The 57,671-nt window shown below is 68.3% G+C and carries 48 protein-coding genes and 4 tRNA genes (2 of these 52 only partly in view); 8 read left to right on the forward strand and 44 right to left on the reverse strand.

Annotated elements, in window-relative coordinates; all coding sequences use genetic code 11:
• From VHA82_RS06510 to VHA82_RS06610, 21 genes are all read right to left on the reverse strand, one after another.
• Positions 1 to 449, reverse strand: partial view of a hypothetical protein gene (locus VHA82_RS06510; RefSeq protein ID WP_325541664.1) — the 5' portion only. 10 nt of this gene lie to the left of the window's left edge; 449 of the gene's 459 nt are visible here — the first part of the coding sequence; its start codon is at positions 447 to 449; the stop codon falls past the left edge of the window.
• Entirely contained in the window at positions 446 to 1,069 is a 624-nt protein-coding gene (locus VHA82_RS06515) for a hypothetical protein (protein WP_325541666.1), read from the reverse strand. Before VHA82_RS06515 ends, VHA82_RS06510 begins: the two co-directional genes overlap by 4 nt.
• A gap of 135 nt (positions 1,070 to 1,204) precedes the next feature.
• Complete coding sequence (locus VHA82_RS06520) at positions 1,205 to 1,876, reverse strand: hypothetical protein (protein WP_325541668.1); 672 nt, start codon at positions 1,874 to 1,876, stop codon at positions 1,205 to 1,207.
• Positions 1,877 to 1,929: 53 nt separating this feature from the next.
• On the reverse strand, positions 1,930 to 2,454 hold the full coding sequence (locus VHA82_RS06525; RefSeq protein ID WP_325541670.1) for a hypothetical protein: 525 nt from the start codon (positions 2,452 to 2,454) through the stop codon (positions 1,930 to 1,932).
• Between the two features lie 329 nt (positions 2,455 to 2,783).
• Entirely contained in the window at positions 2,784 to 3,485 is a 702-nt protein-coding gene (locus VHA82_RS06530) for a papain-like cysteine protease family protein (protein ID WP_325541672.1), read from the reverse strand.
• 145 nt (positions 3,486 to 3,630) lie between these two features.
• Positions 3,631 to 4,257: a DUF6806 family protein gene (locus VHA82_RS06535; protein ID WP_325541674.1), complete on the reverse strand. Its 627-nt coding sequence runs from the start codon at positions 4,255 to 4,257 to the stop codon at positions 3,631 to 3,633.
• Between the two features lie 22 nt (positions 4,258 to 4,279).
• Positions 4,280 to 4,372 (reverse strand) — tRNA-Leu (locus VHA82_RS06540).
• A 66-nt stretch (positions 4,373 to 4,438) separates the two neighbouring features.
• A tRNA-Cys gene (locus VHA82_RS06545) sits at positions 4,439 to 4,512 on the reverse strand.
• Between the two features lie 48 nt (positions 4,513 to 4,560).
• A tRNA-Gly gene (locus VHA82_RS06550) sits at positions 4,561 to 4,636 on the reverse strand.
• A 332-nt stretch (positions 4,637 to 4,968) separates the two neighbouring features.
• Positions 4,969 to 7,398 carry an endopeptidase La gene (gene lon, locus VHA82_RS06555; RefSeq protein WP_325541678.1) on the reverse strand — a complete coding sequence of 810 codons (2,430 nt, stop codon included), beginning with the start codon at positions 7,396 to 7,398 and terminating at the stop codon, positions 4,969 to 4,971.
• 284 nt (positions 7,399 to 7,682) lie between these two features.
• Positions 7,683 to 8,948, reverse strand: coding sequence for an ATP-dependent Clp protease ATP-binding subunit ClpX (gene clpX, locus VHA82_RS06560; RefSeq protein WP_325541680.1), 1,266 nt, complete (start codon positions 8,946 to 8,948; stop codon positions 7,683 to 7,685).
• Between the two features lie 17 nt (positions 8,949 to 8,965).
• The gene (clpP, locus tag VHA82_RS06565) at positions 8,966 to 9,574 is read right to left on the reverse strand and encodes an ATP-dependent Clp endopeptidase proteolytic subunit ClpP (protein WP_325541682.1); all 609 of its coding nucleotides are present in this window, start codon (positions 9,572 to 9,574) and stop codon (positions 8,966 to 8,968) included.
• Between the two features lie 96 nt (positions 9,575 to 9,670).
• Entirely contained in the window at positions 9,671 to 10,984 is a 1,314-nt protein-coding gene (gene tig / locus VHA82_RS06570; RefSeq protein ID WP_325541684.1) for a trigger factor, read from the reverse strand.
• 35 nt (positions 10,985 to 11,019) lie between these two features.
• Positions 11,020 to 11,916 carry a class I SAM-dependent methyltransferase gene (locus VHA82_RS06575; RefSeq protein WP_325541686.1) on the reverse strand — a complete coding sequence of 299 codons (897 nt, stop codon included), beginning with the start codon at positions 11,914 to 11,916 and terminating at the stop codon, positions 11,020 to 11,022.
• Entirely contained in the window at positions 11,913 to 13,868 is a 1,956-nt protein-coding gene (locus VHA82_RS06580) for a tripartite tricarboxylate transporter permease (RefSeq protein WP_325541688.1), read from the reverse strand. The genes VHA82_RS06575 and VHA82_RS06580 overlap by 4 nt, the downstream gene beginning before the upstream one ends.
• A gap of 28 nt (positions 13,869 to 13,896) precedes the next feature.
• Complete coding sequence (locus tag VHA82_RS06585) at positions 13,897 to 14,928, reverse strand: hypothetical protein (protein ID WP_325541690.1); 1,032 nt, start codon at positions 14,926 to 14,928, stop codon at positions 13,897 to 13,899.
• Positions 14,925 to 16,715, reverse strand: coding sequence for a hypothetical protein (locus VHA82_RS06590; RefSeq protein WP_325541692.1), 1,791 nt, complete (start codon positions 16,713 to 16,715; stop codon positions 14,925 to 14,927). Before VHA82_RS06590 ends, VHA82_RS06585 begins: the two co-directional genes overlap by 4 nt.
• A gap of 35 nt (positions 16,716 to 16,750) precedes the next feature.
• Positions 16,751 to 17,986 (reverse strand): porin, encoded by a 1,236-nt coding sequence (locus VHA82_RS06595; RefSeq protein WP_325541694.1) that lies wholly within the window; start codon positions 17,984 to 17,986, stop codon positions 16,751 to 16,753.
• Positions 17,987 to 18,030: 44 nt separating this feature from the next.
• Positions 18,031 to 18,117 (reverse strand) — tRNA-Leu (locus VHA82_RS06600).
• Between the two features lie 319 nt (positions 18,118 to 18,436).
• Complete coding sequence (locus tag VHA82_RS06605) at positions 18,437 to 21,604, reverse strand: efflux RND transporter permease subunit (protein WP_325541696.1); 3,168 nt, start codon at positions 21,602 to 21,604, stop codon at positions 18,437 to 18,439.
• A 7-nt stretch (positions 21,605 to 21,611) separates the two neighbouring features.
• Positions 21,612 to 22,796 (reverse strand): efflux RND transporter periplasmic adaptor subunit, encoded by a 1,185-nt coding sequence (locus VHA82_RS06610; protein WP_325541698.1) that lies wholly within the window; start codon positions 22,794 to 22,796, stop codon positions 21,612 to 21,614.
• 264 nt (positions 22,797 to 23,060) lie between these two features.
• Here VHA82_RS06610 and VHA82_RS06615 point away from each other — a divergent pair, with 264 nt between their 5' ends.
• From VHA82_RS06615 to hpnE, 3 genes are read left to right on the forward strand one after another with little or no spacing between them, the layout of a single operon-like run.
• Positions 23,061 to 23,864, forward strand: a complete 804-nt coding sequence (locus tag VHA82_RS06615) for a squalene/phytoene synthase family protein (protein ID WP_414708633.1) — start codon at positions 23,061 to 23,063, stop codon at positions 23,862 to 23,864.
• 24 nt (positions 23,865 to 23,888) lie between these two features.
• The gene (gene hpnD, locus VHA82_RS06620) at positions 23,889 to 24,728 is read left to right on the forward strand and encodes a presqualene diphosphate synthase HpnD (RefSeq protein ID WP_325541700.1); all 840 of its coding nucleotides are present in this window, start codon (positions 23,889 to 23,891) and stop codon (positions 24,726 to 24,728) included.
• An 11-nt stretch (positions 24,729 to 24,739) separates the two neighbouring features.
• Positions 24,740 to 26,032: a hydroxysqualene dehydroxylase HpnE gene (gene hpnE / locus VHA82_RS06625; protein WP_325541701.1), complete on the forward strand. Its 1,293-nt coding sequence runs from the start codon at positions 24,740 to 24,742 to the stop codon at positions 26,030 to 26,032.
• Here hpnE and VHA82_RS06630 read toward each other — a convergent pair.
• Positions 26,025 to 26,717, reverse strand: coding sequence for an HAD-IA family hydrolase (locus tag VHA82_RS06630; RefSeq protein ID WP_325541702.1), 693 nt, complete (start codon positions 26,715 to 26,717; stop codon positions 26,025 to 26,027). The two genes, hpnE and VHA82_RS06630, sit on opposite strands and share 8 nt — an antisense overlap.
• A 16-nt stretch (positions 26,718 to 26,733) precedes the next feature.
• Here VHA82_RS06630 and hemH point away from each other — a divergent pair, with 16 nt between their 5' ends.
• On the forward strand, positions 26,734 to 27,777 hold the full coding sequence (gene hemH, locus VHA82_RS06635) for a ferrochelatase (RefSeq protein WP_325541704.1): 1,044 nt from the start codon (positions 26,734 to 26,736) through the stop codon (positions 27,775 to 27,777).
• A gap of 77 nt (positions 27,778 to 27,854) precedes the next feature.
• Here hemH and VHA82_RS06640 read toward each other — a convergent pair whose 3' ends face one another.
• From VHA82_RS06640 to VHA82_RS06720, 17 genes are all read right to left on the reverse strand, one after another.
• Positions 27,855 to 29,147: a sensor histidine kinase gene (locus tag VHA82_RS06640; protein WP_325541706.1), complete on the reverse strand. Its 1,293-nt coding sequence runs from the start codon at positions 29,145 to 29,147 to the stop codon at positions 27,855 to 27,857.
• 25 nt (positions 29,148 to 29,172) lie between these two features.
• On the reverse strand, positions 29,173 to 30,285 hold the full coding sequence (cheB, locus tag VHA82_RS06645; RefSeq protein ID WP_325541708.1) for a chemotaxis-specific protein-glutamate methyltransferase CheB: 1,113 nt from the start codon (positions 30,283 to 30,285) through the stop codon (positions 29,173 to 29,175).
• The gene (locus tag VHA82_RS06650) at positions 30,282 to 32,432 is read right to left on the reverse strand and encodes a hybrid sensor histidine kinase/response regulator (protein WP_325541709.1); all 2,151 of its coding nucleotides are present in this window, start codon (positions 32,430 to 32,432) and stop codon (positions 30,282 to 30,284) included. Before VHA82_RS06650 ends, cheB begins: the two co-directional genes overlap by 4 nt.
• 4 nt (positions 32,433 to 32,436) lie before the next feature.
• A complete protein-coding gene (locus VHA82_RS06655) occupies positions 32,437 to 34,071 on the reverse strand; it encodes a methyl-accepting chemotaxis protein (RefSeq protein WP_325541710.1) in 1,635 nt (544 codons plus the stop codon).
• Positions 34,072 to 34,090: 19 nt separating this feature from the next.
• Complete coding sequence (locus VHA82_RS06660) at positions 34,091 to 34,630, reverse strand: chemotaxis protein CheW (protein ID WP_325541712.1); 540 nt, start codon at positions 34,628 to 34,630, stop codon at positions 34,091 to 34,093.
• Positions 34,631 to 34,640: 10 nt separating this feature from the next.
• Entirely contained in the window at positions 34,641 to 36,161 is a 1,521-nt protein-coding gene (locus tag VHA82_RS06665; RefSeq protein ID WP_325541714.1) for a protein-glutamate O-methyltransferase CheR, read from the reverse strand.
• Positions 36,154 to 36,612: a chemotaxis protein CheW gene (locus VHA82_RS06670; protein ID WP_325541716.1), complete on the reverse strand. Its 459-nt coding sequence runs from the start codon at positions 36,610 to 36,612 to the stop codon at positions 36,154 to 36,156. Before VHA82_RS06670 ends, VHA82_RS06665 begins: the two co-directional genes overlap by 8 nt.
• A gap of 233 nt (positions 36,613 to 36,845) precedes the next feature.
• The gene (locus VHA82_RS06675) at positions 36,846 to 37,730 is read right to left on the reverse strand and encodes an alpha/beta hydrolase (protein WP_325541718.1); all 885 of its coding nucleotides are present in this window, start codon (positions 37,728 to 37,730) and stop codon (positions 36,846 to 36,848) included.
• A 32-nt stretch (positions 37,731 to 37,762) separates the two neighbouring features.
• A complete protein-coding gene (locus VHA82_RS06680; RefSeq protein ID WP_325541759.1) occupies positions 37,763 to 38,875 on the reverse strand; it encodes a branched-chain amino acid ABC transporter permease in 1,113 nt (370 codons plus the stop codon).
• Positions 38,876 to 38,880: 5 nt separating this feature from the next.
• Positions 38,881 to 39,858, reverse strand: coding sequence for a branched-chain amino acid ABC transporter permease (locus VHA82_RS06685; RefSeq protein WP_325541761.1), 978 nt, complete (start codon positions 39,856 to 39,858; stop codon positions 38,881 to 38,883).
• A 5-nt stretch (positions 39,859 to 39,863) separates the two neighbouring features.
• Positions 39,864 to 40,577, reverse strand: coding sequence for an ABC transporter ATP-binding protein (locus VHA82_RS06690; RefSeq protein ID WP_325541763.1), 714 nt, complete (start codon positions 40,575 to 40,577; stop codon positions 39,864 to 39,866).
• Between the two features lie 8 nt (positions 40,578 to 40,585).
• Positions 40,586 to 41,416 (reverse strand): ABC transporter ATP-binding protein, encoded by an 831-nt coding sequence (locus VHA82_RS06695; RefSeq protein ID WP_325541765.1) that lies wholly within the window; start codon positions 41,414 to 41,416, stop codon positions 40,586 to 40,588.
• Between the two features lie 74 nt (positions 41,417 to 41,490).
• Positions 41,491 to 42,684, reverse strand: coding sequence for a substrate-binding domain-containing protein (locus VHA82_RS06700; RefSeq protein ID WP_325541720.1), 1,194 nt, complete (start codon positions 42,682 to 42,684; stop codon positions 41,491 to 41,493).
• Positions 42,685 to 42,820: 136 nt separating this feature from the next.
• Entirely contained in the window at positions 42,821 to 44,293 is a 1,473-nt protein-coding gene (locus VHA82_RS06705; protein ID WP_325541722.1) for a sigma-54 interaction domain-containing protein, read from the reverse strand.
• A gap of 68 nt (positions 44,294 to 44,361) precedes the next feature.
• On the reverse strand, positions 44,362 to 45,879 hold the full coding sequence (locus VHA82_RS06710; protein ID WP_325541724.1) for a tripartite tricarboxylate transporter permease: 1,518 nt from the start codon (positions 45,877 to 45,879) through the stop codon (positions 44,362 to 44,364).
• A 1-nt stretch (position 45,880) separates the two neighbouring features.
• Positions 45,881 to 46,396, reverse strand: coding sequence for a tripartite tricarboxylate transporter TctB family protein (locus VHA82_RS06715; protein ID WP_325541726.1), 516 nt, complete (start codon positions 46,394 to 46,396; stop codon positions 45,881 to 45,883).
• 167 nt (positions 46,397 to 46,563) lie between these two features.
• Positions 46,564 to 47,517, reverse strand: a complete 954-nt coding sequence (locus tag VHA82_RS06720) for a tripartite tricarboxylate transporter substrate binding protein (protein WP_325541728.1) — start codon at positions 47,515 to 47,517, stop codon at positions 46,564 to 46,566.
• A 178-nt stretch (positions 47,518 to 47,695) separates the two neighbouring features.
• Here VHA82_RS06720 and VHA82_RS06725 point away from each other — a divergent pair, with 178 nt between their 5' ends.
• From VHA82_RS06725 to VHA82_RS06740, 4 genes are all read left to right on the forward strand, one after another.
• Complete coding sequence (locus tag VHA82_RS06725; RefSeq protein ID WP_325541730.1) at positions 47,696 to 48,181, forward strand: hypothetical protein; 486 nt, start codon at positions 47,696 to 47,698, stop codon at positions 48,179 to 48,181.
• A gap of 68 nt (positions 48,182 to 48,249) precedes the next feature.
• On the forward strand, positions 48,250 to 48,939 hold the full coding sequence (locus tag VHA82_RS06730) for a response regulator transcription factor (RefSeq protein ID WP_325541732.1): 690 nt from the start codon (positions 48,250 to 48,252) through the stop codon (positions 48,937 to 48,939).
• A complete protein-coding gene (locus tag VHA82_RS06735) occupies positions 48,936 to 50,348 on the forward strand; it encodes a sensor histidine kinase (RefSeq protein ID WP_325541734.1) in 1,413 nt (470 codons plus the stop codon). The genes VHA82_RS06730 and VHA82_RS06735 overlap by 4 nt, the downstream gene beginning before the upstream one ends.
• Positions 50,349 to 50,765 (forward strand): RNA-binding S4 domain-containing protein, encoded by a 417-nt coding sequence (locus VHA82_RS06740; protein WP_325541736.1) that lies wholly within the window; start codon positions 50,349 to 50,351, stop codon positions 50,763 to 50,765.
• Between the two features lie 451 nt (positions 50,766 to 51,216).
• Here VHA82_RS06740 and VHA82_RS06745 read toward each other — a convergent pair whose 3' ends face one another.
• The 5 genes in view from VHA82_RS06745 to VHA82_RS06765 are tightly spaced (at most 49 nt apart) and all read right to left on the reverse strand, a layout consistent with a single transcriptional unit that may run on beyond the window.
• Positions 51,217 to 52,713, reverse strand: coding sequence for a sugar ABC transporter ATP-binding protein (locus VHA82_RS06745; RefSeq protein ID WP_325541738.1), 1,497 nt, complete (start codon positions 52,711 to 52,713; stop codon positions 51,217 to 51,219).
• Positions 52,710 to 53,972: a strictosidine synthase gene (locus tag VHA82_RS06750; protein ID WP_325541740.1), complete on the reverse strand. Its 1,263-nt coding sequence runs from the start codon at positions 53,970 to 53,972 to the stop codon at positions 52,710 to 52,712. Before VHA82_RS06750 ends, VHA82_RS06745 begins: the two co-directional genes overlap by 4 nt.
• Complete coding sequence (locus VHA82_RS06755; protein WP_325541742.1) at positions 53,973 to 56,153, reverse strand: ABC transporter permease; 2,181 nt, start codon at positions 56,151 to 56,153, stop codon at positions 53,973 to 53,975.
• A 22-nt stretch (positions 56,154 to 56,175) separates the two neighbouring features.
• A complete protein-coding gene (locus VHA82_RS06760) occupies positions 56,176 to 57,189 on the reverse strand; it encodes a sugar ABC transporter substrate-binding protein (RefSeq protein ID WP_325541744.1) in 1,014 nt (337 codons plus the stop codon).
• 49 nt (positions 57,190 to 57,238) lie between these two features.
• Positions 57,239 to 57,671: the 3' end of an ABC transporter permease gene (locus VHA82_RS06765; RefSeq protein ID WP_325541746.1), read on the reverse strand. 536 nt of this gene lie beyond the right edge of the window; 433 of the gene's 969 nt are visible here — the last part of the coding sequence; its start codon lies off the right edge, out of view; its stop codon occupies positions 57,239 to 57,241.

Genomic DNA, 57,671 nt, shown 5'->3' on the forward strand with positions numbered 1-57,671 from the left:
TCCGCCTCGAAATAGAACTGAAGATTCTGAGCCGAAACGAGGTAGCGGCCATCGGTCTCGAGATGGAGCTCGATCGTCTCCTCCAGAATCGGCCCCGGCGCGGGCCCCTCGTAGACGAGCGCGCGCCCGCCGGAGCGCACGGTGCCCGCGAGCAGCCGCCCTTGCGTGCGCCAGCGCGCCTGCACGGGCACGTCAGTTCCGGGCGCCAGCGCCATGTAGAGGCGAATCGGCTGGTTCACGAGCTGCTCGAAATGCAGCCTGAGCGCCACGCGCACCTGCGCTTCGACGGTGTTGTCGAACGCGCGGCCGGGAACGAGCTGGCGCCACTTCATCTGGACGACGGGCTCGCTCAGCATCGTGCCCGTGTCGTCGATGCGAACGACATTCTGCTGCGCGGCCGCACACGCCGCCCAACCGACCAGCACCAACCACGCAACGAGCCGTCTCATGGCGTGGTGAGCGTGTAGGTGACGCGCCCGGTGAACGTCCCGGCCGGCGCGAGCGAGGCATTCGCGTAGCTGAATGCGAGGCAGCTCTCGAACCAGTTGTTGCGGGCGATGCTCAGAAGCGTCTGCGTGGTGCCCGCCGCGAAGGTCCCGCTCGGGATGGTGGGCGATGCGTCGCCGTTGCCGCCGGAGACCCAGGAAATGTTGTTGAACGAGATGGTGTTGCCGCCACTCGTGAGGTTCGCGGGCGAGGTCACCGTGAGGGTCGCGTTGCCGCCCGTGCCGGGCGTGCGGTAGAAGCCGCCGACGTAGACCTGCTGCGGCACGCTGCAGAAAGTGAATCCGTCCCAGGGGCTCGTCGTGACGTTGCTGTTCGTGGACATCGCGAGGCTGCCGGTGCCGAGGCTTGCGGCCGGTACCGTCACGGAGACGCTGTTGATGGTCGCGTTGTTGCCCGGCGTGCCGCCGTTGTTGAACGTTCCGCCCGTCATGGTGCCCGCGCCGACTTGAAGGAAGACGGAACGCGTGCCGGGATTGATCCCCACGAGATAGGACCAGGACGATTGCGGCCAGGACACGGCAAGACCGAGCGCTGCCGCGATGGCGGGGCGCAGGCGGTGCATGTTCGGACTTCGGCGCATCGTGCGAGTGTGCTGCGGAAGAAGTGCGGGTTCAAGCATCCCCGCCTCGAGCGCGGCCGATGCGCGAGCCGGAGAGCGGCACACGCCGCTCTCCGGGCTTCACCCCCGATACCCGGCTCAGAGCTGGGTGGCGGTGTAGGTGATGCGGCCGTGGTTGGCGACCGTGCTACCGTACGTGCCGGCCGGGACGACCACGCCGTTCGCGTACGAATAGGTCCACTTGCCTTCGAAGCGCGCGAGCTTGCTCGTGGCCGTGAGCGTGGTCGCCGTGCCGGAGCCGCCACCGGCGGTCGTGTTGAAGGCGGGGTGCGTGATCGCCGCGTTGGTGAATCCGGTCGTGCCCGACGCGAGCGCCGCCCCGACCACGCTGATCTGGTTCCAGGAGATCGTGTCGCCCGCGCCGTCGCTGAGCGGTCCGGCCACGCTCGAATTGAGGCTCACGTCGCCCAGATTGCTGTAGACGCGAACCGTCACGGCGCCGCTGCCGAGGTCGCCGTTGCCGGCGGCCGCGTTGACGACGGTGCTGTCACCCAGGTTCGCCGCGGGGACCGTGAACGTCATGCCGTCGACGGTGGCGTTGTTGGCCGCGCCGATCGCGTTGCCGGTGCCGACGCGCAGGTACAGCACGGCCGGAACGGTGACTGTCACATCGACATGCGCGGTCGCGGTGGATGCGGGTCCCGGGGTGGGTCCCTGCGCCGGCGTCGTGGTCGTCGATTCGGCGTGCGAAAGCATCGGCGCCGCAAGGGCGGCAGTGGCGATCGCGATGGCACTGAGTCTCTTCATCATGGCAAAGCTCCTTTGGGGCTGGGGGTGGGGGGTGGGGTGGGAAAGCGAGGGGTTCATAGCTGGGCTGCGGTATAGGTGATCCGGCCGTTGCGTGCGGGAGTGCCGCCGTAGGTGCCGGCGGGCACCACGTTGGTGTTGCTGTAGGTGTATGTCCACTGCCCTTCGCGACGGACCATGCCCGACGTCGCCGTAAGCGTGGTCGCCGTGCCGTTGCCGCCGCCCGCGCCCGTGTTGAATGCGGGGTGGGTGATGGCCGCGTTGGTGAAACCCGTGGTGCCGCTGGCAAGCGCGGCCTCCGTCACGGTGATCTCCGACCAGGCGATGCTGTGGCCGGCGCCGTCGCCGAGCGCGCCGGTCACGGCCGAGTTGAGCGACACGCTGCCGCCCACGTTGCTGAACACACGCACCGTCACCGCGCCGGTGCCCAGATCGCCGCTGCCGGCGGTCGCCGCCACGTCGGTCCCGTTGCCGATGATGTTCGCGGGCACGTTGAAGGCCATGCCGTTCACGGTCGAGTTGTTCGCCGCGCCGATGGCGTTGCCGGTTCCGATTCGCAGGTAGAGCACTGAGGGGATCACGATGCTGAAGTCCAATCGGGCGCTGACCGAAGCTCCGGCGGCGTTCGAAGCCAGATAGTTCGACTCAGCCCAACATGGGTTGAGTAACAAAATCGAGCCCGCCGCCATCACCAACCAACGCCACAATTGCAACATCTCCAGTGGACTTGTAAATAGCTGTAATGTACGTGTGGTCGTACGGTTTACGTGAAAACCCGCTCCCCGGCCGTCGGGCCGGAGTGACCTTCGGTCGCCGACGAGGCGCAGCGTGAATTAATAGGCGTTTGCGGCCAGGCCTGTTCAGGCCAAGCGCGAGGCTTTTTCGGAATGAAAAGAAGAACTTCGGACGCTTAGTGTACCGAAGAGCCTTCGGAGTTCGATGCGAGCGCGGTGAGCGCATCCGGGTGCGTGGCATCGACCTTGATCGCTGCGATGTAGCTCGGCCGCAGCTCGCCGCGCAGCAGCGCCCGCACTCCGCCGGTGCCCGCCTGCGGGTCGATCACGGTGCCCGAGACGATCCGGAGCTGGCCGTCGGCGCCGCGCTCGTAGTGGAGAGAAACGAGCACGACCGCATGTCCCATGGCACCGACGAGCAGGGGCCGTTCGGCCGCGAGTTCGGCGACCACGTCATCGTTCGTGATGGCGAAATGCCTTGCGAGCTGATCCGAAGCGCTCACGCTGGCCTGGAAGCGGGTGCCGTCCGCCGCGACCCAGGGCCGGGAGAGTGCGCGCGTCATGACGTCGCCGGTGGCCGCGGGCAAGTTCGCTTCGGTACCGTAGCTCGTGCGCACGATGGCGGCCTGCGCGACCTCGTGGCCGTAGTGGCGAAAGATCATCGCGATGCTGGCCGCCCAGCACCACATCGACTTCTCCTGCACGGCCGTCATGCGCTGGATCTCGGCCGTGGACAGCCCCACTTCGCAGCGGACGATGCCGTGCGCGTCGGGCGCCGAGCACTGCTGCGCGGCATGCGTTGTCTGCAGCGTGAAAGCGAGCGCCGCGAGCGCGGCGAACCGCAGAAGGGAGGCGAGCCGGAGAAAGTGCGATGCCATGCATGCATGGTCATCACCGGCTCATGTGTCGCCTTCAGCCAAAACCGAAGGCGCTTTAGGGGAGTTGCTTATCCGCGCACCGACCCTCGGCTACTCCACACCGTACCGCGGCGTGACCGAAGAGGCACCGCCGCCTTGCGCCACGTCAATGCAGATGCCGCGGCCGCCTGCCGCCGCCATGCCCGCCGCCGGAGCCACCGCCGCGCGGCGGCTTGCCGATCTCCAGCGAGCTCACGAGCGCATCGAAGCGCTCGTTGAAGAGCTTGTCGATTTCGCCCACGACACCGCCCAGCTCGGACGCGTCGAAGTGGCGCTCCATGAGGTGGATCACGTCTTCCACCAGCAAGTCGCGCTGAGCCTGCATGATGGCCGCGGGCGTGGGGCCCACGAAGAGCATGAGGAAGTCGTCGCGCGACTCCTGGTCGGGCGGCGCTTCTTCCTCGTCGAAGTCGGCGTCGTAGAACGTGACCTCGATCGCCGCGCCCTGCTCGGCGAGTTCGTTCAGGCTCATGCACATTTCGTCGAGCGACTGGCGGAAGTCCTCGTCGCCGCCCACGGTCCAGCACATCGTGAGCAGGTGTTCGTGCGTGTCGAACTTGATGCCGGGCTCTTCCTCGTAGGCGCTTTCCGCGCCTTCGGCGAGCGACTTGGCGCCCGCGTACTTCCACAAGGGCTTCAAGGCCTCCTGCAACTGCGCATAGGTCACGTCGGCGCGCAGCGGCACATCACCGTGCACGTGGATCTCGAAAGGGGCGTCGTCGTAGTTCGCCATCATGTCTCTCCGGTCGGCCCGATGGTGCCTGGAGCCGGACTCGAACCGGCACGCCGCCTTGCGGCAAAGCGGCGGATTTTAAGTCCGCTGTGTCTACCCATTTCACCACCCAGGCCTGAAGGCCCACTGTAAGCCAAATCAAAACAGCCCCGGCAACTCGCGCGTTGCGGGGGCTGTTCGGTGGAGGCGCGTCCCGGAGTCGAACCGAGCTGAACGGATTTGCAATCCGCTGCATAACCGCTTTGCTAACGCGCCGCTTCCTTAAACGAAAGGGAAGCCGAGGCTTCCCTTTCTACTAGGATCTGGAGCGGGAAACGAGTCTCGAACTCGCGACCTCAACCTTGGCAAGGTTGCGCTCTACCAACTGAGCTATTCCCGCGCGGAAGCCGAAATTATATCTGATCTTGATGGCGGATTTCGCGGCGCGGCTGCGTTCGTTCGTGATCGAGCACTCGTTCATCGTCCCTCGACTTCTCATTCGTCATCCCCGCGAACGCGAGAGCCTCGTTCGTCATCCCCGCGACCCCTCATTCGTCATCCCTGCGAACGCGAGAGCCCTCGATCGTCATCCCTGCGAACGCGAGAGCCCTCGCTCGTCATCTCCGCGAACGCGAGAGCCCTCGCTCGTCATCCCCGCGAACGCGGGGATCCAGTGACTTCCAACGAAAGCCCCTGGATTCCCGCATTCGCGGGAATGACGGGGGGGGCTGCTCAGTGCTTCACCGCCAACGGCGAAGGCTGCGTCGCTGGCGCCGTCGCCGCGGCTGCGGCCGCGGCCACTTCCTCTTCCGTGAGCGGCGTCGGCTGCCGCTCCAGCGCCACTTCCAGCACCTTGTCGATCCACTTCACCGGCACGATCTCGAGCCCCGTCTTCACGTTGTCCGGAATCTCCTGCAGGTCCTTCGTGTTTTCCTCGGGGATCAGCACGGTCTTCACGCCGCCACGCAATGCGGCAAGCAGCTTCTCCTTCAAGCCGCCGATCGCCGTCACTTCACCGCGCAGCGTGATCTCGCCCGTCATCGCCACGTCGGCGCGCACCGGAATTCCCGTGAGCGCCGACACGATCGCCGTCGTCATCGCGGCACCCGCGCTCGGGCCGTCCTTCGGCGTCGCGCCATCGGGCACGTGGATGTGGATGTCCTTCTTCTCGAACATCTCGTCCTTGATCCCGAGCGACCGCGCACGGCTGCGAGCCACGGTGCGCGCGGCTTCCACCGATTCCTTCATCACGTCGCCCAGCGACCCCGTGCGCGTGACGTTGCCCTTGCCCGGCATGAGCGCCGCTTCGATCGTGAGCAGGTCGCCGCCGACTTCCGTCCACGCGAGCCCCACCACCTGTCCGACCTGGTTGTCCTTCTCGGCGCGGCCGTACGAGTGCTTGCGCACGCCGAGGAAGTCGTTCAGGTTCTCGGCCGTCACGACGACCTTGGGCGTCATCTTCTTCAGCTGCAGGCCCTTCACCACCTTGCGGCAGATCTTGGACAGCTCGCGTTCGAGCGAACGCACGCCCGCTTCTCGCGTGTAGTAGCGCACGATGTCGCGGATGGCCGCCTCGGTCACCTCCAGCTCGCTTTCCTTCACGCCGTTGTTCTTCATCTGCTTCGGGCAGAGGTAGCGCATGGCGATGTTGGTCTTCTCGTCCTCGGTGTAGCCCGACAGGCGGATCACCTCCATCCGGTCCAGGAGCGCCGGCGGAATGTTCATCGTGTTGGAGGTCGCCACGAACATCACGTCCGACAGATCGAAGTCGACTTCGACGTAGTGGTCGCTGAACGTGTGGTTCTGCTCGGGGTCGAGCACTTCCAGCAGCGCGCTCGCGGGGTCGCCGCGGAAATCGGTGCCCAGCTTGTCGATCTCGTCGAGCAGGAAAAGCGGATTGCGCGTGCCGACCTTCGACAGCGACTGCAGCACCTTGCCCGGCAGCGCGCCGATGTAGGTGCGGCGGTGGCCGCGGATTTCGGCTTCGTCGCGCATGCCGCCGAGCGCCATGCGCACGTATTTCCGGCCCGTGGCGCGAGCCACCGACTGGCCAAGCGACGTCTTGCCCACGCCGGGCGGCCCGACCAGGCACAGGATGGGCGCCTTCACCTTGTCCACGCGCTGCTGCACCGCGAGGTATTCGAGGATCCGGTCCTTCACCTTCTCGAGGCCCCAGTGGTCCTCGTTCAGCACTTCCTCGGCGTATTGCAGGTCGTGCTTCACCTTCGTCTTCTTCGCCCACGGCAGGTTCGTGAGGACGTCGATGTAGTTGCGCACGACGGTCGCCTCCGCGGACATCGGCGACATGAGCTTCAGCTTCTTCAGCTCGCCGTCGGCCTTCTTCTTCGCGTCCTTCGGCATCTTGGCGGCCTTGATCTTCTTCTCGATCTCCTCGATGTCGGCGCCTTCCTCGCCTTCGCCGAGCTCCTTCTGGATGGCCTTCACCTGTTCGTTCAGGTAGAAGTCGCGCTGGTTCTTCTCCATCTGCCGCTTCACGCGGCCGCGGATGCGCTTGTCCACGTTCAGGATCTCGACTTCGCGTTCGATCTGCTCGAAGAGGTTTTCAAGCCGCGGCTTCACCTCGGCCAGGTCGAGCACGATCTGCTTGTTGTCGAGCTTGAGCGGCAGGTGCGCCGCGATCGTGTCCGCGAGCCGTCCCGGATCGTCGATGCTCGCGATGGAGGTGAGTATCTCGGGCGGAATCTTCTTGTTGAGCTTCACGTACTGGTCGAACTGCTGCAGGACCGCGCGCCGCAGCGCCTCGATCTCGGCGGACTGTCCTTCCTCGGCTGGCTTCGGCTCGACCGGCACCACGGTCGCCACGAAATGGGCCGCGCCTTCGGTGATCTTGTTGACGCGCGCACGCTGCTGGCCTTCGACGAGGACCTTCACCGTCCCGTCGGGCAGCTTCAGCATCTGCAGGATGGTGGAGACGCAGCCGACTTCGAACATGTCGGAGACGGAAGGCTCATCCTTCGCGGCGGCCTTCTGGGCCACGAGCATGATGCGCCGCTCGGCTTCCATGGCCGCCTCGAGGGCCTTGATGCTCTTGGGCCGCCCCACGAACAGCGGAATGACCATGTGCGGGAACACCACGACGTCTCTCAGAGGCAGAAGCGGCAGTTCCAGCGGATCGGGGGGCAATGGCGTATGTCCGGACATGGGAATCCTTTGGTTTACCGAACGAATATGGACGGCTTGGGCGTATTTTCAACCCGGCACTTTACCCTGGGCGGCAAAGGTGCTGTAAATGGCTTGGTCCTTCAGTGCCGCGGATGCGGGGATCCTGAGTCTTTTGGGGGAAAGTCACTGGATCCCCGCTTTCGCGGGGATGACGGGACCCTTTCGCGGGGATGACGGCACGGATGACGTCACGCTCCCCGCTCTCGCGAGGACGACGGCACGCTGCGGACCTCGCCTTCGGCAAAGAAGGGATATTCCAGCGTTCAAGCCTTCCGGGCCGCTTCCCGGTACACCAGCAGCGGCGGCTTGCTCTCCTCGATCGTCGACTCGTCCACGACCACGCGTTCCACATTGGAGATGGTCGGCAGCTCGAACATCGTGTCGATGAGCGACTGCTCGAGGATCGAGCGCAGGCCGCGCGCGCCGGTCTTGCGCGCAAGCGCCTTCCGCGCGATGGCCTTCAGCGCGTTCGGCCGCACTTCCAGGTCCACGCCTTCCATCGACAGCAGCTTCGCGTACTGCTTCACCATCGCGTTCTTGGGCTCCGTGAGGATTTGCACCAGCGCGTCTTCCGTGAGCTCCGACAGCGTCGCGACCACCGGCAGGCGGCCCACGAGTTCCGGGATGAGCCCGAACTTGATCAGGTCCTCCGGCTCGACTTCGCGGAAGATGTCCGTGAGGCTGCGGTCCTTCTTGCTGCGCACATGCGCCGAAAACCCCATGCCCGAGGATTCGGTGCGCTGCTCGATCACCTTCTCCAGCCCCGCGAACGCGCCGCCGCAGATGAAGAGGATGTTCGTGGTGTCGATCTGCAGGAAGTCCTGGTTCGGGTGCTTGCGCCCGCCCTGCGGCGGCACGCTCGCCATCGTGCCTTCGATCAGCTTCAGCAGCGCCTGCTGCACGCCCTCGCCCGACACGTCGCGCGTGATGCTCGGGTTGTCGGACTTGCGCGAGATCTTGTCGATCTCGTCGATGTAGACGATGCCGCGCTGCGCCCGCTCCACTTCGTAGTTGCAGTTCTGCAGCAGCTTCTGGATGATGTTCTCGACGTCCTCGCCCACGTAGCCCGCTTCGGTGAGCGTCGTCGCATCGGCCATCACGAACGGCACGTCGAGCATGCGCGCGAGCGTCTGCGCAAGCAGCGTCTTGCCGCTGCCCGTGGGGCCGATCAGGAGGATGTTGCTCTTCGTGAGCTCCACATCGTCCTTCTTCGCCTTGTCCTTGTGACGCAGCCGCTTGTAGTGGTTGTAGACCGCCACGGAGAGCGCCCGCTTGGCCGTCTCCTGGCCGATCACGTAGTTGTCGAGATTGGTCTTGATCTCGGTGGGCGTCGGCAAGTCGCCGCGGGCTTCGCGCTGTTCTTCGCCTTGCGGCAGCTCGTCGCGGATGATCTCGTTGCAAAGATCGATGCACTCGTCGCAGATGAACACCGACGGGCCGGCGATCAGCTTCTTCACTTCATGCTGGCTCTTGCCGCAGAAGGAGCAATAGAGCGTCTTTTCGCTGGAAGAGCCTTTGCGGTCAGCCATGGATCGGATGATACCGCTTACGGCCGCTTGGCGATCACCTGGTCCACCAGGCCGTAGGCGCGGGCTTCCTCGGCTTCGAGGAAATAATCACGATCGGTGTCGCGCTCGATCTTTTCGATCGGCTGGCCCGTGCGTTCCGCGAGGATGCGGTTCAGCGTGGCCTTCGTCTTCAGGATGTCCTTCGCGTGGATTTCGATGTCCGTCGCCTGGCCCTGCATGCCGCCGAGCGGCTGGTGGATCATGATCTTCGAGTGCGGCAGGGCGAAGCGCTTGCCCTTCTCGCCCGCGGCGAGAAGAAACGCGCCCATGCTCGCGGCCATGCCCGTGCAGAGCGTGGAGACCTGCGGCTTGATGAAGTTCATCGTGTCGTAGATCGCCATGCCCGCCGAGACGCTGCCGCCGGGCGAGTTGATGTACAGCGAGATGTCCTTGTCGGGGTTCTCGCTTTCCAGGAACAGCAGCTGGGCCACGACGAGATTGCCCGTCTGGTCGTTCACAGGGCCGACGAGGAAGACGACGCGCTCGCGCAGCATGCGCGAGTAGATGTCGTAGGACCGCTCGCCTCGGCCGGATTGCTCGATGACGATGGGCACCAGGCCCAGGGCCTGCGTGTCGAGTGAGCTCATGGGGTTTTCCTTGGGGGATTCGGCTTCTACTTTAGCCGCAATGCCAGATGGGGGCCGCGGGCGGGGTCTGCAAGGCCCGCCCGAGAGTGCCGGGATTCAGGACTGCGGGCCCATCAGCTCGTCGAACGAAACTTTCTTCTCCGTGACCTTGGCCTTGCCGAGCACGAAGTCCGTCACGTTGTTCTCGATCACGATCGCCTCGACTTCGGCGAGCCGCCGGTTGTCGCCGAAGTACCAGCGTTCCACATCGGCCGGACGCTCGTAGCTCGCGGCGAGTTCGCGGATGTGCTCGCGCAGCTGCTCCTGCTTGGCGCCCAGCTCGTTCGCGCGCACGAGTTCGGCGACCACGAGGCCCAGGCGCACGCGGCGCTCGGCCTGCGGGCGGAACACTTCCTCGGGGATCGGCGCCTTGTCGGCATCCTTCACGCCGCGCTGCTTCAAGTCGGCGCGCGCGCTCTCCACCATGCGGTCGATCTCGCTTTGCACGATCGATTTGGGCAGTTCGAGCTCGGCCTTCGCCACGAGCGCATCCATCACGGCCTGCTTGTTGCGGGAAAGCAGGCGGAACTTCACTTCGCGCTCGAGGTTCTTGCGGATGTCCGCGCGCAGGCCCTCGACGGTCGCATCGGCGATGCCGAGCGACTTCGCGAACGCCTCGTTCACTTCGGGCAGGTGCGACGCCTCGATCTTCTTCACGGTGACCATGAAGTCGGCGGTCTTGCCCGCGACGTCCTTGCCGTGATAGTCGGCCGGGAAGGCGAGCTGGAAGGTCTTGCTCTCGCCCGCCTTCATGCCGCGCACGGCCTCCTCGAACTCCTTCATCATCTGCGATTCGCCCACGGAGAACTGGAAGTCCTCGGCCTTGCCGCCCGTGAACGACTCGCCGTCGATCTTGCCTTCGAAGTCGACGGTGACGCGGTCGCCGTCCTGCGCGGGCGCATCGTGCGGGCGAAGCTGGTAGGTGCGCCGCTGCTTGCGCAGGATGTCGAGCGTCTTGTCGATCGCGGCGTCGGTCACTTCCGCGTCGATCCGCTCGACTTCGGCTTGCGCGAGGTCGCCGATCTTCACTTCCGGGTACACCTCGAACACGGCATCGAAGGCGAGCTGCCCTTCGGGCGCGCCTTCCTTCTCGGTGATCCTCGGCTGCCCCGCGACGCGCAGGTTCGCCTCGTTGGCGGCCTGGGCGAAGGCCCGGCCCACCTTGTCGTTCATCACCTCGTAGTGCACCGAGTAGCCGTAGCGCTGGGCCACGACCGACAGGGGCACCTTGCCGGGGCGAAAGCCGTCCATCTTGACGGTGCGCGCGAGGCGCTTCAGGCGGGAATCGACTTCGGACTGGATGTCGCCGACGGGAAGCGTCAGCGTGATCTTGCGTTCCAGCTTGTCCAGGGTTTCAACGGTGACGGCCATGGGGTGTGTTCGGGTTGCGCGCAAAGCTCTCGATTCTAACCGAGGGACTCGCGCTGTCCGCGCACCGCTTGCCGCCTCACGGCGACGATTTCGGCGCGCTCTCGCGGCGACGTTTCCCGGGTCGTGACGGCCAGCGGACCTTTCACGGACGCGATCGGCGAGGTATCGATGCTCACGAGCTCGAAGCCCGCGTTTTGCAGGCTCGCGCGGACATTTTCACGGGTGAGCGCGGGCGGGCGCCCGGGCGAGGTCGCCCAGAACCGCGCGGCCGCCGCTGCGATTTCGCGCGCCTGCGCGGGGGCAAACCCGGCCGCGCCGGCGGCTCGCTCGAGGCTCATCCGCCGCTCGCCGATGAGCTCGGCGTCCTTCGTGCGCACCCAGTCGTCTTCCCCGGCGGACAAGGCGCACGACAGCAGCACGCGTCCGCCCGGCTTCACCACGCGAGCCCACGCGGCGAGCACGCCGGTGCGCACCCGAGCGTCGAGCAGATGCAGGAACGAATGCGCGACGACCGCATCCACCGGGGCGCAGTCGATGTCCTGCGCGTCCATGTTCAGCACCTCCCAGCCCGAGCCGCGCTCGCGCGCGAAGAGCCTGTTCTGCCAGCAGGGCGTGCGGCAGCGGTCCACGAAGACGAGGTCCGGCTCGGCCTGCGCGGCTCGGAACGCGTCGACGACGAGCGACGTCACGCCCGTATCGGCGCCACCCGAGATCAGCACGCGCCGCCCGCCCTCGCGCGCGAGTGCCGCGATCTCGCGCTGGAAGAACGCCGAGCCCGACGGCACGGCGCCGCCCAGTTCGAGCAGGCGCACGAGACTCCACGAGCGGTGGTAGTCGAGGCAGCCGTGCGCGGGATCGCACAGCGCGGGCGCCCAGTCCCATGCGAAGCGGGCGAGCCGCTCGAGCGGTTCGAAGTCGCAGGCAGATGTCATGGCGGCAAGGCGAGACGCCATAACGCGCCCCGCGGCAGGATGAGATTGGCGAACTCTTCCGCGAAATACCACGTGGCGAGCGTGTACGCGAGCGCGATCGCGATCGCGCGCAGCCACGCCCGGATCGAACGGTCGCTCCGCGCGGCATACCATCCGGCGACGGCCAGGCCCACGCCGCCGGCAAGACCCAGCAGCCAGATGAGAAGGGGCATCGCGACGGTGAAAGCCAGCGGCAGCCGGTGGTGATGCGGCACCGCGAGCCCGGCCGCGATCCAGCCGCGCAGGGGCGGCTCGCGCCGCCACGCCCGCACGGCCGCGGCGGCGGCGAGCACGCAGGCCAGGGCCGCGAGCACGATCGCATAGTACGAATACGACTCGGCGTGCGCCACGGCAACGGCCAGGAGCGCGCCGGTGAAGAGCGCGCTCAGCGCACCGATGCAGACATCGGCCGGCAGCCGCTCGGCGTCGCGCCGCACTCGCGAACGATGCGCATGCATCCAGGCGAGCGAGCCCACGATCGCGAGCGCGAGCACGATGCAAGCAGCCCGGCCGAGCAGGTCCACCCGCCCGAGCTGCACGAGCTGTGCCGTGAGCGAGAGGTTCGTCTCCACGAGACTGCCGAGCGCGAAGGCGATCACGAAGGGCGCGCGCGGCCAGCCGTGCGTGCGCCAGTAGTAGCCCGCCACGCCGAACGCGGCGGCCGTGTAGAGATCGAAGAGCAGCCCGTTCAGTTCCACCACCGTGACGAGGCTCACGACGAAGCAAGGCAGCGCGATGCGCTCGATCGGCAGGTCGCGCAGGCGCGCGAGCGCGGGTGTGAGCGCGACGCCCACGACGGAGGTGAGCAGATTGGACAGCAAGAGCGCGAAGATCAGCGTGAACGTGAGGTGCAGCTGCGCATCCAGCATCGCTGGGCCCGGCACGATGCCGTGCATCGCGAACACGGTGATGAGCGCGACGCCCGCTTCGCTGCCGGGCAGGCCGAACGCGATGGCCGGCAGGAGCGAGCCGCCATCCTTCGCGTCGACCGCCGCTTCGGGCGCGATCACGCCGCGGATGTCGCCCTGGCCGAACCTGGACTTGTCGGCCGCGGACTGCACCGCGTGGCCGTAGGCGACGAAGCTCGCGACCGTGCCGCCGACGCCCGGGATCATGCCGACCAGCGTGCCGATGGACGACGCGCGCAGCACGAGGCGCCAATGCTGGAACACGGCGCGCACGCCGCGGCCCGTCGAATCCTCCGGAGCCGCGGCGGAGAAGGAGCGCTCGAGCCGGAAGCTGCGCATCCACTCGATCAGCTCCGCGAACGTGAACATGCCGAGCATCATCGCGACGACGTTGATGCCCTGCGACATGTCGCTGTCGCCGAAGGTCCAGCGCGGCGCGCCTGTCGCGGGATCGGCGCCGACGGCGGCGGCGAGCAGCCCGAGCGCCGTCATGGCCGCGGCCTTCAGCCGCGACGTCGTGGGCACCGAGGCGATGGTGACGAGACCCCAGACGCCGATCAGGAGCCGCTCGGGCGGGCCGAACTGCAGCAGGAGCGGACGCACGACCGGCAGCGCGGCCAGGAGCACGAGCACGCCGAAGATGGAGCCGGTGGCCGAAGCCGTTGCCGCGCAGGCGATTGCCGTGCGCGGCCATCCCTGGCGCGCCATCGGGTGGCCGTCCAGCAGCGTCGGTGTGCTCGAAACGTTGCCGGGGATGTTGAAGAGGATCGCGGTGATCGACCCCATGAAGGTCGCGCCGCCCGTGAGCGCGCCGAACATGAGAAGGACGGAGAGCGGATCCCACGTGGCCGTCGCGGCCATCACCAGCACGACGAGGCTCGCGTTGCCGACGCCTGGGAGGAACGAGGGAATCATCGCGAGCAGCGTGCCCGCGACGGGGATGAGGACGCCCGGCCAGGAAAAGACGTTGGCCACGCCGATGGCGAAGGCGTCGGCCCAGCTCATGCTTCTGCGGCGAAGGCGTCGGCTGCGATCACGACCCGGCGGCGAGGCGCTTCAGCAGCGGCTCTCGCCGCTTCATCGCCTGCTCCATGCGCAAGAGCGATTCGCGCACTTCGGTGCCGCGCTGCGGCTCGAGCGGGGCCTTCTGTCGCGCGGCCGCTTCGCGCAGCGCGGGACTGAAGAGCGCCTCGCCCACGGCCGATTCGATGCAGCGCCGCGCGGCGGGATCGACGCTGCGCGCGATCGCGATCGTGCGCACCGAAGTCGCGAGCTCGGCGCAAAGCGCCGCGAGCTCCATCCGCTCACGGCGCGCAAGCGGCGCGAGCATGCGCGTGCGCTCGTCGACGACGCCCCCCGGCCCGGCGAGGTACGGCGCCCCGGGGAACTGCGCCAACGGATGATCGGCGAGCACGAGCACGCCGGCCGTTCCCGGCGACGTCGACACGTAGCGCGCGATGCTGTCTTCGGAGCCGTCCGTGAGGTCGACTTCGCCGCGCAGCAGCGCGAGCCAGCGCTCGGTCGAGCCCGCGTATCCGCGCACGAGCCGCACCTCGCGCTCCAGCAGCATCGCCGGCAGCAGCACGCGCGCGAGAATGCCGGTGGACACTCCGAACGTGAGCGCACCGCGTCCGTCGAGGAGATGAGCCGTGGACTGCCGCGCCGCCCACACGCCCGCGGTCGAGCCGAAGGAGCCGAGCGCAACGAAATCCTGCACGGCGGGCAACGTCGCATCGGTGAGTCTCGCGGCAAGGAGATCGCGCAGATCGAACACGCCCAGCGTGAAGTTGTCCGTCGGCGCGCTCGCCACGGCCTTCATGCCGGAGACGCCGTTCGCACCGGTGATGTTCGTCACCACGACGCGCGAGCCGGTGGTTTCCTGCAGCACGGGCGCGAGCAGTCGCGCGTAGGCGTCGTAGCCGCCGCCGGGCTTGAACGGCACCACGAGCGTGATCTTGCGGTGCGCGTACGCAGCGCAGTTGTCCGCGGCTCGCGCCGGCGCGCTCGCGGCCCACATGGAAACAGCCACCGCGATGAAGGCAAGAACCGCGCGCCAGGGCTTCATGAGATCTCCTCCCGCACCGCGGCGGTGTTCATCGCGCGATGCGCCGCCACCATTTTTTCGACGCGCGCGAGCAGTTCGCCGCGCTCCCCGGCGACCGCGGAAAAATCGATGTCGTCCCATCGATCCGTCGGCAGTCCGTACCGGGCGAGTTCCGCGAGCGTCATGAAACACGTGGCGCTTGCGACGTCCTTTCGGCGCAGGAGCGCGGTGGCCGCCTCGATGCCGAGCTCGAACGGACGCGTTGCCCGGCGCCCGCCGATCCAGAGACCCTCCCGGCTCGAGATCCCGGCGCCGCGCCGCGCTCTCACCGCGTCTTCGACCAGGCCGCGCGAGCGCGCTTCGTCATCGGGACACACGGCGAGCCGCGCGGGAATGCGGCAGTCCTCGCCCACCAGGTCGCGCAGCACGCGCTCGTAGATGCCCGGCTCGGAGCGGTCGCCCATCTGCGGCTGAGCATTCACCTCGCAAACGAGCGCGCCGATGTCGAACCAGGACCGCGCGATGTCCTCGATGATGAGATCGACGCCCGCGAAGTCGAGGCCCAGCAGCGCGGCCGCATCGATCGCCAGATGCAGGTTGTCGGGGTGCGCCGCGTCGAGGCGGACCGGCTCGTTGCTGCCGCCCGCGCTCACGTTGTCGCGCCGGCGCAGCCGCACGTACTCGCCCGCGCGCGGCACGTGGCTCGCGGCGAGCCCGTTTTGCCGCAGCAGCCCGAGCGCCTCGTCGTCGAGCGTGAGCAGCGTCCTGCCGAGCCGCCGCCGCGAGCGCTGGTGCGCCTCGTCTTGCTGCGCGCGCTCCACGAGCTCGGCGACGGTGCTGTGGCCGTCGCCGAAGACACCGCCCGCGACGCGGCGGGCGATGCGGATCACGCGGCCTTCGAACACGGTGAGCCGGTGCGTGAAGCCGGGCGCCCATCGTTCCACGAGCACGTTCGGCGAGGCCTCGCGAGCCACCGCGTAGGCCTCGCGCACCGCGGCAGCGTCGCGCAGATCGGCCGACACGCCCACGCCCTGGTCGCGGTCCGCGGGCTTCACGACGACCGGGTAGCCCAGGCGTGCTGCCGCATCGGCCGCGTCATCCGCGCTGGCGACCGGGACATTCACGCCGCCGGGCAGGCCCGCATTGCGCAGCACCATGGCCGTCACGTCCTTGTGCTGCGCGAGCGACACGCCGATGAAGGGCGTGGCATCGGTGATCGTGCTTTCCATCGCGCGTGCGCGCGCGCCCGTGCCGAGCAGCATCAAGGTGCGCGTCACGTGCTGAACCGGAATGTCCGCGCGATGCGCGGCCATGAGAATGTTGAACGTGTTCAGGCCCGGGCGGGCGAAGTGCCGCAGCCTCTCGTGGATCGCCTCGCGGGCCGCGTCGGCTTGATCGGCATCCTCCGCGCGGGCGGCGAGCTGCGCGAAGGTCTCGCGCACCCAGTTCAAGGCGATCTTCGCCGCGTCGAGCTCGGGCGCGGGCAGCGCCACTTCGAAGCGCGCCGTGCCGGGCGCGAGCGGCTTCAGCGCCCTCACGTGAAACCGTTCGCTCACGGCGACGCGGCTTTCGCGCTGCACCGCACCGTGCGCGAACGCGAAGAGCCACGCACAATGCGCCTGGGCGCCGCCGGCCGCGGGCGGCGCGCCTTCGGCAACCGGCGCGGTGAAACGCTGCCGCAGGCCGGCTTCGATGCGGCGCAAGCGGTGCGTGTCGGCGGGGCCGACTTCCAGCTCGCCGATGAGCGCGCGCTGCTGCAAGCCGAAACAAGGACCGCCCGTGTAGCGCCACTGAGCAAGCGGCTTCACGGGTTCGGCGGCGGACGCTGGCGTCGGCGGGCGAGTCACTTCATCGACAGCTTGATGCCCAGAGCATACGCGTTCGTCGTCGCGCCTTGTGCCGAGGAGCCGTATTGCGCCGCGGGCCCGTTGTGCGTGTGCGCCATGATGAGAAAGACGCTCGCGATCTCGCTCACGGACAGCAGCACGCCAAGGCTCGTCTGCTCGCCACCGAGTCCGTGCGTGCTGCAGGGCACGCCGCCGCTCAAGGCACATTCGCCGGCCGTCGCGCGCGCGTGGTTTGCGCCGAAGCGCAGCTTCTTGCCCAGCCGGTATTCAGCGCTCACCTGGCCCGTGTAGTTCGCGTAGGAGCGGAACTTGCCCGGCAAGGAAACACTGTCGTCCTCCGTATAGCGCAGACGCGCCACGTCGGCGCCGATGCGCCAGGGTCCCTCGACCCAGGCGCCGGAGAGGCGCCAGCCCTGGTCGCGCGAGTGCGTCGTGGCGAGTGCGTTGCGGATCGAAGTCGCGGCCGGCACGGGTGTGGCCGGCACGAAGCTGACGGGCAGCCAGTCATGGTGAATCTCGGTGGCGAGCGCCGCGTACCACGGGCCGGAGCGCCACTGCGCCGCCGCCGAGAAGAGTCTGCCGTTCAGCCGATTGGCCGTGTCCACCGCCCGCACGGCTTCGGAGACCGAAAGGTTCCAGCCGCCCCAGCCCGGCCCGACCCAGGCGAGCTGATGGTCGACGCGGTTGTTGAAGGAAGTCTCGCCGGCTCCCTTCCAGCCCACGCCCGACTGCACCTTGGCGGTGGAGACGATGTTGCTGGAGCTGATGCCGAACATCCGCACGGGGTCGCCCGCTTCCTTGTACATCGTGTCCATCTTGCCGTAGGCAAGCCGCCCGAAGCGCTCGTGTCCGATCCACACGAAAGCGTCGCGCGTGCGGAAGTTGTCGTCGAAGTGGCCGGCGAAGTCGATGAGGCCCTGCACGTCGTAGCCCCCGGTGAAGGGGCCGCGCGCGAACTGGCCGCGCACGCCGATATAGGAGTTGGACCACTCCTGCCCTTCGATCTGCGCCTTGGCGCTTCCCGCGCGCGAGAGCACGGTGGTGTCGTTGCGCAGCGTTCCCATCGTGCCGACGTTCGTGCCGGCGGGCACGGGGCTGTCGAAATGCTGGACCTTGTATTCGGGATAGAGGTTGAAATAGAACTCGAGCCAGGCTGGCGAGTCTTGGGCGAGAGCGGGGAGTGGGCATGCAACAAGGGCTGCGAGCAGCAGTTCGCGGGTTCTCCGTCGCACTTCGGCCTCTTTCGGTCTGGTACTGCACGTTGAACGGCTGCGGCTGGTGCGCGGGGGGGGACTCGAACCCCCACGCCATCTCTGGCGTCAGGACCTAAACCTGGTGCGTCTACCGATTTCGCCACCCGCGCTCGCCTCGAAACGGAAAGCGGGCGGCAGGGAGAACCCGGCGGCCCGCTCGATTCCGGTCGGCAGGGGATTCTAATACCCGCGGGGTGCGGGAAAGCCTCTGGATTCCCGCGTTCGCGGGAATGACGTGCGAATGGCGACGCGCGTCGTCATCCTCGTCCACCGTACCCCCCGTCCACCGTACCCCCCGTCCACCGTCACCCCGTCCGCCGTCACCGCGCCAGCCGTCACCGCGCCAGCCCTCACCGCGCCAGCCGTCATCCCCGCCAGCCGTCACCCCCACCAGCCGTCATCCCCGCGAAAGCGGGGATCCAGCGTCTTTCAAGCCGCAGCCGTGACACCAGCCCTTCCCTCCCCCTCAACATCGTCCTCCCGCCTCACCCGAAACCACGCCGCATACATCGCCGGCAGCGCAAGCAGCGTGAGCACCGTCGCCACGACGAGCCCGCCCATGATCGCCACGGCCATCGGCCCCCAGAACACCGACCGCGACAAGGGAATCATCGCCAGCACCGCCGCCGCCGCGGTGAGCACGATGGGCCTCAGCCGCCGCACGGCCGACTCCACGATCGCGTTCCACGCCGGCACACCCCTCGCGCGATCCTGCTCGATCTGGTCGATCAGGATCACCGAATTGCGCTGGATCATCCCCATGAGCGCGATCACCCCCAGCAGCGCCACGAAGCCGAACGGCCGGTTCAGCAGAAGCAGCGCCCCCGCGACACCCGCGATGCCGAGCGGCCCCGTGATGAAGACGAGCAGCGCGCGGCTGAAGCTCTGCAGCTGCAGCATGAGCAGCGTGAAGATGATGAAGAGCATCACCGGCATCCCCACCGCGATCGACGACGAACCCTTGCTGCTTTCGGCCACCGCGCCCGCCACTTCGATGCGATAGCCCTGCGGCCACCTCGCTTCGATCTTCCTGAGCGCCGGCAGCAGTTCATCCGTCACGGTCGCGCCCTGCAGGCCCTCCTTGATGTCGGACTGCACCGTGATCGCGTAGTTGCGGCCTTCGCGCCACATCACGCCCGGCTCCCACGTGAACACGGGTCTCGCGATCTGCGTGAGCGGGATCGACTTGCCCGAAGCCGTCGGCAGGTACGCGTTGCCGAGGTCGGTGATCGCGTTGCGTTCCTCCGCGGGCTGGCGCAGCACGATGTCGATCAGCTTGTCGCCCTCGCGGTACTGGCCCACCGTCGTGCCCGCGAGGATCGTCTTGCTCGCCTGCGCGATCGACTGGCTCGTGACGCCCAGCGCGCGCGCCTTCGCCTGATCGATCTCCAGGCGCAGCACCTTCACCGACTCGTTCCAGTTGTCGTTCACGCCGCGCGTGTCGGGGCTCGCACGGAACACTTCCTTCACCTGGTCGGCGTAGTCGCGCAGCTGCACCGGGTCGGAGCCGATCACGCGAAACTGCACCGGATACGGCACGGGCGGGCCGTTGGGCAGCAGCTTGATGCGCGCGCGCACCTCGGGGAATTCCTGCGCCATGAGCGCCGGCAGCTTCACGCGCAGCGTCTCGCGCGTCGCGAGGTCCTTCGGCATCACGATGAACTGCGACACGTTGGTCTGCGGGAACACCTGGTCCAGCGGCAGATAAAAGCGCGGCACGCCCGAGCCGACCCATGTGCTCACGGAGGTCACGCCCGGCTCGCTCATGAAGCGCTTTTCCACGCGCTTCACGGTTTCCTCGTTCGCCGCGAACGACGTGCCCTCGGGAAACCAGATGTCGACCATGATTTCCGGCCGGCTCGAATCCGGGAAGAACTGCTGCTGCACGCGACCCATCCCCGCGATGCCGAGCGCGAAGGTGAGGATGGTCGCGCCGATCGTGATCCAGCGATGCTCCACGCACCAGTCCACGAGGCGGCGGAAGTTGCGGTAGAAGGGCGTATCGAAGTGCTCCTGATGCTCGGCCGACACCGGCTTCGCCTTCAGCAGCCACGTGCCCAGGTACGGCACGAAATACACCGACACGAACCAGCTCAGCACGAGCGCGATCACCGTCACCGCGAAGATCGCGAACGTGTATTCGCCCACCGTCGAGCGCGCCATGCCGATCGGCAGGAAGCCCGCGGCCGTGATGAGCGTGCCGGTGAGCATCGGCATCGCCGTCACTTCGTACGCGAAGGTGGCGGCGCGGAACTTGTCGTAGCCCTCCTCCATCTTGCGCACCATCATCTCCACCGCGATGATCGCGTCGTCCACGAGCAGGCCGAGCGCGATGATGAGCGAGCCGAGCGATATCTTGTGCAGGCCGATTCCCCAGTAGTTCATCGCGAGGAAGGTCACGGCGAGCACGAGCGGGATCGTGATGCCCACGACCAGCCCCGGGCGCATGTCGACGTAGTAGCGCTTCCAGATCGGCAGGCGCGCCGCATCGGGCCGCCGGTGAAAGCCGAGGCTCACGAAGCTCACGGCCAGCACGATCACCACGGCCTCGATCAGCGTGTGCACGAATTCGCCCACGGAATTCGCGACCGCCTTCGGCTGGTCCTGCACCTGCACGAGCCGGATGCCCGCGGGCAGGCCGTCCTCGATGCGATGGAACGCGGTCTTCAGGGAGTCGCCGAGCCGGACGATGTCGCCTCCCTTGGCCATCGACACGCCGAGCGCGATCACGTCGCGCCCGCCGTGGCGCACCTTCACCTGCGGCGGATCGACGTAGCCGCGCTTGATCTGCGCGATGTCGCCCAGGCGAAGCTGGTTGCCCGATGCGCCGCGGATCGGCATCGCCGCGAGCTGGTCCACCGCCTCGAACTGCCCGGCCACGCGCACCTGCACCACGTCGAGCGGCGTCTGCACCGCGCCCGCGGACTCGATGGCGTTTTGCTGCCCGAGCTGCGCGAGCACCTGGTTCAGATCGAGCCCGAGCTGCGAGAGCTTCTTCTGCGAGACTTCGACGTAGAGCTTTTGGTCCTGCACGCCGAAGAGCTCCACCTTCGCGACGTCGGGCACGCGCAAGAGCTGCTGGCGCACGTCGTCGGCGAAGTCCTCGAGCTCCGCGTAGCTGTAGCCGGGGTCGGCCTCGACAGCGTAGATCACGCCGTACACGTCGCCGAACTCGTCGTTGAAGAACGGGCCCTGAATGCCCTGCGGCAGCGTGAAGCGCATGTCGCCGATCTTCTTGCGCACGGCGTACCAGACGTTGGGCACGTCGGCGGGACGCGAGGAGTCCTTGATCTGGAAGATGATCTGCGACTCCCCCGGCTTGGAGTAGCTGCGGATGATGTCCGCATAGGGCACTTCCTGCAGCGTGCGCTCGATCCTGTCGGTCACCTCTTCGGCGACTTGCTGCGCGGTGGCGCCGGGCCAGTACGTGCGCACGACCATCGCGCGGAAAGTGAAAGGCGGGTCCTCGTCCTGCCCGAGCTGGAAGTACGAGGCGATGCCGAGCACCATCAGCACCACCATGAGGTAGCGCGTGAGCGCGGGGTGTTCGAGCGCCCAGCGCGAAAGATTGAAGCCGCGCTTGTGCGGATCGGTCATGCCCGCCTCACTTGGTGGCGGGCAGCGTTGCGGCCTCGGCCGTGCCGACGAGCGAAGCCGGGGCGCGCGCGGCGACGCCTTCGGCCGCGTCGGGCCGCACCGAAGCCGGAACCCAGATCGTGACCTTCTGCCCCGGCGACAACACGTGCACGCCGGCCGAGACGACCTGCATGCCCGGCGAGAGACCCGCGGCGATCACCGCGTCGTTGCCGTCGGCGGTCGCGACGACGACGGGCTGCGACTTCACCGTCATCGTCGCGCGGTCGAGCACCCACACGGCGGTGGCCTTGCCTTCCTGGCGCAGCGCGCTCGTGGGCAGCTTGATCACGGGCTGGCCCGCATGGCTCAGCGCCTGCGGCAGCACGGTGACGGTCGCGCCGAGCGGCGGCCGCGCGGATGCGTCGAGCGCCAGTTTCACCTGATAGGTGCGGGTCACCGGATCGGCGCTCGCCGCCACTTCGCGGATCGCGCCTTTGAGCTCGCCGTTGCCCGCCCACAGGCGCACGCTCGCGTCCGAACCCGGCTTGATGGTGCCCACCTTGTCCTCGGGCACCGAGAACACGACGTCGCGCGGGCCGTCCTCGGCGATCCGCACGACAGGTGTCCCCGCGGCCACGACCTGCCCGGGTTCGGCGTCGATCGACGTGATCACGCCCGAAACGTCGGCCACGAGATTCGCGTAGCCGGCCTGATTGCCCTGCGACGCGAGCTGCGCGTGCGCCTGATCGAGCTGCGCCTGCGCGGCCTTCAGCGTCGTGTCGCGGCGCTCGAGTTCAGCGCCGCTGATGAAGTTCTGCTCGCGCAGCGTGAGGTAGCGCTTGTAGTCCGCGGCGGCGAGATCGCGCTGTGTCTCGGCGGCCGCGACCTGCGCGCGCGCCGCGGCGGCCGCGAGGCGAAAGTCCTGCGCGTCGAGCTGCGCGAGCACCGTGCCTGCGCTCACGTGCTGGCCCAGCTCCACGTTGCGCCGCGTGATCTTGCCCGCGACGCGAAATCCGAGCTTCGACTCGATCCGTGGCCGCACTTCGCCGGAGAACTCATAGCTCGACTGGAATGCAGTCGCGCCGACGGTGAGGACCTTGACGGCGCGGATCGGCTCGGGCGGCGCCTCGGCCTTGCCGCAGGCGGCCAGAACCAGAGCGGTCGCGGCAAAGCCTGCGGCGAGCCGGAATGAAGAATGTTTGACGAGCGTCATGGCACGAACGGCAGAAAGTGATTCGGAAAATCGTCTTTACTGACTGACTGGTTAGTAATCTATGAGATTGCTCCTGAGCTGTCAAGGCAGCGGAGCTTGCCGCTCGTCGAGTGGTGACAAGCCCGAGGCGCCGCAGACGAGCTTCGCCTCGCGCCACCGTGCGAGAGAACGGGAGAATGCCTGGCGAGAATTAGCGTTGCATGAGCTCGGGGGGCTTCGAGGGCCTTCGGTGGCTTCGCAGAAGAGTCGCGCCTGCCTGCGACAATGCGCGCCGTGTCCGCAGCCCATCACGACGCGAGCTTCCGGCCGGTCGACCACTACGAGAACTTCCCCGTCGCTTCGTGGCTTTGCCCGCCGCGCCTGAAGGCGCCGATCGCGGCGATCTACTGGTTCGCGCGGACGGCCGACGACATCGCGGACGAAGGCGATGCGACCGCCGAAGCGCGACTCGCGGACCTGGCCGCATACCGCGCCGACTTGCACGCCGCACTGAGCGGCGCACGAGAGTCCGGTCGCTGGCCGCGCGTGTTCGAGCCGCTCGCGCGCGCCGTGCGTGCATTCGCGCTGCCCGCGCAGCCGCTGTCCGACCTGCTGAGCGCCTTCGAGCAGGACGTGGAGAAGACTCGGGACGCCGAAGGCTACGCGTCGCGCGAGGAACTTCTCGACTACTGCCGCCGCTCCGCGAATCCGATCGGCCGGCTGCTGCTGCATCTGTACGGCATGGGCGATGCGCGTTCGCTCGCGCAAAGCGACGCGATCTGCACGGCGCTGCAGCTCATCAACTTCTGGCAGGACGCAAGCCGCGACCTGCCGCGCGGGCGCTTCTACATTCCCGCGCACGAGCAACTGCCCGCCCTCGTCGCGTGGGCACGCGAGACGATGATGCGGGGCGCGCCGCTCGTGCACACGGTCCCGGGCCGCGCGGGGTGGGAGCTGCGCTTCGTCGTGCAAGGCGGCCTGCGCATCCTCGACAAGATCGAGGCGATGGACTACGCGACCGCGACCTCGCGCCCTCGCCTTCGCGCGTGGGACGCGCCGATTCTTCTGTGGCGCGCGTGGTCGATGTGAGCTCGATGTAACAATCGCGCACCCATGACACCCGAGCAATACGTCCAGCAGAAGGCCGCCGCCTCCGGCAGCAGCTTCTACTACGCCTTTCTCTTTCTGCCGCCACCGCGCCGCGCGGCGATCACGGCCTTCTACGCGTTCTGCCGCGAAGTGGACGACGTGGTGGACGAAGTGTCCGATCCGGGTGTCGCGCGCACCAAGCTCGCGTGGTGGCAGGCGGAGGTCGCGAATTCTTTCGAAGGGAAGCCCTCGCATCCGGTGATGAAGGCGCTCATGCCCTGGACCGGCGAATTCGCAATCGCGCCCGCGCAGCTGATTTCGGTGATCGAGGGCTGCGCGATGGACCTCGAGCAGACGCGCTATCTCGACTTCGCGGGCCTCGCCCGGTACTGCCATCTGGTCGCGGGCGTCGTGGGTGAGGTCTCCGCGAGGATCTTCGGCCAGACCGAAGACGCGACCACGCAGTACGCGCACCGGCTCGGCCTGGCTTTCCAGCTCACCAACATCATCCGCGACGTGGGCGAGGACGCGATGCGCGGCCGCATCTACCTGCCCATCGACGAGCTGCAGCGCTTCGACGTGAAGGCGCACGAGATCGCGAATCGCAAGTACTCCGAACGCTTCGCCGAACTGATGAAGTTCCAGGCCCGGCGCGCCTACGCGTGTTACGACGAGGCGCTCGCGCTCTTGCCCGCGGCCGACCGCCGGGCGCAGAAGCCGGGGCTCATGATGGCCAGCATCTACCGCACGCTCCTGAGCGAAATCGAGCGCGACGGCTTTCACGTGCTGCACCAGCGCATCGCCCTCACGCCGCTGCGCAAGCTCTGGCTTGCGTGGAAGGTGCAGGCCCTCGGGCGGATGTAGGGAAGCGGCGCGTGAAAGCCGTCGCGATCGTCGGCGCGGGTTGGGCGGGGCTCGCCGCGGCGGTCGCCGCCGCACGGCAAGGCCACGAGGTCACGCTCTACGAAGCCTCGCGCTCGCTCGGCGGGCGCGCACGCAGCCTCGAGGTGGCGCTTCCCGAGGGTGCGAGCATCGTGCTGGACAACGGCCAGCACATCCTCGCCGGCGCCTACGTCGAGACGCTGCGCATGATGGAGACGGTGGGTGTCGCGCCCGCCGAAGTGCTGCATCGCATGCCGCTCACGATGCGCTTTCCCGATGGCGGGGGCATCGCGTTTGCCGCGTGCAAGGCGCCCTGGGATGCGCTGGCGGGCATCGTCGCCGCGAAGGGTTGGACGTGGCTCGACCGATGGTCGCTGCTGCGCGCGGCAGTCGCCTGGCGGCTTGCCGGGTTTCGCTGCGATCCGGCGATGTCGGTGGCGCAACTCTGCCGCGGGCTCACGCCCCGCGCGATGCGCGAACTCATCGAGCCGCTTTGCGTCTCCGCGCTCAACACGCCCGCCGAGCTCGCGAGCGCCGAAGTGTTCCTGCGCGTGATGCGGGACGCGCTCTTTCGCGAGGGCCACCGGGGTGGGGCCGGATCGAACCTGCTCGTGCCGACGCGCGATCTCGGCCAGGTCTTTCCCGATGCCGCGCTGTCGTGGCTGCAGCGGCATGGCGCCGACCTGCGGCTCGGCCATCGGGTGCACGCACTCGCCCGCGAGCGGGCCCATTGGGAAGTCGACGGCGAACGCTTCGAGCAAGTGCTGCTCGCCTGCGCGCCCTGGGACGCCGCTCGGCTCGTCGCATCGTCCGGCGTGGCGGCCGAAGCATGGCTTTCGCACGTGGGCGCGCTTCGCTACGAGGCGATCGCCACCGTCTATGCGCGCGGCGGCCCGGCGCTGCCGCTGCCGCTCATGGCACTGCGCGACGGCCCCGCGCAATTTGTCTTCGATCGCGCCCGCTTCGGCGCGCCCGCGGGCACGCTGGCGTTCGTCGTGAGCGCGAGCGAGGGCGACCGCGAGTCGCTGCAAAGCGCCGTCGTGCGGCAAGCCGCTGCGCTCGGGTGGGACGTGCAGCCACTGCAGACGGTCGTGGAAAAGCGCGCGACCTTCGCCTGCGTGCCCGGCATGAAGCGGCCGGGCATGTCGATCGCGCCGGGCCTCCTCGCCTGCGGCGACTACGTGGCAGGCCCCTACCCCGCGACGATCGAAGGCGCCGTGCGTTCGGCGCTGGCGGCGGCAGACGAGTTCGGGCGCGGTCCGAGGCCGCGAGAGTCCGCTACCTGAACAGCTCGCACAGCTCCGTGAGGGTCCCCACCGTCACGTGCGGCCGCGCCTCGTGCGGCCACATCGTGTCGGAACGGTTGACCCAGGCGGCCTGCATGCCCGCGTTCAGAGCGCCCAGCGCATCGAGTGTCGCGTCGTCGCCGATGTGCAGCACGTTGCCCGGCAACGCGTCCGCCGCGCCCGCGGCCGCGTGGAAGATGCGCGGATCGGGCTTGCCCACGCCGAACTCGCGCGCGCTGATCGCGGCCTTGAACAGGGGGCCGAGCCCGATCGCCTCCAGGTCCGCATTGCCGTTGGACACGCTCACGAGCGGAAACCGCGCCGCGAGGAATTCCAGCGCGGGCCGCGCGTCGTCGAACAGCACCACTCGCTGGCGCTCGGCGAAGAACACGTCGAACGCCGTCTGCGCGAGCAGCGGATTCTCCCCGGCGCGATAGAGCGCGAGCCGGATCGATTCGCGCCTGAGCGCGCTCATGTCGTGCTTCAGCTCGGGCCGCGAATTCGCCATGTAGTCGCGGATCTCGCGCAGCGCGGCGGCGCTCGAGAAGAGCGCCGCGGCCATCGGCGCGTGATACGTCATCCAGTCGTGGAGCGCTCGCTCGGCCCGCTCGATCGTCGGCCAGATGGGCCAGAGCGTGTCGTCGAGATCGACGGTGATGGCCTTGATTTTCCCAACGTCCAACATGCGGCGAGAATAACTCATGCCCTTCGCGAACCGTTACCGTCCCGAGCCGAAGAAGCCCGCGTCCGACGCGCCCGGCGTCGGCATCCTGCTCGCCAATCTCGGCACGCCGGACGAGCCGACGCCCAAGGCGGTGCGGCGCTACCTCGCCGAATTCCTCGCCGACTCCCGCGTGGTCGAGATCCCGCGCGTGTTGTGGCTGCCGATCCTGAACGGCCTCATCCTGCCGCGCCGCTCGCGCGCCTCGGCCGCCAAGTACGCGAGCATCTGGACGCGCGACGGCTCGCCGCTGAAGGTCTGGACCGAGAAGCAGGCCAAGCGCCTGCAAGGCTGGCTCGGGCAGAACGGCCACCGTGCCGTCGTGCTGCCCGCGATGCGCTACGGCAATCCGCCGATCGCGCAACAGCTCGATGCGCTGAAGGCGGCCGGCGCCACCCGCATCCTCGTGCTGCCGTGCTATCCGCAATACTCGATCACGAGCACAGCCAGCGTGATCGATGCGGTCACGCAGTGGACGGCCACCGTGCGCACGATCCCCGAGCTGCGCTTCGCGAACGGCTATCACGAGGACAAGGGCTACATCCAGGCCATCGCGCGCAAGATGGAACTGTACTGGCGCGCGAATGGGCAGCCGGATCATTTCGTGATGAGCTTTCACGGCGTGCCCGAACGCATCGTGCGGCTGGGCGACCCCTACCAGGCCGAGTGCGAGCGCACCGCGCTGCTCATTGCGACGCGTCTCATGCTGGAGCCTTCGCGCTACACGGTCTGCTATCAGTCGCGCTTCGGCCGCGCGAAGTGGATCGGCCCCGCGACCGACATTACGCTGCGCGAACTCGCGAAGAAGGGCGCAGCCCGAGTGGACGTCGCCTGTCCGGGCTTCACGAGCGATTGCCTGGAGACGCTGGAAGAAATTGCGATGGAGGGCCGCCAGGGATTTCTCACCTCGGGCGGCAGGGAGTTCCACTACATCCCGTGCCTGAACGACGACACGGATTGGATCGCCGCGCTCGGGAACATCGCGCTCTCGCACCTGGGCGGCTGGCCGACGGCACGTTCGTAGGGCGAGGTAGCCCAAGGTCACGCCACCCGAGGCGGGGCAGCGACGGCCGTGTGCGTCGCTGCGCTCCTGGCGCCACGCTACGCGGCGGAAGTCAGCGTGAAATGGAAGGCCGCGCCCCGATCCACCGCGGCCTCCGCCCAGAGCTTGCCACCGTGGCGCTGGATCACCCGCTGCACGGTCGCGAGTCCCACGCCCGTGCCGGGAAAATCCGCATCCGCATGCAGCCGCTGGAACGGCGTGAAAAGCGTGCCCGCCTGCTGCATGTCGAAGCCCGCGCCGTTGTCGCGCACGTGGAACACGGGCGCGCTGCCGGGCTCGTCCGTCACGCCGAATTCGATGCGCGCCTCCTCGCGCCGCGCCGTGAATTTCCAGGCGTTGCCGATCAGGTTCTGAACCACGATGCGCATGAGCCGCGGGTCGCATTCGGCCACCGCACGGGCCGGCGCCACGAAGTGCACGTTTCGCGCGGGGTGCGCGGCGCGCAGCTCGGCCACGATTTCGTGGGCGATGCGGGCGAGGTCGACCTCTTCGCGCTGCAGCTCGCCGCGCGTCACCTTCGACAGGTACAGCATGTCGTCGATGAGCCGGCTCATGCGTTGCACCGAATCGCGCACGCGCCTCAGGTGGTCGTTGCCGCGCGCATCGAGCATGCTGCCGCAATCCTTCTGCAGCCGCGCCGTGAAGCCGTCGATCGAGACCAGGGGCGCGCGCAGGTCGTGCGACACGGAATGGCTGAAGGCCTCGAGCTCGGCGTTGGCGGCTTCCAGCGACGCGGCATGCCGCACGAGGTCGGCATTGAGCGCGCTGATCACGTGGTCGCGCTTCTTCAAGTCTTCGTTCGCGCGCAGCGCCTGCTCGTAGGAGGCGACGAGCAGGTCCAGAATCTGCTCGCGCTGCGAGGTGATGAAGTGCCGCCTGCCGCCGAGGAATATCTCGAGCCCCGGCTGGCGGCGGCCGCCGCGGTGCGTGCGCAGTTCGCGATTGGAGAGGATGTAGTGCACGCGGTCCACGAGCTCCTCGGGCTCGTAGGGCTTCCTGATGAAGTTGTCGGCGCCGCATTCGAGCGCCATCACGATCTCCTGGATGCCCGAAAGCGCCGTGACGATCATGACCGGCACGTCGCGCAGCTCGTCATCGCCCTTGATCGCCTTGCACAGGGCGTAGCCGTCCATCTCGGGCATCACGATGTCGGTGATGACGAGCGTGGGCTTGCGTTCGCGCGCCGCTTCGAGCGCGCGGCGTCCGTCCCCCGTGGTCGACACGCGCCAGCCCTGATCCTGCAGGAGGCTCTTCAGAAGCTCCGCCTGCGTGCGGCTGTCCTCGGCCACGAGCACGTCGACCGGCCCGTGGAATCTCGTTGCGGCATTCATTCGCTTTCCCCCTTCATGCTCTCGCTCATGCGGCGATCGCCGCGAGCATCGCGCCGATCTGCTGCGGCGCCATCACGTGCGTGGCGGCGCCCATGCGGATCGCCTCGCCGGGCATCCCGTGGATCGCCGAAGTTTCCTCGTCCTGCACGAGCGTCACCGCTCCGGCATCGCGCAGCTCCTTCAGTTCGGCCGCGCCGTCGCGGCCCATGCCCGTGAGCAGCACGCCGATCGCCTGGGCGCCCCACACCTTCGCGGCAGAGGCGAAGAGACAGGCGACCGATGGGCAATGACCGTCGCGCGGCAAGTCGCTGCCGAGCGAAATGCGTCCGTCGGCGCCAATGCGCATCTGCCGGCCCTCCGGCGCGACGTAGGCGTGGCCGGGCAGCGGCGCGAGCCCGTCGGATGCGAGCTGCACCGCGAAGCCCGTGGATTGGGCAAGCCAGTCGACGAGCCCCTGCGTGAAGCCGGTCGCGATGTGCTGCACGATGAGAACGGGCACCGGCAGCGACGCGGGCAGCGCTTCGAGGATCGTCTTCAGCACCACGGGCCCGCCGGTGGAGGCACCGATCACGATGCCGCGCACACCGCGCGCGCCTGGCACCGCGCGGTTGGGTGCCGCCATGGGCGCGGGTCGGCGCGGCGTCGCGGCCCACGCGGTCTGCGATGTGGCGCCCGCCGGCACCGGCGGCTTGCGCGAGGGCCAGCGGCGCACGACCTTCACTTCGGCCATGAGCTTCACGGTCTGCAGCAGGTGCGAGGCGGCAGCGGGCTGCGCGGGATGACCGAGCCCCGGCGGCTTCTCCACCACGGCGACGGCGCCCGCTTCGAGCAGCCGGAACGCCGCGACCGCCTCGCCGGGCGCGGAACTGCCCGAGACGATCACGATCGGCACCGGATGCTCTTCCATGATGCGACGGGTCGCCTCCATGCCGTTGAGTGTGGGCATGTGGTAGTCCATCGTCACGACGTCGGGGCGCAGGCGCCGCACGGCGCCGATCGCATCTTCGCCGTTGTGCGCGACGCCCACCACCTGCAGGCGCGGATCGGACTCGAGGAGTTGCACGATGAGTTCGCGCCAGACGAGCGAGTCGTCCACGACGAGCACGCGGATGCGGCCGGGCCCGGCTTCGTGGTTCATGCGAGCCGCTCCAGCGCCGCGAGCAGGTCGCCCTGGTCGAAGTTGCTCTTCACGATGTAGGCATCGGCGCCGGCGTCGACGCCGCGTTCGCGGTCGTTTTGCGAGGCGAGCGCCGTGACGAGCACGACCGGCGTCTCGGCGAGGCCGGGGTCGGCACGGATGCGCGCGGTCAGATCGAAGCCGTTCATGCGTGGCATTTCGACATCGGACACCACGACATCGTAGCGGCCCGTCTTCAGCTGCGTGAAGGCATCGATGCCGTCCACGGCCGTGCTCACGCGATAGCCCGCCATCTCGAGGATGTTTTGCAGCAGCGTGCGCGAGGTGATCGAGTCTTCGGCGACCAGCACGGACTTGCGCCGCTTCGCTGTCGCGGCGGGTGCCGCGTCCGCCACGAGCGGGCGCGACGCCGCGTGCGCCGCCGAGCGCATGAGATCGGGCACGTGCAGGATCGCCACCGCTTCGCCGTCGCCGAGGACCGTGGCACCGGAGACGTTGCGCACGCGCGCGAGCAGCGGCCCGAGCGGCTTGGCCATCACCTCCTGCTCGCCGAGCACGGCATCCACCGCGAAGGCGATGTGCTGGCTGCCCGCGGCGACGACGATGGCCTGCATGCCCGGCGTGTCCTCTTCGGCGGCGCGGCGCGTGAGCTCGAGGGCCTGCGAGAGGTGCACGAGCGGCAGCGTCTCGCCGCGCCATGCGATGGTTTCGCGGTTCTCGACGTGGCGCACGTCGCCGGGCGAAATGCGCAGCGCCTGCTCCACGTGCGTGGTCGGCAGGAAGAACTTCGAGCCGGCCACCTGCACGTGCACCGCGCGGAAAGTCGCGAGCGACACGGGCAGCGCCAGGCGAAACGTCGTTCCGCGCCCGGGTTCGGATTCCACCGTCACGACGCCGCCCAGCCGCTCGACTTTCTCGCGCACGATGGCAAGCCCGAGCCCCCGCCCCGAAAGATCGGACACTTCGCGCGCCGTCGAGACACCCGAATGGAACACGAGGTCCAGCGGGTCCTGCCCGCCGGATGCGCCTTTCGCATCGAGTCCGGCGCGGCCCGCGGCCTCGCGCACGCGCGAAGCGTCGATGCCCTGCCCGTCATCGGAGATCACGATTTCGATGCGATTGCCGCTGCGCTGCTCCACCGCGATCGAAAGCGTGCCGGTGGCGGGCTTGCCCGCGCGCGCGCGCTCCTCGGGCGGCTCGAAGCCATGGTCGATCGAATTGCGCACGAGGTGCAGCAAAGGGTCGCGCAGTTCCTGCAGGATGCGGCGGTCGATCTCGATGTCCGTGCCCGTCATCGCAAGGTGCACCTGCTTGCCGCGATCGCGCGAGAGGTCGCGCACGGTCTTCGGCAGCACTTCGAGCGCAAAGGATGCCGGCAGCACCAGCATGCTCTTCACGTCGTCCAGCAGCCCGTCCGCCGCGGCCGCGAGGCTGCGCAGGTGCCTTTGCGCATTCTGGGCGAGCGGCGCGAGCTGCGAGCGCAGCGGGCCGGCATCGGGCAGCAAGGCGCTCAGGTCGGCCGCGTGCTGCGCGGCCAAGAGGCGCGCCGTGCGCATTTCTTCCGCGCGAAAGAGCAGCGCGTCGAGCTTGCCGGTGGCGATCCGCACGGTCGCGCCCGCGATCGACGACTCGGCCACCGCGGGGGCCGCCGTCTGCGCCGCGACGGCGGGGGGTGGAGGCGGCGGCGCTTCGCGCGGGATGGCGGCGGTGGCCGCCGCCGCCGCAGCCGCGGGCGCCTGCGCCGCCAGTGCCCGCAGCTTCGCGAGCGCGCCCTGGGTCGCCGCATCGCTGCCCGAAGGAGCCGCTCCCGACGCGTCCGGTATCAGCCGCAGCGCGGCATCCACCGACTCGTGCAGCGCGTCGATCATCTCCGGCGTGAGCTCGCGTTCGCCGCGCTTGCATGCGGCGAGGATCTCTTCGGCAGCCTGGCACAGCGCCTCGATCCGGGCGAGGTCCACGGCGCGCGCGGCGCCCTTCAGGCTGTGCGCCTCCCGGAAAAGCTGCTCGACGAGCGCGGCGCGCCGCTCGGCGCTCGCACCCTGCTCCAGCTCCATCAGGCCGGACGACATGGACTGCACGTGCTCGGCCGCTTCCTGACGGAATGCGGCGAGGAGCCGGGCCTGCAGTTCCTTTCTGTCGATCGCCATTGCGTCAGACCGCGTACTTCTCCACCATCTGCCTGAGCTTCTGGCCGAGTTCGTGCAGATTCTGCGCGGCCGACTCGGCCTGGCGCGTGCTCGCGACATTCTGGCTGCTCGCCTGGTTGATGTTCTGCATCGCGAGCGCCACCTGGTCCATGCCGGCCAACTGCTGCTGCGCCGAGGCGGCGATCTGCGTGGCCGCCTGCGCGGCCTCCGAGATGTTGTCGGTGAGCTGGCGGATGGACTCTCCGAGGCGCGCGGACAGTTGCGTGCCCGATTCGACCGCCCGGGCGCCCTGCTCGCTCGCGAGCACGGCGTTGTCGGTCGCCTTCTGGATGTCGCCGAGGATGGAGCGCACCTGCGCGGTCGCCTGCTTGGACTGGTCGGCGAGGCTCTTGATCTCCTGCGCGACGACCGCGAAGCCGCGCCCCTGGTCGCCGGCCTTCGCGGCTTCGATCGCGGCATTGACCGCAAGCAGGTTGGATTGTTCCGCGAGGTCGTTCACGGTCGCGATGATGTCCCCGATCGCGTGGCCCTGCTGCGCGAGCCGCATGATGTTGCGCGCGATCTGGTCCACCTGCTGCTGGATGCGCCGCATGCCTTCCACCGAGTCGTCCACCGTCTTGCCGCCGTCTTGCGAGATCTGCACCGACTTCTGGGCGATGTCGGACACGTAGCGCGCCTTCTGCGCGGACACCTGCGCGGTCTGCTTCACTTCCTCGACCGTGGTGGTTGTCTGGCTCACGGCGACGGCCGCTTCGCTCGAGCCGGCCGCCACCTGCGCCGTCGATGCCGTGATCTCGCTTGCGGCGGAGGCCAGCACGTTGATGCCGTCGCGAAGCTCGCCCACGGTTTGCCTGAGGTTCACGATCATCTCCGTGAACGTCTCGGCGAGCATGCCCAGCTCGTCGCGGCGCGGCATGCGGGGCAGCGAGGCGCCGAGGTCGCCCGCCGCGATGCGCCGCGCGGCGCCTTGCACGAGCAGCAGCGGCGCGACGATGATGCGATGCAGGTACACGGCGAGACCCACCGCGAGCGCCAGCGCGAAGACGCCCACCGCGACGATCGCGCGCAGCGAGTTGCCGGCCAGCTCCTGCGACCGCGCCGCCGCGGCCTGGGCCGTCTTCAGCGTGTCGTCGCCGAGCTCGGTGGCGAGGGAGATGATCCGCTCGTACCGGCTCTCCTGCTCGCCCGTGCTCAGCTCGCGCGATTCGGACACCTTGCCGTCGTAGATGAGCGCGATCTGGCGGTCGCGCACCTGTTCGTAGTCGCGGATCGCCTGCTTCAACTCGCCCAGGCGCGCGAGGAATCCCGCATCGCCCTGGTTCAGGGTTTCGAGCTGGGCGAGAAGCGCCGCGACGCGCGCCTGCTCGGCGCGCATCTGGCGCTCGATCGCTTCCTGCTGGGGCCGCTGGGTGCGCAGGGTGAGGTCCAGGAACTGCGCGCGCACGCGGTTTTGCGTGGAGCGAATCTGCAGCAGACCGGTCGCGCTCAGGAATTCGTGCTGCACGAGATCGTGCTGCGACTCCTGAATGCGGTCGATCGCGAACGCCGCGGTCGCCGCGGTGACCGCGAGCATCGCGATCATCGCGCCGAAGCCCGCGAGCAGCTTCGAGCGCATCGTCAGGTCCAGGAACCATTGCATCGTCCGCCTCCGTTCTCGTTCATTCGAATTCCGCGCGCACCACCAGCCGCTCGTCGCCGAGCAGCCGCGGCGCATCCAGGACGGCCAGGCCGTCGGTCGTCACGCCCCGCAGATAGGCCTGGTGGATGCCACCGAAGGTCGCGATACTAGCCTGCAGCCGATCCGCGGCGATGCTGCGGTGGCCGGGAACGACATCGGCGAGCACGCCGAACTCCATCGATGCCGAGGCGAGCACGATCATCTTGTCGAGCTCGCCCAGGCCGCGCTGCTCGATGCCGAAGAAGCGGCGGATATCGATGACCGCGAGGATCTGCCCGCGCAGGTTCACGACGCCGAGCACGTGAGAAGGCGTGCACGGCACGGGCGTGAGCTGCCTCAGCGGCCGCACCTCCCGCACCCAGTGCGCCTCGAAAGCATAGCGTTCCCGCCCGAGCCCGAATTCGATCACCTGCAGGCTCTCGGGTCCGGCTGCCGCCGCACCGGCCGCGCCGGCCGCATCGAGCGGCCTCGCAAGCTCGCGCGCCCTCGCCCGCAGCACGTCGTCGTTCGCATCGATCACGGCGTGCCCTTCATCTGTGCTCCTCCTCGGCCAGGCTGGAGCGGATCGCCTGCGCGATGCGGCCCGCGGACATGCCCTCGAACGCGTCGAGCACATCCGCCGGCGCATGGGCGGAGACGGTTGCCAGTGCGTTGCGCAGATGCCGGGCCGATGCCTCGGCGAGGCCCGCCCGCCGCGCGAGCGTGCCGAGCGCCACGTGGGCGAGCGCGTGGCCCGGATCGAGATAGAGCGTGCGGCGCAGCGCGGCCGCGGCCTCGCGCGCGCGGCCGAGCTCCTGCAGGATGCTCGCGTTCAGGTAATGCCACCGCGGGTTCATCTTGTCCGCCGCGACGGCGCGCTCGCACCAGGCGAGCGCGGCCTCGAGATCGCCGCGGTCCGCCGCGCCGCGCGCGCGCGCGGCGAGCGTCGCGGCGTCGGCGTCGGCGTCGGCGTCGGCGTTGGCGTCGTGGCCGGGCGACATCTCGGCCGCGCGAGCGGCGGCAGTGGCTGCAGCGCGTAAGTCCGACCGCGCACGGGCCACGCGCCCGGCATTCATCGGCACGGCGACTCGAGCCTCGGCACCCGCAGGCTCGGCACCCGCAGGCTCGGCACCCGCGCGCTCGGCATCCGCAGGCGGCCGATGCACAGCTTCTTCCGGAAGGGTCGGCGCACTCGCCGCAGGCTCGACGGGCCAGCGCGCGCGCCTGAAGACGAGCGCGCTGCCGAAGTTCACGCGTTCCAGCGTCGGCATCGTCCCATGCGGCACTTCCACCGGATTCACGAACAGCCAGCCATCGTCGCGCAGCGACTGCCCCAGGTCGGCGAGCACCTGCCGCGCGCGCTGCGGCTCGAAGTACATGAGGACGTTGCGGCAGAAGACGAGGTCCATCGCATTCGTGCCGTTGGCGATCGACGGAAACGGGTCCTGCGCGAGATTCAGGTAGGCGAACTGGACGAGCGCGCGGATGCGCGGCGCCACGCGCCACGTGCCGCGTCCGCACGGCGTGAAGAACGCGTTGCGCAGCGGCTCGGGCGTCGCGCGGAAAGACCACGAGCCGTATTCGCCGCGCTCACCCCGCGCGAGGTAGTGCGGATCGATGTCGGTCGCGAGGATGCCGATGTTCCAGTCGTCCAGATCGGGCAGCGCCCGCGCGAGCAGGATCGCGATGGAATACGCTTCCTCCCCGGTGCAGCAGCCCGCGCTCCAGATGCGCAGGCGCCGCACACTCGCGCGCGACTGCACGAGCGCCGGCAGCAGGCGGTGCGCGAGCACTTCGAAGGCGGCCGGGTCGCGAAAGAAATACGTCTCGCCGACGGACAGGTGCCGCGCGAGCACTTCGATCTGCGGCCGCGCGAGCGGCGAAGCGAGAAGCATGCGCGCGCACGAAAGCGCGCCGTTGCAGCCGAGCTCGGCTGCCGCGAGCGCGACGCCGTGCGCCAGGTCGCGATAGCGCGCCCGCGGGAAGTGCATGCCCATCTGGTCGGCGATGCGCCGTGCGAGTTCTGCCCAGAGCGCCTCGTCGCGCGGCGCCATGCTGTCGGGTTCAGCCATTGGCAAGCGCCTGTTGCAAAGCCGCTTCCTCCGTGGCGTCCAGGAATTGCTCCACGTCGTGGATCAGCACGAGGCCGTCCGGCGTGCGCGCGATACCGGGGAGGCGATCGACGCCGGACACGATCGAGTCGGTCTCGACAAGTTCCGCCGCGGAGACGAGCAGCACGTCGTCCGCGCTGTCGGCCACGAGGGCGATGAGGCGCCGGGGCGTGCGCACGACGACGAAGTGATCCGACCCGAGGACTTCGCGCGGCGGCAGGCCGAGCCGCCGGCGAAGGTCCGCGACGGGCACCACGTGGCCGTGGAAATCGATCACGCCGAGGATGGGCGCCGGGCCGCCCGGCAGCGGCGTGACCGCCACGGCGCGGATGACGCGTTCGACAGGTGCCAGCGCCACGGCGATGCCCATGCCATCCAGCGTCAATCGAACGAAACGATGCACCGTCGTCACCGGTCCTCCCCGCTACCGCAGACGTCCGCGCAGGACTTGCCGCAGGTCAATGGGACAGCTCTTGGTGGTTTGTTTGCCGCGCATCTTCCCCATTCGCCGCAACGCTGGCAATACCCAGAAAGCAAACAATCGTTGGGGCCCGCGCGGACGATACCTTCGTACGATGCCTTTCGGCCGCGGCGGCCGCCTAGAGGGGGAGGCGCCGAAGGCGCTTCGGCGGTGGGCCTTTCACGTCAGGCCGGAAGGGACGCATCGTGCCGCTCGAGGAAGTCCGCGACGCATTCGAGCTGCCGCGGGACGTTCAGGGCGGGCGCGTGGCCGCAGCCTGCCACTTCGATCACCTGCAGCATGCCGCGCGTGCCCGGGCCGCGCGTCGTCATTTCCTGCACCGCATCCGGCAGCACGAGGTCGGACTCCGCGCCGCGCAAGAGCAGCACCGGCACGCGCACCTCGTCGTAGTGCTCCCAGATGCTGTAGTCGTCGGGGTGATCGGTGAACTGCCGCACCATCCGCGGATCGTAGTGCGGCGTGAGGCGGCCGTCGGGCAGGCGCCGCGCCGAAGTCTCCGCGAGGCGGCACCATTGCGCGTCCGTGAGCAGGCCGAAGGGCTTGTAGACCTGGCGGAAGAACGCTTCGAGCTCGGCCATCGTGTCGAACGCCGGCGGATTGCCCGCGTACGCGCGGATGCGGTCGACCGCCGGTTGCGCGAGGCGCGGCGCGTTGTCGTTGACAACGAGGCTCGCGATGCGTGACTTCAGTTGCGGCTGGAAGAGGCCCGCGGCGCACACCGTGCCGAGCGCCCCGCCCATGGACGTGCCGATCCAGTGCGTGCGCTCGATGCCGAGGGCATCGAGCAAGTCCGCCGCGATGCGCGCATAGAACTCGAGCTTGTATTCGTTGCCCGGATCGGGGCTCCACTGGCTCAAGCCCCGGCCGAGCGTGTCGGGGCAGATCACGCGCCAGCCGAGTCCGCTCAGGTGCGCGGCGAGCTCGTCCATGTCGCGGCCCGTGCGCGCGAGGCCGTGCCAGGCGACGACGGTGCGCGTGTGTTGCGCGCCCCATTCCGTGTAGTGGATCTCGCGGCCCGCGCATGTCGCGTATTTCGAACTGAATGGCATCTTCGCTCCTCGGAAGAACCGGTGGGTTCTGCCTACTCCACTTCCTCGGCGACGAGCGCCACGGGCGGCGCCGGATCGGCGCGCGAGCCGCGCCGCGAGCGCAGGCGGCCCACCACGCCCGTCGGGAAGTAGTACACCGACAGCACGAAGAGGACGCCCAGCCACAGCAGCCAGCGATCGGGCGACAGCAGCGCCGAAAGCCACCCGAAGCCCGACGCCGCATCGCTCGCGAGCTTCAGCAGATCCTGCAGATAGCTCTGCGCCACGACGAAAAGCCCCGCGCCGATCGCCGCGCCGTAGACCGTGCCCATGCCCCCGATCACGACGATCAGGAGCACGTCGAGCATCACCTCGAACGCGAGCGTCGTGTCCGGCCCGTTGTAGCGCAGCCAGATCGCGAGCATCGCGCCCGCGAACGTCGCGACGAGCGCCGAGAGGATGCTCGAGATCGTGCGGTACACGACGACGCGGTAGCCGATGGCCTCCGCGCGGAACTCGTTTTCCCGGATCGCCTGCAGCACGCGGCCGAAGGGCGAATTCACGATGCGCAGCAGCGCGAGGAAGAGCACGACCGCCACCACGAAGAGCAGGTAGTAGCACACGAGCCGGCCGTCGAGCGAGACGCCCAGGAGCGGCTCCTCGGTGAGCTGCCAGCCCGGCGACAGCACCTCGGGCATCTTGAACGTGAGGCCGTCCTCGCCGCCGGTCACGTCCGACAGCTGCGAAGCGAGCGTCTGGAAGGCCGCCGCGAAGGCAAGCGTGATCATCGAAAAGAAGATCGCCCGCACGCGCAGCGAAAAGAGTCCGATCGCAAGCGCGAGCACGAACGAGAGCGCGAGCGCGAACGCGAGGCCCGTGAAGATCGCCCCCCAGCCCGCCCCCATGCGCGTGGAAGCGATGGCGACGCCGTAGGCGCCGATGCCGAAGAACATCGTGTGCGCGAAACTCACGATGCCGGTGTAGCCGAGCAGCAGGTCGAAGCTCGCCACGAGCACGATGAAGACGAGGACTTTCGCCGCGACGTTGAGCGCCTTCACGCCGGGCAGCAGGAACGGTTCGAGCGCGAGCGCGACCACGAGCGCAATGAGGAGCGCAGCGAGGATGCGATTGCGCGGCGGGTCGTTGGAGAGGATGCGGTTGAGCACGTTCGTCACTTGCCGAGCGCATAGACGCCCTGCGGGCGCCACAGGAGGATCGCCATCATCAGCGCGATGTTGGAAAAAAGCGCCGCCTTCGGCATGAGAAAGCCCGTGTAGTTGGCCATGAGGCCGACGAGCAAAGCGCCCACGAGCGCGCCCGTGGTGGAGCCGAGTCCGCCGATGATGAGCACGATGAAGATGAGCACGTTCACCTGCGCGCCCATCTGCGGGACGACGTTTTGCTGGTAGAGGCCCCACATCACGCCGCCCAGCCCCGCGAGGGCGCTCCCGACGACGAAGACGCCGACGAAGAGCACGCGGATGCGGTAGCCGAGCGACTCCACCATCTCGCGGTCCTGCACGCCGGCCCGGATCAGCAGACCGATCTTCGTGCGCGTGAGCGTCCACAGCAGCACGCCGAAGACGAGCGCGCCCACCACCACCGCGATCAGCCGGTACTTCTCCATCGCGGCGTCGCCGATGTAGATGCTGCCGCGCATGCCTTCGGGCAGCGGCAGCGGAATCTGCAGCGGACCCCAGATCACCTTGATGAGTTCCTCGCCGATGATCATGCCGCCCATCGTGATCAGGATCTGCTTCAGGTGGTTGCCGTACACGGGCCGCACGATGAAGCGTTCGAACGCGAGGCCCGCGGCGCCCGCGACGGCCATCGCGACGATCATCGCCGGCAGCACGGCCATCATGTTCACGAAGAGACTCTGCGAGGCGGTGTAGTCGCCCATCGCGCCGAGGACGCTCGTCGCCACGAATGCGCCGAGCGCGATGAACACGCCGTGGCCGAAGTTGAGCACGTCCATGAGACCGAAGACGAGCGTGAGGCCCGAGGCGATGATGAAGACGATCATGCCCATCGCGAGCCCCGCGACGGTGAGCGTGACCCACGTCGTGGCCGAGCCGACGAAGGGCAGCACCACGAGCGCGAGCGCCGGCACGAGCGCGAGCGGCTTCCAGTCGAAGTCCGTCTTCATCGTCTTCATATCGCGAGCCCGAGCAGCGACCGCTGCAGTTCCTCGTCGTCGGCCAGTGCCTGCATCGAGCCGGCGTGCACGATCTGCCCGTTGTCCATGACAGCGACCGTGTCGCCCAGGCGCCGCGCGAAATTGATGTTCTGCTCCACGAGCAGGAGCGTGACGCCGCTTGCCTTGAGTTCGGCGAAAGCCTCGATCATGTTGTTGACGATGGCCGGCGCGAGGCCTTTGCTCGGCTCGTCGATGATGAGGAGTTCGCGCGGCTCGACGATCGCGCGCGCCACGGCGACCATCTGCTTCTGCCCGCCCGAGAGCTTGCCCGCGGGATGGTTCCAGAACTTCTGGACGGCGGGAAACAGCTTGAAGATCCAGTGCAGGCGCTTCTCGTCCATCGCCGCCGCGTTCTTCGCGTAGCGCGCGGCGAGCAGCATGTTTTCCTTGACGGTGAGGTCGGCGAAGATGCCCATGTTCTCCGGCACGTACGCGACGTTCATCGTCGCGATCTGCGGCGTGGCCACACGCGTGATGTCGCGGCCGTTGAACACGATCGTGCCTTTCGATGCGCGCCACAGGCCCATGATCGTTCTGAGCGTGGTCGTCTTGCCCGCGCCATTGCGCCCGAGCAGCATCGTGAGCTTGCCGCGCGGCACGACGAGGTCCACGCCGTGCAGGATGTGATAGGCGCCGATGTGCGTGTGCACGCCCCGCAAGGTGAGCATGTCGTCGTTCACGGGGTATTCCTCCTTCCCCCTCGAGGGGGAAGGCCGGGATGGGGGGGAGCGTCATCCCGCCCGGAGGCGTCCTGGGGCGCTAGCCCCAGGTAAGCCTCCTGAACGATGGGCGACGCGATCACCTCCCGAGGCTCCCCGTCGGCCACCAGCGCCCCGTTGTGCAGCACGATGATGCGGTCCGCCAGTTCCCGCACCACGTCCATCTTGTGTTCCACGAGCAGGATCGTCTTGCTGCGGTCCTCCTTCAGCCTGCGGATCAGGTCGAGGATCACCGGCGCCTCCGCGTGGTTCATCCCGGCCGTGGGCTCGTCGAACATGAAGACCCGCGGCTCGAGCGCCATGAGGAGCGCCACTTCCAGCTTGCGCTGGTCGCCGTGCGGGAGATTCGCGACCGTCTCGTCTTCCCGGTCACCCATGGCCACCGCCTCGAGTATCTCGTCGGCGCGCGCGGTGAGCGAGCGGTGATCGCTCCACACGCTCCAGAGATTGAGGCCGCGCCGGTGGTCGCCCTCGCGCGTGGCCTGCACCGCGAGCCGCACGTTCTCGCGAACGGTGAGACTCGGAAAGAGGTTGGTGAGCTGAAAGGCGCGGCCGAGCCCCGCGCGCGTGCGCTGCGAAGGCGGCAGGCGCGAGAGGTCCCGGCCGTCGAGCGTGACCGTGCCCCCGCTCGCCTTCAGCTGGCCGGAGATGAGATTGAAGTAGGTCGTCTTGCCCGCACCGTTGGGCCCCACGATCGCGGTCAGGGTCCCCGGCTGGAAAGCGCAGGTGACCCGGTCGACCGCGACGTGGCCGCCGAAGCGGATGGTCAGGTCATGGGTGGCGAGCAGGCTCATGGTCTTCTTGCGGCAAGGTCTCGGGGCTCGGGGCTCGGGGACAAGACGCGCACACTCGCCAAAGCCGCCTACCGCTTGTTGCGGATCGGCACGTTCATCTCGCTCGGCTTGATCTCCTTCACCAGGTGCAGGTCGGCCATCGCGCCGACGCGCGCGCCGGGCGACACGCGGAAGTGATACATCGACTGCATCGCCTGGTGGTCTTCCTTGCGGAAGGTCATCATGCCCTTGGGCGTGTCGAAGCTCATGCCTTCCATCGCGGAGATCAGCTTTTCGGAGTTCGTGTCGCCGCCCGTCTTCTTGAGCGCCGTCACGATCGCCATCGCCGCGGAGAAGCCGCCGGCCGTGAAGAAATCGGGCGGGCTCTTGAAGCGCGTGTAGTGGTTCGTGACGAGCCAGAGGTTGGGCTGGTTCTTGGAGAACGCGTAGTAGTAGTAGCTCGCGCCTTCCATGCCGGGGAACTGGTTGTAGGCGACCATCGCGGGCAGGATGTTGCCGCCCGTGGCGATCTCGATGCCGTAGCGCTTCAAGTCGAGGTCGGCGATCTTGAACGGGTTGCCGGCGCCGGCCCAGATGATCCAGATCACTTTGCGGCCCGGCTGGTTCTTGAGTGCATCGATCAGGCGCTGCGCCCCGGCCGTGAAGTCCGTCGTGTTGGCGGGCAGGTATTCCTCATGGACGATCTTGGCGGTGTGGACCGCTTCCTTGAACGCCTTCACGCCGTCGCGGCCGAAGGCGTAGTCCTGCGCGAGCGTCGCGATCACGGTGTTGGGCTTGTCGAGCGCGACCGCGTTGGAGATCGCGTCCTGCGAGCTGTTGCGGCCCGTGCGGAAGATGTAGCGGTTCCACTTTTCGCCCGTGATCGAATCGGCGACCGCGGGCTCCACGAGCAGCACTTTCTTGTATTCCTCGGCCACGGGCAGCATCGCGAGCGCAACCCCCGAAGAAGTCGGACCGATCGCGAGGTCCACCTTGTCGTCCGAATAGGCCTGCTGCAGGAGCGACTTGCCGAGGTCGGGCTTGCCCTGGTCGTCCTTTTCGATGATCGTGATCTTGCGGCCGTTCACGGCCATCGTGCCGCCGGTCGCGTATTCGAGGCCCAGCAGGAGACCGGTCTGGGTCTGCTTGCCGTAGGCCTCGAGCGGGCCCGTGCGGCTGTAGACGTGCGCGATCTTGATGTCCTTGGCTTGGGCCAGGGCGAGCGGCGAAGCCAGCGCGGCAGAAGCCAGCGCGATCAGGGCAACCCAGGTACGGCGGTGCATGGTGTCTCCTCAGTTAAGAACTGCACAATCCGTCAAGCACGGCGCGTGCCAGCGGACAAGTCATTGATTTCAAAAGGATGGGGTACAACGGGCGAGTCGATATGACTGCATTCCAGACACTTCGCCTGTTCGAAGCTCAGACAATTGTCTGAAACTCAGGCAACGCATCGAGCCGCTCGTAGAGCTTGGCTCGGGAAATTCCGAGCAGCCGGGCCGCGGCGAGCTTGTTGCCGCCGGTGGCCGCGAGCGCGGCCTGGATCGCCTGCCGCTCCAGCTCGGCGACCTGTTCGCCGAGCGGCCGCAGAAGGTCCTTCGCGTCGGCCGCCGGGGCGCGCGGCGCGGGCGGCAGCGGCGGCAACCGTTCGATGCCCGTTTCGCGCAGCACGGCTTCCAGCTCGGTCGTGCCGATGCGATGCGAGTCGCCGCGCATCGCGGCCTGTTCGAGCACGTTGCGCAGCTCGCGCGTGTTGCCGCGCCAGGTCTGCGCGCGCAGCATCGCCATCGCATCCGTGTCGAGCTCGAGCGGGCCGCTCGCGTTGCGCGACGCGATCTCCTCCACGAGCACTTCCACGAGCGCCGGGATGTCCTCGCGCCGCTCGCGCAGCGGCGGCACGCGGATCGGCAGGACGTTCAGGCGGTAATAGAGGTCTTCGCGAAACCGGCCCTCGCGCACGAGCTGCGCGAGATCGCGCGACGTGGCCGCGATCACGCGCGCATCGAAGCGCACGACCTTGTTGGAGCCGAGCGGCTCGATCTCGCCTTCCTGCAGCGCGCGCAGGAGCTTCGCCTGCAGCGACTGCGGCATGTCGCCGATCTCGTCGAGAAAGAGCGTGCCGCCGTCGGCGAGCTTGAACTTGCCGTCGCGCCCCTTGCGGTCCGCACCCGTGTAGGCGCCCGGTGCGACGCCGAAGAATTCGGCTTCCAGCAGCGTGTCGGGCACGGCGGCGATGTTCACGCTCACGAGCGGCCCGTTCGAACGCGAAGACGCCGCGTGGATCGCGTGCGCGAGCAGTTCCTTGCCCGTGCCGGTTTCGCCGAGCAGCAGCACCGGGCTCGACGAAGTCGCGGCGCGCCTCGCCCGGCGCTTCACCTCCGTCGCCTCGGGGCTCGTGCCGATGAAACTCGCGAGCGTGTACTTGTGCCGCCGCTGCGTCGCGAGTTCGCGGCGCGCGTCGTCCAGGTCGCGCTGCAGCGCCGCGAACTTGTGGATGAGAGGCTGCAGCGTGGTCTCGGGATGGTCGAAGAGCACGATGCCGAGCGCACCGATCACCTGGCCCCCCTCGTCGCGCAGCGGGATGCGGCTCACGACGAAGGTGCCCGCCTTGTTGGTGAGCAGGTCGATCAGGATCGGTTTGCCGGTGCGGATCACGCGGTCCATCTGCGTGTTGTGCACGACCTCCTTCACGGAGTGGCCGACGAAATCCTCCGCGCGCTCGAAGCCGAGCGCGGGCAGGAAGCGCTTGTACTGGTCGTTGATCCACACCACGCGCGCGTCGCGGTCGACCAGCAGCATGCCTTCGCTCGCGTTGGCGAAGAGGTCGAACATGGAGCGGGCAGCGAGTTCGAGGATGCGCTGGCCGTCGAGCGGCAGCGCGGGGTCTGCGGTCATCGTGCGATTGTCGCCGCGCGGCGAGCCGCTTGCGGTGGGGTTAGTGCCCATTGGCGTCGAACACTGCACTAGGCCTCGACGCCCTCCGGGTGAGGTACCTTGCTGCCGAGCCGCTTCAACAGCCGCGGCACAAGCACCACGGCCAGGATGACGACGATCAGGCCGATGGACATCGGCCGCTCGACGAACACCGTCCAGCTCCCCTCGCCGATCGACAGCGCGTTGCGCATCTGCGCTTCGGCGAGCGGCCCGAGGATCATGCCGACGACGACAGGCGCGGTCGGAAAATCGAACCGGCGCATCAGCACGCCCGCAAGGCCGATGCCCCACAGCAGCACGAGATCGAAGGCGCTCTGGCGCATGCCGTACGCACCCACGGTCGCGAAGATCAGGATGCCCGCATAGAGCTGCGGCTTCGGGATCTTCAGCAGCTTCACCCAGATGCTCACCATCGGCAGGTTCAGGATGAGCAGCATCACGTTGCCGATGTAGAGCGAAGCAATGAGCGCCCACACGAGCTCGGCCGACGTCGTGAAGAGTTGCGGCCCCGGCTGGATGCCGTAGTTCTGGAAGGCGCCCAGCAGGATGGCGGTGGTGTTGGAGATCGGGATGCCGAGCGTGAGCAGCGGGATGAGCGCCGTGGTCACCGTCGCGTTGTTCGCGGCTTCGGGGCCGGCCACGCCTTCGATCGCACCCACGGTGCCGAACTCGCCCTTGTTCTCGCCCTTGGCGAGCTTTTTCTCGACCGCGTAGCTGAGGAAGGTTGGAATCTCCGTGCCGCCCGCGGGAATGCAGCCGAACGGCGCGCCGATGGCGGTGGCGCGCAGCCACGCCGGGATCGACCGCTTCCACTCCTGCGCGGTCATGTAGACCTTGCTCATCGGATTGCGCGTCTCGACTTCGCGGCCCTCGTACATCGCGTAGTAGAGGACTTCCGCCACCGCGAAGAGGCCCACCGCGACGAGCACGATCTCGATGCCGTCCAGCAGCTCGGGAATGCCGCCCGTGTAGCGCGCCTGGCCCGAGATCTGGTCGAGGCCGATGAGTCCGAGCGCGAGGCCGAGGAGGAGCGACGTCATGCCGCGCAGCGTGCTCTGGCCGAGCACCGCGCTCACGGTGGTGAACGCGAGCACCATGAGCAGGAAATATTCGGGTGGCCCGAGCTTCACGGCGAAGTCGGCGACGGTCGGCGCGAAGAGCGTGACGATGATGGTCGCGATCGTGCCCGCGACGAACGAGCCGATGGCCGCGGTGGCGAGCGCCGCGCCCGCGCGCCCGTTCTTGGCCATCTTGTTGCCCTCCATCGCCGTCACCATGCTCGCGGTCTCGCCGGGCGTGTTGAGCAGGATCGAGGTGGTGGAGCCGCCGTACATCGCGCCGTAGTAGATGCCCGCGAAGAAGATCATCGACGCGGTGACGTCCACCTTGGCGGTGATGGGCAGCAGCATCGCGACGGCCACCGCGGGGCCGATGCCCGGCAGCACGCCCACGGCCGTGCCGAGCACGCAGCCGATGAAGGCCCACATCAGGTTGGCGAGGCTCAGCGCCGTGCCGAACCCGTGCAGCAGGGAATTGAAGATGTCCATGTCAGATCCAGCCGGTGGACGTGAGGCCCGGCAGGTTGATGGCCAGGAACTGGGTGAACGACCAGAACACGGGCGCGGCGATCAGGAAGCCCGTCGCCACGTCGATTGCCAGCACACGTGGCGTGCTGGTGCCCGACTGCCCCTGCGCACGGCGCAGGCCCTGCACCGCGAGCACGTAGCACAGCGTGCAGCTCAGGATGAAGCCGATGGTCGTGATGAGGGCGGCGTTCAGCAGCAAGCCGGCGGATACCCACACGACGCCCGGCCACCACATGCGTTCGCCGCCGCTCGGTGTCTCGAGCTGGCGAAAGCCCCCGGTGCGTGCCTCGCGCACGATGAGCGCGCCGCAGACCATGAGCGAGATCGCGACGAGCCACGGCAGGAAGTTGGGCCCGACGCCGCTATAGCCGGCGTTGGAGGGGATGCCCACCGCGCCGGCCGCGAGGCCGGCGCCCGTGAGGATGATGCCCGCGCCGACGAGCGTCTGGACGCGGGTTGCTGAAGTGTCCTGGGTCATGTCTCCTCCACGGCGCTGCAACGTCGCGCTCCGTCATTTCCGTCCTCTCCGCCACCCCCGTCATCCCCGCCACCCCCGTCATCCCCGCGAAAGCGGGGATCCAGAGGCTTCCACAGCCCCCAACGGTCCCGGCTTCCCGCCTTCGCGGCAATGACGAAAGCCACCCCTCAAACCATCCCAGCCTTCACCATCGTCGCGCGCAGGCTCGCGAATTCGTCGTCCACGAACTTGTCGAACGCGGGCCCCGACATCACGGCCGGCGTCCAGTCGTTCTTCTCGAGCGACTCGTGCCACGACTTGGTCTTCAGCGCGGCGAGCACCGCGTCCGTGAGCGCCTTGCGCTGCGCGGCCGTGATGCCCGGCGCGCCGTACACGCCGCGCCAGTTGCCGATCTCCACGTCGATGCCCTGCTCCTTCAGCGTCGGCACGCCGTTCAGGCGCTGGGGCGACGTGACGGCGATCGGCTTCATCTTGCCGGCCTTGATGTACTCCGCGAACTCGCTGTAGCCGCTGCCGCCCACCGTCACGTTGCCGCCCAGGATGGCCGCGGTCGCCTCGCCGCCCCCGCGGAAAGCCACGTAGTTGATCTTCGACGGATCGACCCCCACGCGCTGCGCGATCATCGCCGCGGCGATGTGCTCGGTGGAGCCGCGCGAGCCGCCGCCCCACTTCACGCTGCCGGGGTCCTTCTTCAGCTGCGCCACCACGTCGGCCATCGTCTTGAACGGCGAATTGGCCGGCAGCACGAACACGTTGTATTCGCTCGTGAGACGCGCGATGGGCGTCGCCTGCGAGAGATTCACCGGCGGCTTGCCGGTGATGATGCCGCCCAGCATCACGGCGCCCATCACCATGAGCGCATTCGGGTCGCCCTTGCTGCCGCCCACGAACTGCGCAAGGCCGAGCGCGCCCGCGGCGCCGCCCTTGTTGTCGTAGGTGACGCTGTCGGCCGTCTTGGCTTCGATCATCGCCTTGCCGAGCGCGCGGCCGGTCGTGTCCCAGCCGCCGCCGGGGTTGGCGGGGATCATCATCTTGATGTTCGCCGCCGCACGCGCGGCAAGCGGCAGCGCCCCCGCCGCGGCAAGCGCGGCCAGGGTCTTCAGGAAATCGTTTCGACGCATGGCAAGGTCTCCTTGTCGTTTGAAATCGTTCAGCCCGGGATGATGCGCCGTGCGGCTGTCAATCGGCTGTCCGGATGGTTGGGGAAAGTACGGAGGAACGGTTTTGCCGCGAACCGATGGAACCCATTCGTACCCATGGTTACCCACTCGCGTACCCCAACCCCATCCAGGACGAATCATGCCCACCACCACCACCATCACGACGAACACGGCAATGCATTGGTCGGTTTTCGATGCTTCGGAGTGCCAGCCTGCCATCAACGGCCATGCCGTGCAGCCGACCGAGTCCGAAGGCGTGCGCGCGACCGCACCGCAGCACCCCGCCGAGGCGCCCGCCGACCCGCGGGCGCAATTGAAACAGGCGATGCAACCCATCATCCGGAGCGTGCTCGACACGATCCGCACCTGGAGAACGGGGCAAATCGACGAGGATCGTGCCGGCGAGCCGTTTCTGGCGCTGCTGCAGCTGCCGCACCCCGACGGCGTGGATGGTCCCGCAGTCCTCGACGAGTGCGTCAAGGAAGCGGCGGATTCGATGCCGCACGACCAGGTCATGGAACTCAGAGCGGGAATCGCCTTCGCTCCGAAGGAGTCGATTCTCGGCATGATGGCCCAGCCCCTGCTCGCCAAGCTCGATGGCCTTGTTCGCGTGCACGAGTCCTAGACCAGCCCTCTCGACCTTTCCTCGCGCGCGGCGCAACCACCCGGGGCGTGGTTTAAGCTCTCGCCCCGATGAAGGTCCTGCTGGTCGAGGATGACGCCTCCATGCGCACGACGCTCGAACGCGCGCTCGGGCGGCGCGGCATTCACGTGACCTCGTGCGCCGACGGCGGCCGGGCGCTCGATGCGTGGCGCGCCGCGCAACCCGACGTCGTGATGCTCGACCTGAGCCTGCCGCGGCGCGACGGGCTCGATGTGTTGCAGGAAGCGCGCGCGGCCGGCATGAGGACGCCCGTGCTGATCCTCACCGCCCGCGGCACCGTGGGCGACCGCATCCTCGGCCTGAACACCGGCGCGGACGACTACCTGCCCAAGCCCTTCGATCTGGATGAGCTCGAGGCGCGCCTGAAGGCGCTCGGCCGCCGGCACGCGGGCGCGGGCGCGGGCGCCTCGGCCACCGCCAACGGCGATTCGTTCAGACTCGGCTCGCTGCGTTACGACAAGTCGAGCGGCGCGGTGTACTTCCGGGACGACGTGCTCGAACTCACCCCGCGCGAATCGTCGCTCGTCGCCGCCCTCCTCGCGCGGCCCGGCCATGCCGTCACGAAGGAAAAACTCTTCGAAGCCGTGTTCGCGGGCGAACCCGGCGTGCAATACGAAGCCATCGAAGTCGTGGTGTACCGGCTGCGCAAGAAGCTGGCCCCGACAGGGGTGTCTCTCGCCACGCTGCGCGGACTCGGCTACCTGCTGAAAGCCGAATGACGATCGCGGGAGGATCACTGCGGCGGCGGCTTCTGGTGGGCATCCTCGTGCCGGTGCTGCTCGTGATCGCCCTCAACAGCTACAGCCTCTACACCGGCGCGCTCGCCGCCGCCAACACGGCTTACGACCGCACGCTGCTCGCCTCGGCGAAGGTGATCGGCGACCAGCTCGACGTCGACGGCTACGACGAGCGGGCGCAGTTGCGCGCGACGGTGCCGTACTCCGCGCTCGAAGCGTTCGAGGCCGACAACCGCAGCCGCATGGTCTATCGCGTCTCGGACCTGCAGGGCCATCTCGTCTCGGGCTACGGCGACCTGCGCTTCTGGCAGGGGACGCTGCCGACGCACGGTCCGTATGCGGCGCTGGTCGACTTCTACGACGACCGCTACGCCGACCGCACCGTGCGCGTCGCGGTGCTCCTGCAGCCGGTGTCGAGCGCGAACGGCCGCGCGATGGCCGTGATCCAGGTCGCGGAAACGCTGGAGCTCAGGCGAACGCTCGCGCAGCAGATCCTCCTCGGCACGCTCCTGCGGCAGGCGCTGCTGGTCGCGGTGATCGCGGTGGTGGTCGTGCTCGTCGTGCAGTTCGTGACGCGTCCCGTGCGGCACCTGAGCCGCGAGCTCGAGGCGCGCCCCGAAGGCGACCTCACGCCGATCGCCACGGGCGGCGCGCCGCGCGAAGTGCAGCCGCTCGTGGACGCGACCAACGCGGTGATGACGCGCCTGGCCCACCTGCTGGACAACCAGAAGCGCTTCGTGCGCGATACGGCCCACCAGCTTCGCACGCCGCTTGCGGTGCTGAAGGTGCAGGTGCAGTCGGCGCTCCGGGGCGACGTCGAGCCGGCGCAGGCGCTCGGCGAGATCAACGCGACGGTGGAACGCGCGACGGCGCTCGCCAACCAGATGCTGTCGCTCGCGAAGGTGGAGCAGCTCAGGCAGCAGCCGGGCGCCGAGGTGAGCGACTTCGCGCTGGTGGCGCGGGTGATCGCCATCGAGCTCTCGCCCCTCATCGCGAACAAGGACATCGACTTCGAGATCGCGACCGTGCCCGCGCCGATCCGCGCGCACGATTGGATGCTCACCGAGCTCGCGCGCAACCTGCTGCACAACGCGATCAAGCACACGCGAAGCGGCGCGCCGCTCACGGTGCGCCTGAGCGTGGATCGCGGCTTCGCCGTGCTCGTGATCGCCGACAGCGGACCCGGCATCGCGGCCGAGCTGCAGCCGCGGCTCTTCCAGCCGTTTTCGGCGGGCGACGTGATGAGCGGCTCGGGACTGGGCCTTGCGATCTGCCAGGAGATCGTGCGCGCGCTCGGCGGCACGATCCAGCTGGACAATCGGATCGAGCACGGCCGCGTTGCGGGGCTCGATGCCACCGTGCGCCTGCCGCTGGCGGAAAATGCTTCCTGAATGGAACGGCTTCGCATCGACAAGTGGCTCTGGGCCGCGCGCTTCTACAAGACGCGCACGCTCGCGGCCGAAGAGATCGGAAAGGGACGGATCACCGTCAACGGCCAGGAAGCCAAGCCCGCGCGCGAGGTGAAGGTGGACGACGTCGTTGCCATGCGGCGCGAAGGCCTGACGCGGACGGTGGTGGTCAAGGCACTCGCGCACGTGCGGGGCCCCGCTCCCGTCGCGCAGCAGCTCTATGAAGAGACGCCCGAGAGCCTGAAGGCGCGAGCCGAGGCGCTCGAAAGGCGCAAGCTCGCCCCCGAACCCGCGCAGGCCATCGAGCACGGCCGGCCCACCAAGCGGGGTCGCCGCGACCTCGACGAAGCGCAGCGCGGATGGGGCGACCGCTGGAGCGCGTCGGTCGACGACGAATGAGCCGCACGGCCGCTCCGAAGGCTCATGGCTCCGATGTCCGCCGCCTGATCGCGCGTCAGCGCCGTCCGACTCGTCCTTTGGCAGGCTCCTGTCACCACGGGGTCACCCCCGGCGACCATACTCGGTGCGATCGCAGTCACACAAGCCATCGAGGCAAAGGCGACAGGGAAACGGAGCCGGCGAACCGGACCGGAAGCGCCGCGAAGCGGATGAAAAGATCGGCTCGAGAGCGGACGAGACAGGGAAGAACAAGAGATGAGCGAGAACAGGACGGTGTCGATTCTTCAGCGGGTGCCCAGGATTCTGGCCGTCACGGCGGCCTCCTACGGGCTCACCGCCGATGCGAACGGGCACGCGCGACATGCAGCCGGTCGTCCGCGCCAGCAGAAGCAGAAGCAGAAGCGGCGAACCGGCGAGCGAGCGCGCCACGACAAGGGCCCCGCGCGGCCTCTCAGTGGATCGCCGCGTACATGATGCCTTCCTGAGTCGCCTCCGTGGCGGAAAACTCCACCACGACCTTGCCTTGCTTCGCCACGAGAATGCGATCCGCGAGCGCCATCACTTCGGGCAGATACGATGAGATCACCACCACGGCCTTGCCCGCATCGGCCAGCCGATTGATTTCGGCGTGAATCTCGGTGATGGCGCCCACGTCCACGCCGCGCGTGGGCTCGTCGAAGATGATCACGTCGGGCTGCTGCACCATCGACTTCGCGATCACGACCTTTTGCTGGTTGCCGCCCGAGAGTTCGATCACCAGCATGTCCTTGCCGAGCGCGCGCACGTTGAGAAGCTCGCTGAAGCGCCGTCCCACCTCGTCGGCCCGCGCCTTCGACACCGTCCTGAACGCGCCGCCCAGCTTGCCGAGCAGGCCCATGTAGATGTTCCCGGCGATGGACATCGTCTCGAAGAAGCCTTCGAGCTTGCGGTCTTCGGTGATGTAGGCAATGCCGTCGCGCACCGCTTGCCGGCCCACGCGGTAGCGCACGGGCCGGCCTCGGAGCAGCACCTCGCCGCCGTGGAAGAAATCGCGCTTGATGAGGCCCGCGACGACCTTGAAGGTCTCCGTGCGGCCCGCCCCGACGAGGCCGAAGACGCCGGTCACCTGGCCCGCGAAGACCGACAGGGAATTGTTCTTCACGACGCTCGACATGCGCAGGTTGCGCACGGAAAGCAGGCATTCGCCCGGCGGCCGCACGGTCGTCTTGCGCTGGCCGTAGAGCGTCTGCGACAGATCGCGCCCGACCATCGCCCGCACGATGCGCGCGCGGTCGAAGTTCTCCTTCAGGTCCGTCACCACGCGGCGGCCGTCGCGCAGCACGGTGATGCGGTCGGCGAGGAAAAGCGCCTCCTCCAGCGCGTGCGAGATGAAGACCACCGAGACGCCGCGCGCCTTCAGGCTGAAGACGAGGTCGAAGAAGTACTTCTTCTCCTCCGGCGTGAGGCTCGCGGTCGGCTCGTCGAAGATGATGACGCGTGCCTTTTGCAGCACCGCCCGCGCGATCTCGACCATCTGCTTCTTCGCGGCGCCGAGCATCGCGACCGTTGCCGTGGGATCGACGTCGAAGTTGAGCGACTGCAGGAACTGCTGCGCGGAGATGTAGACGCCGCGCAGGCGATTGAAGAACGCTTCCTGGCCGAGGTAGAGGTTCTGCGCCACCGTCATGGTCGGCACGAGGCTCGTTTCCTGGAACACCATCGCGATGCCCTTGTGCCGCGCCTCGAGCGGCGTCGTGAGCGACACCGGCTCGCCATCCACGAGCATCTGGCCGCTCGTGAGCGTGACAACGCCCGCCATCACCTTCGTGAGCGTCGACTTGCCCGCGCCGTTCTCCCCGACGAGCGCGTGGATCTCGCCGCGCTCCAGCGTGAAGTCGACACTGTCGATGGCGGGCACGCCGGCGTATTTGCGGGTCGCCTCGCGAAGCTCGAGCAGGATGTCGGTCACGACAAGGCCACCTTCAGCAGCCTGCCGCTGCCCTTCGATGCGACGTGAAGAGCGCCGCCGTATTCCGCCGCCGCGGTGATGCCGTGGTGCTTTCCGTCCACGAGGCTGTGCAGCGAACGTTCGATGCGGCCGTCGGCCGCGACGCGGAGCACGAGACCATAGGAACGCGGTGGCGCCCAGGGCTTGAGCACGCCCATCTGCTTCACGCCCGCGCCTTGCAACGGTTCCAGGAAGCTCTGGCCCGACGACAGCGCGGGCGCGACCCAGTAGCGCGGATCGATCTGCGCGATCATGCGCTCGCGATAAGCGTCTTCGCGCAGCACGAATTCAACGAGCTGCGTGCGGCACGCGAAGCAGGTGAGCCAGAAGCCGCCGCCCGAGGCCGGGGCCATGCGCGAGGGATAGGCGGGCAAGTCGGCGATGAGAGACCGTGTCCCTCCGGTGTCCGTTCGCATGACGCGGTGGTGCCAGCTTTCGCTGTGCAGCACGCCGCCGTCTTGCGCGAGGACGCCGAATGCGTAGCGCTGGTTCTGCGCGATCATGTCCGCTTGCGAGGTCGCGAAGCGCCATCGCGCAACGCTTCCGCTGCGGCCCTGCGTCATCAGGTCGTGACACCACTGAGCCGGTGCGAAGCGCTGCGAGCCGTCGGAGACGACGAGGGCGTCCTCGCCGTCGAATGCCAGCGCGTTCACGCTCATCGCTCCCCCCGCCGTCATTCCCGCGTACGCGGGAATCCAGTGGCGTTGCGCGCGGCGGAAAGTCGCTGGATTCCCGCTTTCGCGGGAATGACGGCCGGGAGGGGCGTCCAGATGCGCCGTGAGCGTGGAAGGACGGTCGGGAGGGACGTCCGCATGCGCCGCGAGCGTGGAATGACGGCCGGGAGGGACGTCCGAATTCGCTTCGGACGCGTCCAGCCGCGCGATCTCCGCGCCATCCTCATGCAGCACCACGACCCTGCGGCCCTCGAGCGCCACCGCGACTTTGCCCTCGCCCGACAAAGCGACCGCCGTCACGGTCCCGTCGAAGCGCCGCCACTCGGAAAGCGTCTCGCCTTCCAGCCGCCACAACGCCGCGCCCGCGCTCGCATAGAGCTGATCGCCGTTGCTCGCGATGTCGTCCAGGCCGGGCAGTTCGGCGACGACACTCGCCTCGTCGAGCGCGCGATTGGGTTTCAACGCACCGTCCATCACCGGCACCGTGATCGCGGCGCGACCGCGCCCGAGGAGTTCGTCGCGCCATTCGCGCAGCGTCGCAAGCATCTACTGCCTCCCCCATCGTTTCTCGTACTGCACGAAATTCGGGTCCGCCCCGCTCAGCGCATAGCGGCCGATGCGGTTGTTCGAGATCCCGCCCAGGTACAGGTATCCGCGATGCTCGCGCATCGACGTGATCATCGGGTGGTTCTGCCCGCCCAGGTCCCAGAAGGTCTCGAGCACCTCGCCCTTCTCGCTGAACTTCAGCACGCAGCCCGTGTTGATGTTCGGAAACATCCATTCGTCCAGCGGCACGCGCCGCGCCATGCGTTTGCGAAAACCCGGCATGCGCATCGCGAGGTCGTACGCGGGGCAGCGCATGCCCACGAGCGCGAGCCAGTAGTTGCCGTCCGAAGCGAGGTTGATGTTGTCCGGATAGCCCGGCAGCCCGTCGATGAGCATCTGCACCCGGCCCTTCTGCGGACCGTCGAACCACCAGCGCTTGATGCAGCAGCCCCAGGTCTCCGCGAACAGGATCGACTGCCCGTCGCTTGCGATGCAGATGCCGTTCGGGAACTTCAGATCGCGCAGCACCGTGCGCGTGCTGCCGTCGCGCGGGTCGTAACAGACGATACGGCCGTTGCCGCGCGCCTCCAGGCCATCGACCGGCCACTCGTGCATCTCGTAGCGCACCGTCGCCTCGGAAAAGAAGATGCGTCCGTCATCCGCGATGTCCAGGTCGTCGGCCAGACGCAGCCGGCTGTCGTCGTTGATCGAGCTCAGGCTGCGGTTCGTCTCGTCCGTGACGAGTTCCACCTTGCGCTTCGGCGTCACGCGGTAAAGACCCATGCCGCCGATGCACACGTTCAGGTTGTCGTCGCAGTCGAAAGCGAGTCCGAGCGGCTGGCCGCCGATATGCGCGAAGACTTCCATGCGCTCGTAGTCGGGCGCGAAAAACCGGATGATGTCGCCGTGGCGCGAACCCGCGTAGAGGTTGTCGTCGCGGTCGAGGATCACGTCTTCGGGCGCCTCGATGCGGCCGAGCCCGATCAGCGTCACGTCGCGCAGCTTGTTGTTGAGCGCGTAAGGCGTGCCGCTTGCCTCGCTGCAATCCGGCGCGGGCGGCAGCGCATGGTACGTCGGGCTCACGTAGACCTTGCTGATGATCCGCTGCCGGTTCTTCAGCCAGCGCACGTCGATCACGGCCGCGGCGAGCAGCGTGCCGGCGAGCACCATGCGCGTCACGCCGCCCGGCGCGGAAAGCGATGTGAGCCCGTTGGTCACGAGCAGCACGATCAGCGTTCCCACGACGGCTTTGGTCACCGACCCCCGCCCGCCGCCCAGGCTGATGCCGCCCAGCACCGCGGCCGTGAGCACGAGCACTTCCATGCCCACGCCGATGTCGGCACCCGCCGTCGCGAGCCGCGACGCGAAGAAGAGGCCTCCCACCGCCGTGAGCATGCCGCTTGCGACGTAGCAGAGCGCCACGGTGCGGCGCACGGGAATGCCGTTGTTGAACGCCGACCGGCGCGAGCCGCCGATCGCGAGAATGTGCCAGCCGATGCGAAGCCGCGTAAGCATGATGTGCCCGGCGATCGCGACGACGACGTAGACCCACGCCACCGTCGGCACACCCGCGAAGGTGCCGTTGCCGAGGAAGTCCCACACCGCCGAATCCGGCAGGTTGCCCGCGATCTCGGTGGAGTATTCGAGGCTCAGCAGTTCGTAGATCGAGCGGAAGATGATGAGCGTGATGAGCGTCGTGAGGAAGGCGCGCAGCCGCAGGAGGCCGATCAGCGCGCCGTTCACCGCGCCCAGCACCGCGCCGGTCGCGAGCGTGCCCACGACCGCCACGGCCACGGGCCACTTGAGCACGTGCACCATCATGAGCGCCGCGAAATTCGTGAGGGCGAACATCGAGCCCACCGACAGATCGATGCCGCCCGCAATCATCACGAGCCCGAGCCCCAGCACGACGAAGCCGATCTCGCCCGCCTGGCGCAGTGTTCCGGCCAGTGCCTCGGCGGTCCAGAAGTTCGCGATCAGCCGGCTCGATGCGATGAGCACGATCGCGAGCAGCACGACCGGAATCGCGGTCTCCGTCCAGCGCTTGGAAAGAATCTCGCCCAGCCAGTGGTCGGGCCACCAGCGATGGCGCCAGCGCGCGAGCTTTTCCGCGAGCGGCTCGGCCCCTGCCGCGCGCGGTGGCGGCGGGGCTTCGAGCGTCGGGTCGGCGGCGTGGTTCAACGCGTGGCGCCTGGTCGTCCGCCTACTTGGCCGTGAGCTTCCAGCAGCTGCCGTCCCTGGCGGCGTTGTCCTTCGTGAGCGGGATCAGCGTCGTGTAGATGTTCTGCTTCGCGGCCCCCGGCTTCAGGCCGCCTTGCACGAGCCACTTGATCATCGCGGCCATGTTGCTCGCCTGCGTGGGCACGTCGTAGCTGATGTCGAGATCGAATGCGCCCGACTTCACCTGGTCGCACGCACCCTTTTGCTCGCCGCCGCCGGAGGTCGCGAGGAACACCTTGCCCGTGAGGCCCGCTTCCTTGATCGCGGCGGCCGTGCCGATGTCCATGCCGTCCCAGAAGCCGACGATGCCGCACAGATCGGGATGCTGCTTGAGCACCGTCTGCGTGAGTGCCTTCGCCTTCGCGGCGTCCCAGTCGGCCGCCTGGTTGCTCACCACCTTCACCTGCGGATTCTTCGCGAGCACGTTCTCCACGCCCTTCAGCGTATAGGCGCTCGCGGCGGCGGTCGGTGCACCCTGCACGATGGCAATCTTGTTGCTCTTGCCCTTGCACGCGTCGACCACGGCCTGCGCATCGTGCTCGCCCACGTCCACCCAGTCGGCGCCCACGAACGCGGTGGACGGCTGCGTGGAGCGCATGTTGATCTGAACGACGTAGATGCCCGCGTCTTCCGCCTGCTTGATGAGCTTGGCGTAGGTCTGCACGTCGGGGTTGTGGATCACGATGACCGCGGGCTTCTCCGCGATGAGCGCGCTGAAGGCCTGCGCGCCGGCGTTGGTGTTCCAGTTCGGGTCGCGCACGACGACTTTCATGCCCGCGGGCTCGAGCTGCGCCTTCAGGCCGGCGAACCATCCCTCGGCCAGGTCGAAGCCCATGGCGACCGGGATGAAGCCCACCGTCTTGCCGGCGAGCGACTTCTTGTAGCCCGCACGGAACGGCTCGTCGAGCCCCTTGCCCTGGGCGAACGCGGCACTCGCGGCGGCGAGCGACAGGCCTGCGGCCAGCACGGCGGCGGCCAGCTTGCGAAGAGGTCTCATGGTGCGGTCTCCTGTGTGATTTCCTTGGGTCTTGGCTGAAGTGCGCGTTTCAGATGTCGCCCTGCTGGGCGGTTTCCTCGTTGCGCGGGTTGAGGATCGAGTCGATCACGATCGCCACCAGGAGCACGACGCCCTTGATGATGTTCTGCACCGAATACGAGATGTCCATGATCGTCATGCCGTTGAGCATGGTGCCGATCAGAAGCGTGCCCACGACGACGTTGAGCACGCCGCCGCGCCCGCCCGAAAGACCGATGCCGCCGAGCACGATGACGAGCACGACGTCGTAGATCAGCGTGGAGTTGTAGATGCGCGTGGGCATGCTGTTCACCGAAGCCGCCATCACGATGCCCGCGAAGACGCCGATGAGCGCCGCGATCACGTATTCGAGCGCCACGATGGGCCGTGTGGGCAAGCCCGTGGCGCGCGCCGCGAACGGGTTGTCGCCGATCGCATAGATGAACGCGCCCGCGCGCAGGCGC

Origin of the sequence: Ramlibacter sp., assembly GCF_035548915.1 — a bacterium.
GTDB lineage: Bacteria > Pseudomonadota > Gammaproteobacteria > Burkholderiales > Burkholderiaceae_C > Ramlibacter.

Coding starts and splice junctions, on each gene's coding strand:
- VHA82_RS06605 (WP_325541696.1), bottom strand. CDS start 21,604: ATGACCGATCCGCACAAGCGCGGCTTCAATCTTTCGCGCTGGGCGCTC.
- VHA82_RS06690 (WP_325541763.1), bottom strand. CDS start 40,577: ATGCTCACCTTGCGGGGCGTGCACACGCACATCGGCGCCTATCACATC.
- VHA82_RS06710 (WP_325541724.1), bottom strand. CDS start 45,879: ATGGACATCTTCAATTCCCTGCTGCACGGGTTCGGCACGGCGCTGAGC.
- VHA82_RS06750 (WP_325541740.1), bottom strand. CDS start 53,972: ATGCTTGCGACGCTGCGCGAATGGCGCGACGAACTCCTCGGGCGCGGT.
- VHA82_RS06580 (WP_325541688.1), bottom strand. CDS start 13,868: ATGAGCTGGGCCGACGCCTTCGCCATCGGCGTGGCCAACGTCTTTTCC.
- lon (WP_325541678.1), bottom strand. CDS start 7,398: ATGTCCGGACATACGCCATTGCCCCCCGATCCGCTGGAACTGCCGCTT.
- VHA82_RS06685 (WP_325541761.1), bottom strand. CDS start 39,858: ATGAAGACGGACTTCGACTGGAAGCCGCTCGCGCTCGTGCCGGCGCTC.
- VHA82_RS06740 (WP_325541736.1), top strand. CDS start 50,349: ATGGAACGGCTTCGCATCGACAAGTGGCTCTGGGCCGCGCGCTTCTAC.
- VHA82_RS06575 (WP_325541686.1), bottom strand. CDS start 11,916: ATGACATCTGCCTGCGACTTCGAACCGCTCGAGCGGCTCGCCCGCTTC.
- VHA82_RS06700 (WP_325541720.1), bottom strand. CDS start 42,684: ATGCACCGCCGTACCTGGGTTGCCCTGATCGCGCTGGCTTCTGCCGCG.
- VHA82_RS06730 (WP_325541732.1), top strand. CDS start 48,250: ATGAAGGTCCTGCTGGTCGAGGATGACGCCTCCATGCGCACGACGCTC.
- VHA82_RS06715 (WP_325541726.1), bottom strand. CDS start 46,396: ATGACCCAGGACACTTCAGCAACCCGCGTCCAGACGCTCGTCGGCGCG.
- VHA82_RS06655 (WP_325541710.1), bottom strand. CDS start 34,071: ATGCAATGGTTCCTGGACCTGACGATGCGCTCGAAGCTGCTCGCGGGC.
- clpX (WP_325541680.1), bottom strand. CDS start 8,948: ATGGCTGACCGCAAAGGCTCTTCCAGCGAAAAGACGCTCTATTGCTCC.
- VHA82_RS06530 (WP_325541672.1), bottom strand. CDS start 3,485: ATGGCATCGCACTTTCTCCGGCTCGCCTCCCTTCTGCGGTTCGCCGCG.
- tig (WP_325541684.1), bottom strand. CDS start 10,984: ATGGCCGTCACCGTTGAAACCCTGGACAAGCTGGAACGCAAGATCACG.
- VHA82_RS06535 (WP_325541674.1), bottom strand. CDS start 4,257: ATGGCGAACTACGACGACGCCCCTTTCGAGATCCACGTGCACGGTGAT.
- VHA82_RS06705 (WP_325541722.1), bottom strand. CDS start 44,293: ATGACCGCAGACCCCGCGCTGCCGCTCGACGGCCAGCGCATCCTCGAA.
- VHA82_RS06615 (WP_414708633.1), top strand. CDS start 23,061: ATGCGCGCCGTGTCCGCAGCCCATCACGACGCGAGCTTCCGGCCGGTC.
- clpP (WP_325541682.1), bottom strand. CDS start 9,574: ATGAGCTCACTCGACACGCAGGCCCTGGGCCTGGTGCCCATCGTCATC.
- VHA82_RS06760 (WP_325541744.1), bottom strand. CDS start 57,189: ATGAGACCTCTTCGCAAGCTGGCCGCCGCCGTGCTGGCCGCAGGCCTG.
- VHA82_RS06650 (WP_325541709.1), bottom strand. CDS start 32,432: ATGGCGATCGACAGAAAGGAACTGCAGGCCCGGCTCCTCGCCGCATTC.
- VHA82_RS06735 (WP_325541734.1), top strand. CDS start 48,936: ATGACGATCGCGGGAGGATCACTGCGGCGGCGGCTTCTGGTGGGCATC.
- VHA82_RS06515 (WP_325541666.1), bottom strand. CDS start 1,069: ATGCACCGCCTGCGCCCCGCCATCGCGGCAGCGCTCGGTCTTGCCGTG.
- hpnD (WP_325541700.1), top strand. CDS start 23,889: ATGACACCCGAGCAATACGTCCAGCAGAAGGCCGCCGCCTCCGGCAGC.
- VHA82_RS06610 (WP_325541698.1), bottom strand. CDS start 22,796: ATGACGCTCGTCAAACATTCTTCATTCCGGCTCGCCGCAGGCTTTGCC.
- VHA82_RS06585 (WP_325541690.1), bottom strand. CDS start 14,928: ATGAAGCCCTGGCGCGCGGTTCTTGCCTTCATCGCGGTGGCTGTTTCC.
- VHA82_RS06520 (WP_325541668.1), bottom strand. CDS start 1,876: ATGATGAAGAGACTCAGTGCCATCGCGATCGCCACTGCCGCCCTTGCG.
- VHA82_RS06640 (WP_325541706.1), bottom strand. CDS start 29,147: ATGAATGCCGCAACGAGATTCCACGGGCCGGTCGACGTGCTCGTGGCC.
- VHA82_RS06665 (WP_325541714.1), bottom strand. CDS start 36,161: ATGGCTGAACCCGACAGCATGGCGCCGCGCGACGAGGCGCTCTGGGCA.
- cheB (WP_325541708.1), bottom strand. CDS start 30,285: ATGAACCACGAAGCCGGGCCCGGCCGCATCCGCGTGCTCGTCGTGGAC.
- VHA82_RS06675 (WP_325541718.1), bottom strand. CDS start 37,730: ATGCCATTCAGTTCGAAATACGCGACATGCGCGGGCCGCGAGATCCAC.
- VHA82_RS06725 (WP_325541730.1), top strand. CDS start 47,696: ATGCCCACCACCACCACCATCACGACGAACACGGCAATGCATTGGTCG.
- hemH (WP_325541704.1), top strand. CDS start 26,734: ATGCCCTTCGCGAACCGTTACCGTCCCGAGCCGAAGAAGCCCGCGTCC.
- VHA82_RS06720 (WP_325541728.1), bottom strand. CDS start 47,517: ATGCGTCGAAACGATTTCCTGAAGACCCTGGCCGCGCTTGCCGCGGCG.
- VHA82_RS06630 (WP_325541702.1), bottom strand. CDS start 26,717: ATGTTGGACGTTGGGAAAATCAAGGCCATCACCGTCGATCTCGACGAC.